This window comes from Breznakia sp. PFB1-19, assembly GCF_029893935.1.
GTDB lineage: Bacteria > Bacillota_I > Bacilli_A > Erysipelotrichales > Erysipelotrichaceae > Breznakia > Breznakia blatticola.
In genome coordinates this window covers 57,672-115,342 of the sequence record NZ_JARXXJ010000001.1, presented here as the reverse complement: position 1 = coordinate 115,342, position 57,671 = coordinate 57,672, and the positions used below count along the sequence as shown (strand labels likewise).

General features: G+C 34.5%; 50 protein-coding genes, 1 pseudogene and 1 other annotated feature (2 of these 52 cut by a window edge). Of the genes and pseudogenes, 7 read left to right on the top strand and 44 right to left on the bottom strand.

The genetic code is table 11. The features are described 5' to 3' along the window. Positions 1-668 carry the 5' portion of a pyruvate formate-lyase-activating protein gene (pflA, locus tag M2098_RS00445; RefSeq protein WP_280680907.1) on the bottom strand. It extends 88 nt beyond the left edge of the window, so the window shows 668 of its 756 coding nt (coding positions 1-668); the start codon lies at positions 666-668; the stop codon falls past the left edge of the window. 204 nt (positions 669-872) lie between these two features. Here pflA and pyrR point away from each other — a divergent pair, with 204 nt between their 5' ends. Next, on the top strand, positions 873-1,379 hold the full coding sequence (gene pyrR / locus M2098_RS00440; protein ID WP_134169980.1) for a bifunctional pyr operon transcriptional regulator/uracil phosphoribosyltransferase PyrR: 507 nt from the start codon (positions 873-875) through the stop codon (positions 1,377-1,379). A gap of 8 nt (positions 1,380-1,387) precedes the next feature. Further along, positions 1,388-2,428 carry a M42 family metallopeptidase gene (locus tag M2098_RS00435; RefSeq protein WP_280680909.1) on the top strand — a complete coding sequence of 347 codons (1,041 nt, stop codon included), beginning with the start codon at positions 1,388-1,390 and terminating at the stop codon, positions 2,426-2,428. A 34-nt stretch (positions 2,429-2,462) separates the two neighbouring features. Here M2098_RS00435 and M2098_RS00430 read toward each other — a convergent pair whose 3' ends face one another. The 21 genes from M2098_RS00430 to M2098_RS00330 form a co-directional block, all read right to left on the bottom strand. Next, on the bottom strand, positions 2,463-2,642 hold the full coding sequence (locus M2098_RS00430; RefSeq protein ID WP_280680911.1) for a MarR family transcriptional regulator: 180 nt from the start codon (positions 2,640-2,642) through the stop codon (positions 2,463-2,465). Between the two features lie 72 nt (positions 2,643-2,714). After that, complete coding sequence (locus M2098_RS00425; protein WP_280680912.1) at positions 2,715-3,524, bottom strand: SagB/ThcOx family dehydrogenase; 810 nt, start codon at positions 3,522-3,524, stop codon at positions 2,715-2,717. 281 nt (positions 3,525-3,805) lie between these two features. Beyond that, positions 3,806-5,512 carry a phosphoenolpyruvate--protein phosphotransferase gene (gene ptsP, locus M2098_RS00420; protein WP_280680913.1) on the bottom strand — a complete coding sequence of 569 codons (1,707 nt, stop codon included), beginning with the start codon at positions 5,510-5,512 and terminating at the stop codon, positions 3,806-3,808. A gap of 198 nt (positions 5,513-5,710) precedes the next feature. Further along, positions 5,711-6,628, bottom strand: coding sequence for a ribokinase (gene rbsK, locus M2098_RS00415; protein ID WP_280680914.1), 918 nt, complete (start codon positions 6,626-6,628; stop codon positions 5,711-5,713). After that, positions 6,618-7,130, bottom strand: coding sequence for a GNAT family N-acetyltransferase (locus tag M2098_RS00410; RefSeq protein WP_280680916.1), 513 nt, complete (start codon positions 7,128-7,130; stop codon positions 6,618-6,620). The genes rbsK and M2098_RS00410 overlap by 11 nt, the downstream gene beginning before the upstream one ends. Before the next feature lie 6 nt (positions 7,131-7,136). Further along, entirely contained in the window at positions 7,137-8,510 is a 1,374-nt protein-coding gene (gene dcuC, locus M2098_RS00405) for a C4-dicarboxylate transporter DcuC (protein ID WP_280680918.1), read from the bottom strand. Between the two features lie 12 nt (positions 8,511-8,522). After that, complete coding sequence (rihC, locus tag M2098_RS00400; RefSeq protein WP_280680919.1) at positions 8,523-9,449, bottom strand: ribonucleoside hydrolase RihC; 927 nt, start codon at positions 9,447-9,449, stop codon at positions 8,523-8,525. A gap of 182 nt (positions 9,450-9,631) precedes the next feature. Continuing rightward, positions 9,632-10,636 (bottom strand): LacI family DNA-binding transcriptional regulator, encoded by a 1,005-nt coding sequence (locus tag M2098_RS00395; RefSeq protein ID WP_280680921.1) that lies wholly within the window; start codon positions 10,634-10,636, stop codon positions 9,632-9,634. Positions 10,637-10,712: 76 nt separating this feature from the next. After that, positions 10,713-11,375, bottom strand: coding sequence for an HAD family phosphatase (locus M2098_RS00390; protein WP_280680923.1), 663 nt, complete (start codon positions 11,373-11,375; stop codon positions 10,713-10,715). Positions 11,376-11,436: 61 nt separating this feature from the next. After that, positions 11,437-12,327, bottom strand: coding sequence for an N-acetylmuramic acid 6-phosphate etherase (gene murQ, locus M2098_RS00385; RefSeq protein WP_280680925.1), 891 nt, complete (start codon positions 12,325-12,327; stop codon positions 11,437-11,439). A 31-nt stretch (positions 12,328-12,358) separates the two neighbouring features. Then, entirely contained in the window at positions 12,359-13,057 is a 699-nt protein-coding gene (locus M2098_RS00380) for an N-acetylmannosamine-6-phosphate 2-epimerase (protein ID WP_280680926.1), read from the bottom strand. Further along, positions 13,058-14,650 (bottom strand): PTS system mannose/fructose/sorbose family transporter subunit IID, encoded by a 1,593-nt coding sequence (locus M2098_RS00375; protein WP_280680927.1) that lies wholly within the window; start codon positions 14,648-14,650, stop codon positions 13,058-13,060. It lies immediately after the preceding gene. 18 nt (positions 14,651-14,668) lie between these two features. Continuing rightward, positions 14,669-15,133: a PTS sugar transporter subunit IIB gene (locus tag M2098_RS00370; RefSeq protein WP_280680928.1), complete on the bottom strand. Its 465-nt coding sequence runs from the start codon at positions 15,131-15,133 to the stop codon at positions 14,669-14,671. A 104-nt stretch (positions 15,134-15,237) separates the two neighbouring features. Beyond that, entirely contained in the window at positions 15,238-16,074 is an 837-nt protein-coding gene (locus M2098_RS00365) for a MurR/RpiR family transcriptional regulator (RefSeq protein ID WP_280680930.1), read from the bottom strand. Between the two features lie 107 nt (positions 16,075-16,181). After that, the gene (murQ, locus tag M2098_RS00360; protein ID WP_280680925.1) at positions 16,182-17,072 is read right to left on the bottom strand and encodes an N-acetylmuramic acid 6-phosphate etherase; all 891 of its coding nucleotides are present in this window, start codon (positions 17,070-17,072) and stop codon (positions 16,182-16,184) included. An 8-nt stretch (positions 17,073-17,080) separates the two neighbouring features. Beyond that, positions 17,081-18,121: a MupG family TIM beta-alpha barrel fold protein gene (locus M2098_RS00355; protein WP_280680932.1), complete on the bottom strand. Its 1,041-nt coding sequence runs from the start codon at positions 18,119-18,121 to the stop codon at positions 17,081-17,083. Continuing rightward, positions 18,114-19,553 carry a PTS transporter subunit EIIC gene (locus M2098_RS00350; protein WP_280680934.1) on the bottom strand — a complete coding sequence of 480 codons (1,440 nt, stop codon included), beginning with the start codon at positions 19,551-19,553 and terminating at the stop codon, positions 18,114-18,116. Before M2098_RS00350 ends, M2098_RS00355 begins: the two co-directional genes overlap by 8 nt. A 54-nt stretch (positions 19,554-19,607) precedes the next feature. Next, positions 19,608-21,959 (bottom strand): serine hydrolase, encoded by a 2,352-nt coding sequence (locus M2098_RS00345; RefSeq protein WP_280680936.1) that lies wholly within the window; start codon positions 21,957-21,959, stop codon positions 19,608-19,610. Between the two features lie 282 nt (positions 21,960-22,241). Further along, a complete protein-coding gene (locus tag M2098_RS00340) occupies positions 22,242-23,087 on the bottom strand; it encodes a PRD domain-containing protein (RefSeq protein ID WP_166667581.1) in 846 nt (281 codons plus the stop codon). A 207-nt stretch (positions 23,088-23,294) separates the two neighbouring features. Continuing rightward, the gene (locus tag M2098_RS00335; protein ID WP_134170016.1) at positions 23,295-23,774 is read right to left on the bottom strand and encodes a PTS glucose transporter subunit IIA; all 480 of its coding nucleotides are present in this window, start codon (positions 23,772-23,774) and stop codon (positions 23,295-23,297) included. Between the two features lie 252 nt (positions 23,775-24,026). Then, positions 24,027-25,244 (bottom strand): 6-phosphofructokinase, encoded by a 1,218-nt coding sequence (locus tag M2098_RS00330; RefSeq protein ID WP_280680942.1) that lies wholly within the window; start codon positions 25,242-25,244, stop codon positions 24,027-24,029. Between the two features lie 379 nt (positions 25,245-25,623). Between M2098_RS00330 and M2098_RS00325 the strand changes: the two genes are divergently transcribed. Beyond that, positions 25,624-25,962 carry a hypothetical protein gene (locus M2098_RS00325; RefSeq protein ID WP_280680944.1) on the top strand — a complete coding sequence of 113 codons (339 nt, stop codon included), beginning with the start codon at positions 25,624-25,626 and terminating at the stop codon, positions 25,960-25,962. An 846-nt stretch (positions 25,963-26,808) separates the two neighbouring features. Here the strand turns inward: M2098_RS00325 and M2098_RS00320 are convergent. The 11 genes from M2098_RS00320 to M2098_RS00270 form a co-directional block, all read right to left on the bottom strand. Continuing rightward, entirely contained in the window at positions 26,809-31,962 is a 5,154-nt protein-coding gene (locus M2098_RS00320; protein ID WP_280680946.1) for a glycoside hydrolase family 97 catalytic domain-containing protein, read from the bottom strand. A gap of 420 nt (positions 31,963-32,382) precedes the next feature. Continuing rightward, positions 32,383-33,060 (bottom strand): HAD family hydrolase, encoded by a 678-nt coding sequence (locus M2098_RS00315; RefSeq protein ID WP_280680948.1) that lies wholly within the window; start codon positions 33,058-33,060, stop codon positions 32,383-32,385. A gap of 34 nt (positions 33,061-33,094) precedes the next feature. Continuing rightward, positions 33,095-34,951 (bottom strand): ABC-F family ATP-binding cassette domain-containing protein, encoded by a 1,857-nt coding sequence (locus M2098_RS00310; protein ID WP_280680950.1) that lies wholly within the window; start codon positions 34,949-34,951, stop codon positions 33,095-33,097. A gap of 2 nt (positions 34,952-34,953) precedes the next feature. Next, complete coding sequence (locus tag M2098_RS00305; protein WP_280680952.1) at positions 34,954-36,261, bottom strand: N-acetylmuramoyl-L-alanine amidase; 1,308 nt, start codon at positions 36,259-36,261, stop codon at positions 34,954-34,956. After that, positions 36,258-37,103, bottom strand: coding sequence for a LicD family protein (locus tag M2098_RS00300; RefSeq protein WP_280680954.1), 846 nt, complete (start codon positions 37,101-37,103; stop codon positions 36,258-36,260). The genes M2098_RS00305 and M2098_RS00300 overlap by 4 nt, the downstream gene beginning before the upstream one ends. Before the next feature lie 146 nt (positions 37,104-37,249). Continuing rightward, positions 37,250-37,678, bottom strand: coding sequence for a hypothetical protein (locus M2098_RS00295; protein WP_280680955.1), 429 nt, complete (start codon positions 37,676-37,678; stop codon positions 37,250-37,252). A 1-nt stretch (position 37,679) separates the two neighbouring features. Next, positions 37,680-38,045, bottom strand: coding sequence for a hypothetical protein (locus M2098_RS00290; RefSeq protein ID WP_280680957.1), 366 nt, complete (start codon positions 38,043-38,045; stop codon positions 37,680-37,682). Between the two features lie 93 nt (positions 38,046-38,138). After that, positions 38,139-38,615 (bottom strand): flavodoxin, encoded by a 477-nt coding sequence (locus M2098_RS00285; protein WP_280680959.1) that lies wholly within the window; start codon positions 38,613-38,615, stop codon positions 38,139-38,141. Positions 38,616-38,714: 99 nt separating this feature from the next. Further along, positions 38,715-40,052 (bottom strand): NCS2 family permease, encoded by a 1,338-nt coding sequence (locus M2098_RS00280; RefSeq protein ID WP_280680961.1) that lies wholly within the window; start codon positions 40,050-40,052, stop codon positions 38,715-38,717. 141 nt (positions 40,053-40,193) lie between these two features. Further along, positions 40,194-40,682 (bottom strand): RidA family protein, encoded by a 489-nt coding sequence (locus M2098_RS00275; protein WP_280680963.1) that lies wholly within the window; start codon positions 40,680-40,682, stop codon positions 40,194-40,196. Positions 40,683-40,685: 3 nt separating this feature from the next. Further along, positions 40,686-41,951: a hemolysin family protein gene (locus M2098_RS00270; protein WP_208318304.1), complete on the bottom strand. Its 1,266-nt coding sequence runs from the start codon at positions 41,949-41,951 to the stop codon at positions 40,686-40,688. 205 nt (positions 41,952-42,156) lie between these two features. Here M2098_RS00270 and M2098_RS00265 point away from each other — a divergent pair, with 205 nt between their 5' ends. Further along, complete coding sequence (locus M2098_RS00265; RefSeq protein ID WP_280680966.1) at positions 42,157-42,531, top strand: hypothetical protein; 375 nt, start codon at positions 42,157-42,159, stop codon at positions 42,529-42,531. A gap of 60 nt (positions 42,532-42,591) precedes the next feature. Here M2098_RS00265 and M2098_RS00260 read toward each other — a convergent pair whose 3' ends face one another. After that, a complete protein-coding gene (locus M2098_RS00260; protein ID WP_280680967.1) occupies positions 42,592-42,936 on the bottom strand; it encodes a MucBP domain-containing protein in 345 nt (114 codons plus the stop codon). A gap of 460 nt (positions 42,937-43,396) precedes the next feature. After that, positions 43,397-43,634: a binding site (T-box leader), on the top strand. A 35-nt stretch (positions 43,635-43,669) separates the two neighbouring features. On the opposite strand from M2098_RS00260, the gene asnB reads away from it, so the two are divergent. Then, complete coding sequence (gene asnB / locus M2098_RS00255) at positions 43,670-45,247, top strand: asparagine synthase B (protein WP_280680969.1); 1,578 nt, start codon at positions 43,670-43,672, stop codon at positions 45,245-45,247. Between the two features lie 48 nt (positions 45,248-45,295). Continuing rightward, positions 45,296-46,633 (top strand): NADP-specific glutamate dehydrogenase, encoded by a 1,338-nt coding sequence (gene gdhA / locus M2098_RS00250; RefSeq protein ID WP_280680971.1) that lies wholly within the window; start codon positions 45,296-45,298, stop codon positions 46,631-46,633. Between the two features lie 50 nt (positions 46,634-46,683). Here the strand turns inward: gdhA and M2098_RS00245 are convergent, their stop codons facing one another. After that, positions 46,684-48,069 (bottom strand): 6-phospho-beta-glucosidase, encoded by a 1,386-nt coding sequence (locus M2098_RS00245; RefSeq protein WP_280680973.1) that lies wholly within the window; start codon positions 48,067-48,069, stop codon positions 46,684-46,686. 65 nt (positions 48,070-48,134) lie between these two features. Continuing rightward, positions 48,135-50,018 (bottom strand): beta-glucoside-specific PTS transporter subunit IIABC, encoded by a 1,884-nt coding sequence (locus tag M2098_RS00240; protein WP_280680974.1) that lies wholly within the window; start codon positions 50,016-50,018, stop codon positions 48,135-48,137. 201 nt (positions 50,019-50,219) lie between these two features. On the opposite strand from M2098_RS00240, the gene M2098_RS00235 reads away from it, so the two are divergent. After that, complete coding sequence (locus M2098_RS00235) at positions 50,220-51,134, top strand: LysR family transcriptional regulator (protein WP_280680975.1); 915 nt, start codon at positions 50,220-50,222, stop codon at positions 51,132-51,134. 32 nt (positions 51,135-51,166) lie between these two features. Here M2098_RS00235 and M2098_RS00230 read toward each other — a convergent pair whose 3' ends face one another. The 8 genes and pseudogenes from M2098_RS00230 to infC form a co-directional block, all read right to left on the bottom strand. After that, complete coding sequence (locus tag M2098_RS00230) at positions 51,167-52,609, bottom strand: anion permease (protein ID WP_280680976.1); 1,443 nt, start codon at positions 52,607-52,609, stop codon at positions 51,167-51,169. 601 nt (positions 52,610-53,210) lie between these two features. After that, positions 53,211-54,602, bottom strand: coding sequence for a peptidoglycan DD-metalloendopeptidase family protein (locus M2098_RS00225; RefSeq protein ID WP_280680977.1), 1,392 nt, complete (start codon positions 54,600-54,602; stop codon positions 53,211-53,213). A 70-nt stretch (positions 54,603-54,672) separates the two neighbouring features. Beyond that, the gene (locus tag M2098_RS00220; RefSeq protein ID WP_280680979.1) at positions 54,673-55,179 is read right to left on the bottom strand and encodes a tRNA (cytidine(34)-2'-O)-methyltransferase; all 507 of its coding nucleotides are present in this window, start codon (positions 55,177-55,179) and stop codon (positions 54,673-54,675) included. Beyond that, positions 55,176-55,754 carry an RdgB/HAM1 family non-canonical purine NTP pyrophosphatase gene (gene rdgB, locus M2098_RS00215; protein ID WP_280680980.1) on the bottom strand — a complete coding sequence of 193 codons (579 nt, stop codon included), beginning with the start codon at positions 55,752-55,754 and terminating at the stop codon, positions 55,176-55,178. The genes M2098_RS00220 and rdgB overlap by 4 nt, the downstream gene beginning before the upstream one ends. Before the next feature lie 214 nt (positions 55,755-55,968). Further along, the gene (locus M2098_RS00210; protein WP_280680982.1) at positions 55,969-56,403 is read right to left on the bottom strand and encodes a MarR family transcriptional regulator; all 435 of its coding nucleotides are present in this window, start codon (positions 56,401-56,403) and stop codon (positions 55,969-55,971) included. A gap of 357 nt (positions 56,404-56,760) precedes the next feature. Further along, positions 56,761-57,117 (bottom strand): annotated as a pseudogene (gene rplT, locus M2098_RS00205) (50S ribosomal protein L20); the annotation flags it as partial. A gap of 15 nt (positions 57,118-57,132) precedes the next feature. Beyond that, entirely contained in the window at positions 57,133-57,327 is a 195-nt protein-coding gene (rpmI, locus tag M2098_RS00200; protein ID WP_067423999.1) for a 50S ribosomal protein L35, read from the bottom strand. A 16-nt stretch (positions 57,328-57,343) separates the two neighbouring features. After that, positions 57,344-57,671: the 3' portion of a translation initiation factor IF-3 gene (gene infC / locus M2098_RS00195; protein WP_243833744.1), read on the bottom strand. The gene runs 221 nt beyond the window's last position; 328 of the gene's 549 nt are visible here — the last part of the coding sequence; its start codon lies off the right edge, out of view; its stop codon occupies positions 57,344-57,346.

Genomic DNA, 57,671 nt, shown 5'->3' with positions numbered 1-57,671 from the left:
TATGGAATATTTAAGTTCTGATATTTTGCAATTCCCATTGTGTGGTATGGTAATACTTCAATTTTTTCAATATTACTATACCTACTTAAATATGTATGGAGTGCTTCTATATCATGTTCATCATCACTGTATCCTGGAACGAGTACATAACGAATCCATACAGACTTGTTATGATCTGCAAGATATTGCATGAAATCTTGTGGATTTTTATTTTCTTTTCCGGTTAACGCTTTATGTTTAACTGGATCAATATGTTTTACATCAAGTAAAAACAAATCCGTTACTTCCAACAATGCATCAAATTTAGCAAGTGTAGCAGCACTGTTTTTTACAAATGTAATTCCACTCGTATCAACGGCTGTATGCAATCCTTGAGCTTTTAAACGTTTCAATAATTCAGTTACAAACTCGATTTGCACTAGTGGTTCTCCACCACTTATAGTAACTCCACCTTTCTTGATGTAGTTTTTATATTTCATGATTTGATTGAATACATCATCTACGCTGTATACATCACCACCACTGCCTATTTTCCATGTATCTGGATTATGACAATACAAGCAACGCATTGGGCATCCTTGCATAAATACAACAAAGCGAATTCCTGGTCCATCTACAGTTCCAAAGCTTTCAAATGAATGAATTCTCCCTAATAATTGCTCACTCAACTACATCACCTCTTTACACATGCATTATAGCACAATAAAAAATTAGCTTAATCAATTTGCCCCTATATACTATAACGAAATTTTCTTCTTCTTATGCGAAAATCTATATAGTGTTATTGTACTTGAAATTTACAATAAAGAAAGTGCTATTTTCACAATTAGAGGTTTGCCTTTTTTGGTATTGCAATTTATACTTGATATATGATGAAACAAGTACTTGACGCAAATGGTATGCGTCGCTCACTTATACGAATCACACATGAAATTCTTGAACACAATAAAGGTGTAGATCAAATCGTTTTAGTTGGTATTGAAACACGTGGTATCGACTTAGCTAAACGAATCCAAACAAACCTTGAAACCTTCGAAAACAAAAAGGTAGAGTGTTACGGAATTAACGTCTACCCTTGGCGTGATGATGTAAAAGATGAAGCAAAACCAGAAATCAATTTACCCATCAATGATAAGAAGGTAATTCTTGTTGATGATGTACTATTTAAAGGTAGAACGGTTCGTGCCGCAATGGATGCTCTAATGGCTAATGCACGACCAAAAGAAATCCAGCTTGCTGTGCTTATCGATCGTGGACATCGAGAACTTCCCATTCGTGCAGATTATGTTGGAAAAAACATTCCAAGTTCTATCGATGAAATTATCCGCGTAAAAGTAGAAGAGCAAGATGGTAACGATGAAGTCGTTATAGAAAAATAAGGAGAATTATGAAATTTAACAAAGATTATGTCTTACGTATTGCAAAAGAATTACTGAGTATTGATAGTCCTACAGGATACACAAACAAAGCAGTCGAATACTTAGAAAACGAAGTGAATGCACTTGGATACACATATTCAAGAAATGCAAAAGGAAACTTAATTGTTTCTTTAAAAGGAAATAGTGATTATACAATTGGATTATGTGCACACACTGACACACTTGGTTTAATGGTTCGCTCTATCTCAAGTGATGGAACACTTGCACTTACCAATCTAGGAGGACCACTGATTCCAACACTTGATGCAGAATACTGTCGTATTCACACAAGAGAAGGAAACATATACACTGGTACAATTCTAACTAATGTTCCTGCAAGTCATGTATACCCTGATGCAGCAACAAAAGAACGTAAAATTGAAAACATGCTTGTTCGCATCGATGAACTTGTAAAAACAAAAGAAGACACAGAAAAACTAGGTATCCAAAACGGAGACTTTGTGGCTATTGAGCCTAAAGTTGAAATTACGAAAAGTAACTTTATTAAATCACGTTTCTTGGATGATAAAATTTCAGTTTCTATATTAATGGGAGTATTGGAAGCGATCAAAACGAATAACATAGAACTTCCATACAATATAGAAATTATTTTCTCAACATATGAAGAAGTTGGACATGGTTCAAGTAGTATTCCTAGTAATATCAATGAACTTCTTGCAGTTGATATGGGATGCATTGGTTTAGATTTAGCTTGTACAGAGTACGATGTAAGTATTTGTGCAAAAGATTCAAGTGGACCTTATGATTACAACATGACAACAAAGTTAGTGAATCTTGCTAAGGCAAATAAGCTATCATACGCAGTTGATATTTATCCTTACTATGGAAGTGATGTCAGTGCTGCATTACGTGGTGGAAACAACATCCGTGGTGCACTGATTGGACCTGGTGTTCATGCAAGCCATGGAATGGAACGTACACACTACCAAGCAGTTGAGCAAACAATGCAACTTGTGTATGCCTATATTACAGACAAAGACCTCGCATAGGTCTTTTTTCTTTGTTTAAAAGAAAAACCAACGATTATCTCGCTGGTTCCCATTTGCATCGTACTGGTGATACGATTGCTTCTTCTTTTTTTAGTTCTTTGAAAGCTTTATCGATTTCTTTACGATCAAGTCCTGACAGCTTTTCAACTTCTCCAGCACTCATAGGTTGACCATGATCTCTCATAACTTCCAATACTTTTTCTTTCGCATCCATTGTATCCACCTCTTTCTACTATCTAAACTATAGCAAAAGTACCAATAGAAATTAAAGCGAATTGACCTAAAATTATAGTCCTTGTTCTTTCACGAATGCATAGAAATCTTGTTCTGCTTTTTCATCACTTCCAATTGTACCTACAGGAGCACAATATACGACAAATTCTTCATCACCATCTAAATCTAGTAGAGTGTTACATTTTTCATTATCAAATGCCGCAATTCCACAAGTACCTAAACCAAGTGCGCTGCATGCAAGATATAAGTTTTGTCCGACATGCCCTGCATCAATCAATGCAACTCTTTGCGCTTCAGGACCATAACGCCACTCTGCACGATATGCAACAAAACTCCAATACAACATAACGTTTGCTTTACTTGCCCATACTTGCCCACATACACTTTCACTCACTACTTGTTGCATATCTTCAAGTTCTTTTAAAAATGTAAGTTGATGAGTCAGTGGCAAATACATGTACACCCCTGGTTTTAGTCCCTCACAGTTACGTACAACAATATACGTTTCAAAAGGATGACGTGCACCACCTGAGGCAACTGTACGTATTGTCGCATATGATTTCCCACGAATTTCTTTAACCCCTTGACTAGCCCACAGGGCATACGATAGTTGTGCTAAAGACATCACTTCATCTGTGTACACACGATGACTTCTTCTTTCATAAAACACCTTAGTTATATCTGAATTTACGATTTTAGCATCACTAATCTTAGGCAGGTCAATAATCAACTTAGAAACAATCGGTTTTGTAAGTGGCGGTTGTTGTAATTTCAATTCTTGATCACTTTCAAAATCAATATCTTGGTATTTCATAAATGCACGATGTGTTTTTATCATGTTTATTAGTTCTACTTTTTTCATGTTCACCTCTTTTCTAAAAGTATATCAAACTTACATTATAATCTTATGAATATTTGTTTTTTTCTTGTATTTCTTTCGATATTTAAATTCATGTTTTTACTTTTTTATGAATCTTTAGCAATATTTTATGATGTTGCATGTCACTTATTGAGTCTATGAATATGCAATGTTATGATATACATGTTTTCATACAAATCCTCTGTTAAGAAAACAAATCAATCAAAATCTCTATAAGACGCAAAAAAAGTTTCCCGATTCAGGAAACTTTTTGCGTTTTATACTTATTTATTAATTACTGATTCAACGTAAGCTTCAACTTCAGCAGCAGTTTCGAATGATAAACATTTTTCAGCTACAGCTTCCATTTCTTTCTTATCTAATGATGTAACCATTTTACGAGCACGTAAGATTGAAGTTGCTGACATAGAGAATTCATCAAGTCCAAGTCCTAGAAGAATTGCAACTGCATTTGGTTCTCCAGCCATTTCTCCACACATACCAGCCCATTTTCCTTCTTTGTGAGCTCCATCAATTGTCATTTTAATTAGACGTAAGATTGCTGGGTTGTATGGTTGGTATAAGTAACTTACTTTTTCACTCATACGGTCAGCAGCCATTGAGTATTGGATAAGGTCATTTGTTCCAATTGAGAAGAAGTCAGCGTGTTTAGCAAATTGGTCAGCAAGTACTGCAGCAGCAGGAATTTCAACCATCATACCAACTTCGATGTTGTCACTAACTTCAACACCTTCAGCAATTAATTCAGCTTTGCATTCTTCGAAGAATGCTTTTGCTTCTACGAATTCATTAACTGTCGCAATCATTGGGAACATAATACATAGTCTTCCGTAGATTGATGCACGACATAATGCACGTAATTGTGTTCTGAAGATATCTTTTCTGTCTAAGCATAGACGAATTGCACGATATCCTAAGAATGGGTTCATTTCTTCTGGGAATTCAAAGTAAGGAAGTTTTTTATCTCCCCCGATGTCTAATGTACGAACAACGACACGTTTTCCTTTCATTCCTTCAAGAACCATCTTGTAAGCGATGAATTGTTCATCTTCTGTTGGGAATTCTTGAGAGTTCATGTATAAGAACTCTGTACGGTAAAGTCCAACACCTTCTCCACCATTTTCTAATACACCTTCAACATCTTTTGGTGTCCCGATGTTTCCAGCTAATTCTACATGGTGACCATCTTTAGAAATTGATGGTTGGTCTACTAATACTTTAAGTGCCTCTTTTTCTTCTTCATGTGCAACACGTTTTGCTTCGTATTCCACTTTTTGTTCAGCTGTTGGATCTAAAATTACATCCCCTTTAATTGCATCAAGAATTACTTCTTGACCATGTTTTGCTGTTTCAAGGATTCCAGCACATCCAACAACTGCAGGAATTTCTAAACTTCTTGCCATAATTGCTGAGTGACTTGTTCTACCACCAATTTCAGTAGCAAATCCTTTTGTATACGCTTTGTTTAATTGTGCTGTATCAGATGGAGTTAAATCGTAAGCAACGATTACAACTTCTTCGTTAATTGCAGTCAAATCAGGAATTTCTACTCCTAATAAGTTAGCTTTTAAACGAACTGTAACATCTTTAATATCTGCTGCACGTTCACGCATATATGCATCTTCCATTGCTTCGAACATAGAAACATACATATTTGCTACACTATCAGCAGCATATTCTGCATTACAATTGTCAGAATTAATTTGTCCTTCAACAGCACCAATGAATTCTGGATCTTGTGCAACCATTAAGTGTGCATCAAATACTGCAAGTTCTTCTGCAGATAAGTTTTGTGAAGCTCTTTCCTTAATCGCTTCAATGTCCTTAACTGTTTTTTCAACTGCAGACTTTAATTTTGCAACTTCTTCTTCTGGGTTTGCCGTTTTTTTCTCGATTTTCATTTCTGGCATTTCAAGTTTGTATACTTTAGCAATAGCTACACCACTTGACGCCGCAATACCTTTTAACATATTACATCCTCCGAATCTCTTATTAATCTCTACTGTCAATTATAACAAACTCATAGTCAAAATCAAATAAGTTATGCATCTTTTGAAAACGGTCTCATTATTTATAAAAACATAAGAAAACAAAAAAACATAACCCTTTTGTCTTATTAATAGATTAAAAAAACTTCGTTAGTCCTATTTCGCTAACGAAGTTTTAATCTATATATTATTTAGAAATGCTTTAATTTTTTCCTGCGTAGGAATTCCTGTTTGTGCACCTAAGTGCTCTGTTGATATCGATGCTCCTGCACTTGCAAATTGAATCGCTTCCTTCAACTTGATTCCTTTTGCCAATTGCATTGCAAGAATCCCATTAAATGTATCTCCAGCACCTGTCGTGTCCACGACATTTACTGAACAGGCAGGTATCGTAACAACCATTCCATCTTCGACAAATGAAACACCTTGTCCACCTCGAGTAACGATTAGTGTTGGAGTGTGATGCATATCCCAATCAATCATCGCTTTAAAGAATTCTTCTTCACTGTCAAACTCACTTCCGTACAATTCTTCAAACTCAATTTCATTTGGTGTAATGTAATCTACATAGTCAAGTGCTTGTTTTATATCAGCATTAAATGGAGCTGGATTTAAAACCGTGATTACACCTTTCTCTTTTGCAATGCGTAATGCATATACCACTGTTGATATTGGTATTTCTAATTGCACAAGCAGTAAGTCTCCATTTGTTATAACATCAATTACTGAATCGACAAATTCTTGATCCACTAATTCGTTTGCGCCAGAAATTACAGTTATACAATTATCTTTTGGTAGTTTAAATATACTTGCAATTCCTGTAAAAAAACTATCTTCAATTTCTAAATGGCTTAAATCTACATTTTCTTCTCTTAAGTAACTTAAAATCTTTTCACCAAACGTATCATTTCCTACTTTGCCTAAAAGTGATACATTCCCACCAACGCGTGATACCGCAACAGCTTGATTGGATCCTTTTCCACCCACTAAATAGTCAATACCATTTCCAACCATTGTTTCTCCCACTTTTGGTAATCGTTCTGCATGCAAAACGATATCAAGATTTATACTTCCCAATACTACGATATTATTTGTCAATCTGTTCCCCCGCTTTCATATAGTATAGATAAAATGGACCATATGTAGTTCGTTCTTTTATCGTAAATGCTTCAATGTTCACGAAATTCATTTTCTCTAATACTTTTTGCATAGGTATATTCGTATGATTTGTACACGAATACAAATCAACATCATGGATGTTCTTTTCTTTTATGAATGAGTCTATCAATTCCCTAGACAATCCTTTACCACATGCATCTCTTTTTACGATTAATCGTTTTATAAATATTGCATCGTTAACTGCTTTTGTTTGAATGCCTTGTATTGCATTTTTAGTAAATGTTCCCATACAAACGATTTGATTTTCATCGTTTTTTAATATGTACAGTTCTTCATTTTCAATGTCGTTTACAATTGAATTTCGATTCGGATATTTTTGATTCCACTGATAAATATGATGTGTTTCCATTTCCACTTTCGCATTTTCTAAAAGCTCTGTTAGTTCTACAAGATCTTGAATTATTGCTATTTCAAACTTCATCAACTACTAATATGGAAGAATCAATATTGACAATACAACAACTAACACGATACCTACAATCGTTGGTAATGCTGTACGTTTAAGCAATTTCACTGGTGATACCCCAACCGATGACGATACAATCATCATTACCGCAGCAACTGGAGATATTGTACGTGCTAAGTTAGCAATCATTTGCATTGGTAATGCAATTAAGATTCCATCGATTCCAGCTCTAGCTGCAATTGTAGGAAGAAGTTCGACTGTTGCATAGAACATTGACAGTCCACCACCTGCTAAAACACCAAATACAGTTGTACCAGCACTAAAGATTAACGAAGTTACAATACCTGCTGCTGATGTGTTTTCAACCATACTCATTAGTGAATCAATAACACCTAAGTTTTGAATTGCTGTAGTAACTAAAACTCCACCAACAACTAGTAATACAACTTGACTGAAACCTTGTCCCATTCCTTTGAACATTTCCACAGCTGCTTCTTGTGCTAACTTAAATGATTTATGACGCATTGCTTCGATAAGCACAACAATAAAGAATGAAATAACAGTAAGAACAAAAATATCCATTTTAATTTCATTGGTAATCATGCTTGCAATACCAACTCCAACAATCATTACTAGTGGTAATAATGGTAGAAGTGCATAGAATGTTGGTACATTTACTTCATCCACTTCTTTTAAATTGGAAGTGTCTACACTAATAAATGCAGCTTCACCTTCCGTTTTGTCACAATGTTTTTGCCAAAAGTAATGTACTACAGCTAGAATAAGCAATACAGGAATAGAAATTTTCGCATGCCAAATTACATAATCTAATAAATTATAGTTTAGTACTTCAGCTGCAATAACATTGTCTGCACCTAATGGTGTAGGCATTATCGTTGCTGTCATCGCAATAACACCAGCTGCTGTCATTGATGAAATACCAATACCTTGTAATAATGGATATAAAATTGCCATTAAGATAACTGCTAAACTTGATGCACTTGGAACAACTAAAGACATTAAATTCCCTAATAAGAATACAACAGGAACAAATAATGCTTTTGATTTTATTTTACGAATTGGTTTAACTAATACATTTACAGCTTTTTGGTTTGCTCCAATGTAATTCATATATCCTGAGTATCCGAATAAAATCATTACGACAAGTCCGGCTCCACCAATTTGACTAATAATCGCGTTTTTAAATGATAAGAATATATCAAATACAACAAATCCTGTACCCTCACCTTCAGGTACAATCGCATGTCCTAAAACTGCTGCACATGCTAACAAAATTAAACCGGCAGAAATTAATACAAATGTTGGATTATAGTTTTTTACAATTAGGTACCCAACAACACCCATAACAACTAATACTAAAATTGCTTCAATCATTTCAATTTCCCTCTATTTACATCTTTCTATAGATTCCATGAACCATTTTTTAAACATGTCTGGATTTACATCCGTACATACTCTACAATTTGCTTTTTCGTTTAAATAATTTTTTTGATCAATGACACTAGCTCCAGCAGTATATGATCCTTGAAGTTCGATTCCCACAAATACATCTTCAATAGTGAACATCTCAGGTTCTAATAAATATGCAATTGCAAAACTATCATACATTTTTAAACCCGTTTGAAAACTTCCTCCACGATACTTTTTAAATAGTTGATACATCATTTGCCCAATGTCGTTCATATTTCCAATCGTTTCACTTTCATTAGGTAAAATCATTGACTTCCATGCGACATCTAACGGTGCAAGTGCAAGTGGTAGACCACTTGTAAATACAACTCTAGCTGCCTCAGGATCCACTGCCACATTAAATTCGGAAAGAACTCCTTTATTACCCCTTCCAAGTGCTCCTCCCATCATGACAATCTCCTCAACTTTATCAAGTAGTTCAGGATACATACGAATAAACATTGCAATATTCGTTAATGGACCAATTGCGACAATAGTCGTTTTTTCATTATTTTCACGAATGACATCTGCGATTGCATTCACAGCGTGTTTATCAATCAACAATGATTCATTTGGTTTTGGAAAGTCGAAGCCTTCCATTCCTGTTGCCCCATGAACATCACTTGCATCTACTGCATCTCGTAGTAGTGGTTGTTGTGCTCCTTTTGCAATTGGAATTTCTTTTTTTAAGAACGTAAGTAATTTCATTGCATTTAAAGTAACTTTATCGCAACTTACATTTCCTGCTACCGTAGTTACTAGTTTTATATCCACCTTTTCTGAAAACGCTGCAATTGCAATTGCTATGGCATCATCAATACCTGGATCTGTATCAATAATTACATTTCTCTTCTTTTCAATCATTTTCTCCTCTTTCTGATAAAGCGCTTTATCGCTGTTGCAAAAAAATATAAATATTCTTTTTTTTACTCACCTCACTTCATATCCCTACATATGATAAAGCGCTTTATCTAATCTCCAAAAATAAAAGAAATTTATTTCAATTTCTTTTTCTATTAAAAGATTATCATGTTATGTAAGCGCTGTCAAATATTTCTTACACTTTCTCCTTCGAATTTTTCTGGAGTAAGAATTCTTCTTTCAGAACTTCGTGTTTGCTTATCAAATAACAATTCAATAGCTTCACTTGCAAGTTTACTACTATCTTGAACAATTGATGACAAAGGCATCACCATTGCCTCAATGATTTTTGAGTAATCATAACCTACAATAGACACATCTTGTGGAATTGATAAATTCTTTTCTTTCATCCGTTTAATAAAACCAAGTGCCATCATATCATTAGCGATCGCTACTGCAGTTAAATCTTTGTTTGTAAGCAATGTCTTACCTGCATCATATCCTCCATCAATTCGATAATTTCCTGTTGCAACCCATGATGGTTCAATAGATATATGATGTTCTTCCATTGCTTTTTTATACCCTAACCAACGATCGTTAGCATTTTCAATATCACTAGATGCTTTAATAAATCCAATATTACGATGTCCTGCATCTAATAACATTTTTGTCGCCATATATCCCCCAAGTACATTATCATAATATACTTGTTTGCATTCAATTTCTGGAAGGTTTCTATCCATTAAGACAAACGGTACTGAAAGTTCATTTAACTTATCAATTGTTCTTTCTTTGTCCTTATATGATTCATTAGATAAAGTAATAAGCAAACCATCAACACCTATATTTACCAACTGATCAATTAACTGAAACTCATTGTCTTGTGAATCATCAGAAATTGTTAGTATCAAATAACAACCATGTTTTCGTAACAAATAGTCAATATTTTTTGCCAGTTGCGAAAAGAAATAGTTTTCAATATCTGGTATGACTAATCCAATCATATTCGTCTTTTTACTTGCAAGACCTCTTGCTGAGACATTTGGTCTATAATGATACTTTTTTGCTAAAGCCTTTATTTCTTCTTTTTTAGCCACAGATATTCTACTTGGACGATTGTTTAGAACTAATGAAACTGTAGTCTCCGAGACATTTGCCATTTTTGCTATATCTTTCAATTTAATCTTCATATATGATCCACCTTATAATACATGCATATTATAGCATACCAATAGATGTAGGAAGAACATAAGAAATGCATCAACTTTATTTAGATTCATTCATCTTTAAAATTATGCACACGGCTTCAAACATTGTATCTACAATAACATCTGCATCACTTTGGTTAATGTCAAAGTTATAATCTTTTATTGCAATAACAAACATTCCTGCTCGTTTTCCTGCTTGTATTCCATAATAAGAATCTTCAATTACTACACATTCACCTGGATTTACTTCAAAGTATTTAGCGCATGTGATGTATATTTCAGGATCAGGTTTACTGTTTTCAAACATTTCACCAGAAATTATGTAATCTAATTTCGGTATTAACCCGCAGTTTTTCAAGTTATATTTTAATGGTTCTAATCGTGATGAACTTGCAACAGCAACATGAATATTGTGGTCTCTAAGCATTTGAAACGAACTTGGTACATCCTCAAACATAATCTCTTTATAGTCTAATCGACGAACAACTTCACGAAAATCCCATAGTTTTTGTTGGAATTCTTCATATGTGTATGGTGGGTTTGCTTTATCATATATAACCCTCCACAAATCCATTTGCACACTCGAGCCAATTAGATTACGTAAATCTTGAGGATCATACGATAAACCTAATTGTTTTACAAACTTTTCATTTAATTCATTTACCAAGACTTCTGAGTTGACGATTACACCATCAAAGTCACTGAATACCGCTTTTATCATAGTTATATTATCTTCCTTCCTCATATATAAAGCAAGGTAGAGATTGCTCTCTACCTAATGTTTATTTTATATTTCGAATATGTCCTTTACTTGTTTCTAATAAAGCTTCTGCTTTAGCTACATCGCAGTTATGTAAGATCATCACTATTGCAACTTTCACTCTGTTTCCACTTGCTTCAATTGCTTGTTCAATTACTTCATCACTTGCATCTGTAACTTCTTTAATGATATTTTTTCCTCTTTGTACAAGTTTTTTATTTGATAGCTTTACATCCACCATCAGGTTTTCATAAGCTTTCCCTACTCCTACCATCGCTCCTGTTGAAATCATATTCAAGATTAGTTTTTGGGTTGTTCCTGCTTTTAAGCGTGTGGATCCTGTCAATACTTCTGGTCCAGGAACTGCTTCGATTGCCAGTTTTGCGACTGCTCCAATTTCACTATTCTTGTTGCATGCAATTGCTACTGTATGACATCCAATTTCATTTGCATATCCTAATGCTTCAATTACATATGGTGTTCTTCCGCTTGCTGCCAATCCAACAATTAAATCATTTTCATTTGCATCAATGCGTTTTAAATCTTCAACACCTTCACTTAATGAATCTTCACTTCCTTCTTTTGCTTTTACGAATGCACTATCTCCTCCAGCAATCAAACCGACAACTGTATCATATGACACACCAAATGTTGGTGGACATTCTACTGCATCAAGTACACCTAGACGTCCAGAAGTTCCTGCACCCATATAAATGATTCGTCCACCATTGCTTAATGCTTCAATTCCCCAAGTAATTGCTTGCGCAATTTCAGGAAGTACTTTTTCAATAGCTTCGGGAACTTTTTTATCTTCATCATTCATTTTCTTGGCAAATTCAAGAGGTGATAAAATATCTAAATCCATTGTATTTGGATTTCTTTGTTCCGTTGTTAATTTCGTTAAATCTATCATGCTTTCTCCTTGTCCAAAGTAGTCCTTTTTATTACTTATTAGAAAACTTTGCTACTTCATTGGAAAAACGTTTTGTCAGTATTTCTGGACGTGTAATACTTGTTCCAACAACAACTGTATACGCACCACTTTCCAATGCCAATCGTGCTTCATCAGGCGTTTCAATTTTACCTTCTGCAATGATTGGTGTATCTGTAAACTCAGAAATTTCCTTAATCAATTTCAAGTTTACAGATGTAATTTCTGAACTTTCACTAGTATATCCTGAAAGCGTTGTGGATAAAAAATCAAACCCTAGTGTATCTGCGTATTTTGCTTCTTCAAGTGTTGATATTTCTCCCATAATTAAAACTTCTGGATAATTTTCTTTAATCTTTTGTACAATACTTTCAATGTTCTCCCCATTCGGTCTAGCCCTTTTTGTTGCATCTAAAGCAATAATATCAATGCCAATATCTAAGATTTCTTTCGCACTTTCATAGGTTGGTGTAATATATACATCACAATCATCACGAAACTGTTTATTTATTCCAATCAAAGGCAAATCAACTTTTTCTTTGATTGCTAGTAAATTGTCTTTACCAGTAGCACGAATTCCAACAGCTCCACCTTCTTTTGCAGCACTAGCAAATGCTGCCATAATTGATGAACCATACATTGCCCATCCAACGCGAGCTTGACATGAAACAATCAACCCACCTTTGATTTCTTCCATTACCTGCTTTTTCATTTAGAACATCCCAATCATCTTTCCAACAATACCAAGAATAAAACTTACAATAACACAAATATACATTCCTTTTTTGTTTTTCATTAATAATTGATAGAATCCTAAAGTTATTAACAATGGAATTAGACAAGGTAAAATTGAATCTAATAACTCTTGAACGATGATTTCTTTTTCACCGAATGTCCAAACATAAGCAACTGGTGCTTTAACAAATCCAACGATCATTGCACCAACAACCATCATTCCTACAATTGTTGCTCCTTGTACAAACTTGTCAATAAGGTTTCCTTCTTTCATACGAGCAACGATGCTTGTTCCTAGAGCATATCCGTGCTTGATAAATAACCATCTTGATCCAACATTTAGTATTAAGTTTGGAACAATAAAGATGATTGGTCCAAGAATACTTCCATCTAATGCTAATCCAGCTCCAATTGCGGCAAATACAGTCATGAATGTGGCTTTAAATACAGAATCTCCAATTCCTGATAAAGGTCCCATTAATGCAGCTTTTGTTGATGAAATAGCTTCACCTGTAATTGGCTTACCTAAAGCTCTTTGTTCTTCAAGTGCAAGAGATACTCCCATTACTGCATTTCCAGTATATGGATGACAGTTAAAGAATTCATTGTGACGAGTTAATGCTTCTGTTAAATCTTCTTTATTTGGATATAGTTTTTTCAATGCTGGAATCATTGCAAATGCAAACCCTAAACTACAGTAACGTTCGTAGTTGATACTAGTCATTGAGAAGAATGAACGGAAGAATGTTGAACGTAATTCTTTTTTAGTAAGAATGTGTTCAAGTTCTTCTTGTGCACTTGAGTCACTATCATCATCTAAGTCAAATTCATCTTTTGGTTCGTTTTTCTTTTCAAAGATAAACATTGCAGCAGCAATACCAAATCCTAGTAATGACACTGGAAGAACCGCTAAGTTTACGTATGTTGCTAAGACAAATCCAATTAAGAAGAATGGCCAGTATTTTTTCATATCCATCATCTTAAGTAGCATTGCCATTCCTACTGCCGGCAAGATACCAGAAGCAACTTTCATACCATCAGTGACAATTGCTGGCAAGCTAGCAACTATGTTGTTTACAAAGTCACTACCGAAATACACCGCTAAAAATGACGGAATAAAGAATACGATAAAGAATATTGGTATCCCTGCTAAATGAGCTAATTCTACTTTTCGGATTTCTCCATTTGCTAAGTATTTATCTGCGCGGTGCATAATAATAATATTTATATTCCATGCAAACATAATCAATAATTGTGCTAGCATTCCAATTGGTAATGCTAGTGTAATCCCAACTTCTGGATTTCCTCCATTTTGAATTGCGAATACAGTTGATAGCATACCGGCAATTTGTGCATTTGGTGGTACACTCCCTCCAATTGGTAGGATTCCCATATACATAAGTTCTACACTACCACCTACAATAAGTCCGGTTTGAACATCTCCTAAAATCAAACCAATCACTGGTCCTGCAAAGATTGGACGTGAAATCATCCAATATCCATAACCATAGTTTTCAGTTATTACAATTGCAATAAAAATACTAAGTAATAACGCGCTTACTAATGACATATATTTCCCTCAATCTTTCTAAATTAATTTCATTAAATCTTCACTTGTGTCTGAAGGTGTAGTTCGTACATCAAGTGCAACACCATTTGCATCTAACTTTTTGAAGTCTTCAACCATTGCATCATCCACATAAACAGTCTTTGATAGTTGACGACGACCTTCTTTAAAGTAGATACCTCCAACATTAATTGAGTCAAATGTAACTCCATTGTTCATCATCTTTACAAGAACTCCTGGCTCTTTTACAACGATGAAGAAACGTTTGTTTTCGTTTCGTTCTAAAAATTTTACGGCTTTTTCATCATCAACAACTAAGCATTTTAAACCTGCGGGGCAAGCCATTTCTAATAATGATTTTTGAAAATCATCTTTAGACACTTCGTTATCAACGACCATTACTACGTCTACTTTATACGCAGTTGTCCAAGCAAAAGCAACTTGGCCATGAATTAATCTTTCATCAATTCTGGTAATTGTAATCATTTGGTATCCTCCATTTTCTTTTACACCTTCATCATAGACTAATGAAACTATATGTCAACAAAGCAAGCGCATAACGAAACAAAGTTTCATATAATGAAACTTTGTTAATTGGTGATTCGCGTTTTATTTACTTTCTCAATTGCTCGATCATAATCTAATTGTGATACTAATGCATATAAAATATCAACGATATACAATTGAGTAATACGTGATGCCATCGCTCCACTTCTAAACAGTGTTTCTCTACTACTCACAGCGATCGATACATCTGCAATTGAAGCTAATGTATTCGAAGTACTGCTCGTAATACATATAACATAACATCCGTTTTTTTGACACTCATTTGCAATGTCAATCATCTCTTTTGTTTCTCCACTATAGGAAAAGACCATTGCAACATGTTTCGAAGAGGAGTTTAAAGCTTGTACCCATTGTCTATCATTTAGTTGATAACAAGCAACATTTTTTCCGATTCTCATAAATTTATACGTTGCATCAAGTGCAACTACATTGGATGCACCTATACCATAAAAGTCTACTACTTGTGCTTTATGAATCCGATTAGCAGCCTCCACAAGACTATCTTCATTTAGGATTATTCTTGTTTCCTCAATAGAGTGCACATCAATATTCGTAATCTTATCAATGACTGTTTTTGGACTATCATCTCGACTTACAGTTGTTGTATCTAATACATTTAAATGTACATTCTCAAACCCCTGGAGTTCAGAAGCAATCATTATCTTAAACTGGTTAAAGCCTTTTGCACCAACTCGTTTACATAAACGAACAACTGTTGCTGTTGATGTAAATGTTTCTTTTGCAACTTCATAAATTGTCATATCAACAATTCGCTTTGGATCCTTTAAAATAAAATCTCTAATTTGTTTTTCTGCTTCTGGAAGGTTTCGATAATCTCTTAATTTTATTAGTACGCTCATGTTATACCTCATTTGTTTCACTATAGCAAAGTGCTAAAAATTAAGCAAACACAAAAAAAACTTGGTATAGAAACGATTCTCTTCTACCAAGTTTTATTTTACTGTTACTATTTAATATTTCGAATATGTCCTTTACTTGTTTCTAATAAAGCTTCTGCTTTAGCTACATCGCAGTTATGTAAGATCATCACTATTGCAACTTTCACTCTGTTTCCACTTGCTTCAATTGCTTGTTCAATTACTTCATCACTTGCATCTGTAACTTCTTTAATGATATTTTTTCCTCTTTGTACAAGTTTTTTATTTGATAGCTTTACATCCACCATCAGGTTTTCATAAGCTTTCCCTACTCCTACCATCGCTCCTGTTGAAATCATATTCAAGATTAGTTTTTGGGTTGTTCCTGCTTTTAAGCGTGTGGATCCTGTCAATACTTCTGGTCCAGGAACTGCTTCGATTGCCAGTTTTGCGACTGCTCCAATTTCACTATTCTTGTTGCATGCAATTGCTACTGTATGACATCCAATTTCATTTGCATATCCTAATGCTTCAATTACATATGGTGTTCTTCCGCTTGCTGCCAATCCAACAATTAAATCATTTTCATTTGCATCAATGCGTTTTAAATCTTCAACACCTTCACTTAATGAATCTTCACTTCCTTCTTTTGCTTTTACGAATGCACTATCTCCTCCAGCAATCAAACCGACAACTGTATCATATGACACACCAAATGTTGGTGGACATTCTACTGCATCAAGTACACCTAGACGTCCAGAAGTTCCTGCACCCATATAAATGATTCGTCCACCATTGCTTAATGCTTCAATTCCCCAAGTAATTGCTTGCGCAATTTCAGGAAGTACTTTTTCAATAGCTTCGGGAACTTTTTTATCTTCATCATTCATTTTCTTGGCAAATTCAAGAGGTGATAAAATATCTAAATCCATTGTATTTGGATTTCTTTGTTCCGTTGTTAATTTTGTTAAATCTATCATGCTTTCTCCTATTTTTCTACGAACATCAGTTTTGTTCCATGTGTAATACACTCTAATATACTAAGGTAATCTGGATGAACATTACCAATAACATTGACTCTTTCATCAGCAGTAAAATCCTTTTTTGTTATTTGAATTTCTCCACTGTATCGCAAGTAATTTTTGTTATCTATAGTAATACTTCCATATTCACGAGATGTTGTATTTACTGGTTCTATAATTGCTCCTTGACTAGCAAATTCACGACTTTCCTGAAGACGAATCAGTTTACTTGGTGAATCAATACGATTGGTAAATACTTGATTTATAAATGGCTTTAATAACTCATGAACATTCACTACAGGAATTCGAATTACTTGATCATCTAAAGTATCTGATAGGAATTGACAATCCATAGAGTTCATACCTATATCACCAACGAATACGTACTCTGCATAATAGTTCCACAAGATTTCTAATGCGGCTACATAACCATTCATATCACGATGTTTTTCTAGTGTTGGTAACCCTTCAAATATAGGTCCTCTATATTTCTCACCTGGTATAAATGCAATGCTTTTTACCTCATGTTTTACTAATGTTTCATGCATATCTTTAAGTTGTTTTACATCCAATCCTGTATCTTTACGTGGATAGAAATTATGCATTGCATATACGTGTCCTTTTGGAAGTTTTTCGATTAATTTCACATCTATCGTTGATGCATTAACTACTAACGGTACTTCATTGGCAATTGCAATTGTTTCCTCATCACTAAATCCATAGTCCAAACGAACAAGATCAATACCTAATAATTGAATTAAACTGTGCACATTTGGTAAATCAAACTTCGCTAACGTTCTTTTTGAAATGTCTGCAATAATTTTAGTATCTTGTTTTTTTAGTAATCGAAACATTTCCTTTACATCCTCAACATATGCATCATCATATTCTTCAGCTATATGTAATGATGTAAAAACCATATTACCTTGTAAGGGCAACGTTTGCAGTTGCCCTTTTTGTTCTCTAAATGTTGTTACGTAGTATGCAAAACCAATGGTCTTAAGCACGTTCTACTTCTTCCTTTGAAACAAAGAACCAAGTTACAATAAATCCACCGATGTATGCAACAATTAGTCCAATAAAGTAGTAAAGCATTCCCATTGCACCGTTACTTCCACCTGTCATTAATGGAATTGCTACCATTCCTGAAGGTCCCCATGCAGTTGCCATTACTTTGGTTAACATTACAAATGCACCACCAAATCCAGCTCCAATTCCTGCTGTAATAAATGGTTTACCCATTGGAAGAGTTACCCCATAAATTAATGGTTCACCAACTCCAAGGATACCTGCTGGTAATGCACCTACAATTACTTCACGTAGACGTTGATTATTTGCTTGTTTTGCTTTAATGTAAATTGCAATTGCCGCTCCAACTTGACCAGCTCCTGCCATTGCTAATACTGGGAATAATGTAACTCCACCTAGTTTTTCTAATTGAATTGCATAGATTGGAATTAATCCATGGTGAAGTCCTAATAGCACCATTGGTAAGAACAATGCAGATAATACAAATCCTGAGATTACTTGTACTACTGGGTTACTTGAGTTAATAAGGATGTTTAATGCACTAATCAAGAGATCTGATAAGAAACCTGCAACTGGCATAATCGCAAATACAAAGATCACTCCTGTAATTACGATTGCACAAATTGGTGTTACGATTAAATCTAAGATTTCTGGTACGACTTTACGTAATCCTTTTTCTACTTTTGCTAAAATCCAAACACCGAAGATAACTCCGATAATTCCACCTTTACCTGTTGTTAAAATTGATTCTAAAGGTACATCTACATTATACCAACCAAAGAATGTTGATAATGTAATGATTCCAGGTGCAATTGAGATTGCCCCAATCATTCCTCCTAATGCTTCTGTTGCTCCAAATTGTTTTGCAGCATTTACACCAGTGAAAATAGCAAAGTATGATAGGAAACCAGATCCTAACAATGAAAGTGTTTGTTGGATTAAGAACCATACACTTGTTTCATTAACAGTAATTACTCCTGATGTTCCAAGTTGTCCAATTAAACTTGCAATACCATTTAATAATCCAGCAGCAATAATTGCTGGAATTAGTGGAATAAAGATATTTCCAATTGTACGTAATCCTTGTTTTAATGGTGAGTCTTTTTGATTCGCTTTCAAATCCGCTTTGTTTTCTTCCCAACTTGGGTCGATTTCTCCAGCATGTACTCCCATTTCATTGATCAGAATGTCAGCAACTCTTTTTGCTTTTCCTGGTCCCAGTACAATTTGCATCGTTGCATCTTCAACAACACCCATTACACCTGATGTTGTCTTCAACTCATCTAATTGTACTTTACTCATGTCTTTAATTTTCACACGTAAACGTGTCATACAGTTTGCAGCAGTAAGAATATTTTCTTTACCACCTAACAGCTCTAATAATTTTGCTGCTAATTCTTGATTATTCATTTTGTGTTCTCCTTTTTTTGTTTCTATTACAATAAATTGCTTTTAAACAATTTATTAATAACCCTTGTTATTCAATTTTCTTTTGTTCAAAATATACAACCCTGCACTCAACCCAACTATTAGTAATCCGGCAAAGAACATAATGTTTGTTTGATCTCCTGTTCCAATTGATGGATCGTTTTCATTTGTATTTGATGACCCTGGTTTTGATGGTTGCTCCGTATTCGGTTTGTTTGATGAACCATCTTTAACAATGTTAGTTACACGTACATTAACTGATCCTTTGTGTCCGTTTTTGTAAACTAGGTTAACAGTTTCTTCAGCGTTTTCTGTGTAAACTTTTTCATATTGTTCAACAACACTACGTCCTGTTGACTCCACTTTTGTCCAACCTTCAATATCGTTTACTTTTTTACTAACAGAAATAGTTGCTTTTACAGGTCCTTTAGTTTCTCCGTTTGTATCGTAAGCCACTGTAGCAGTTGGCTCTTTTGCATCAACAACTGTAATGTATTTTTTCATTTTTACGTCATTTAAGCCACTATTATCATTGTAAAGAGACACATAGTAATCACCTTCTTCACTAGCATTGAAATAGTATGATGCCCCTTTTGCATGCCAGTCAACAGGCTCTAATAAATCACTTGACCCTTCTGGACCATCATAATCGGTAGGCGCATCTGGAGCTGGATCCCCACAATCTACTCTTGTGACCTTAAGACTACGATAATCAACTTTTGTTATTTTTTTGTTTGATAGTGGACTTAATAAGTCAACATCAACTTTCACTGTTGGGTTTGCTTCAAAATCATTGATGATAACTTCTTTTTCTTCACCAATATTTGGTAATGAAGATACGTATGTGTCAAAACCAAATGCATCGTGGTAGATTCTTTCAGCAACCATACGGTATGTGCTTGCCCCTGTTCCAGAATTCACAAATGAATTTGGATATTCAGAACTTACAACTGGGTTGTGTGGTCTATTTCTCATGTATACAACAACAATATTATTTTCTGGATCTGCAAATGCTACTGGACCAGACCATCCTTGATGTCCAAATGTTGAATAGTCAGCATAGTATGAGAAATACGTTGGCCAATTTGTTGATCCCCATTGGTAATCTACATCATTTGTATACCATCCAAGTGCATATGTAGAATTCGTATATCCACCATCATTAATAATATCGTTAGGTTCTAAGAACATATCTACTGTTTCTTTATCAAATAATGTAACTCCATTGTATGTTCCGTTATTTAGCATCAATTGATACAAAATAGCAACATCATGTGGTGTTGAGAAAATTCCTGCATGACCAGCAACTCCTGCTAATGTGTAGTATGCTTTTTCATCATGTACTTCTCCACGTAATGTATATGTTCTCATTCCAGCAAATGCATATTCATTTGCATTATGTCCATCTACTGTACGGTATCCATCTCTTGAGTTTCCGTTGATTTCAGTAGCTGCAATATCTTCTTGTGTGAATCCTTTTTGCAATGGATTATACATTGTATGTGTCAATCCTAATGGTGCATAGATTTCATTTTCAACATATTGATCTTGTGGCATTCCAGTAATCGATTCAATAATCAATCCAAGTAACATGTAATCTACATCACTGTAAGCAATTGCCGTTCCAGGCATTGTTGTAATTGGTGTTTTACATATTGCTTCAAGTGCTTTTGTTCGATCACTTGGATCTGTTTGTGGTTCGATATAAAGCGTATCATATGCTGAACCAACACTTGCAAATCCCATATAGTCTGCAGCAGCCTGACTCTTTAAGTAATTATCATTGTGATACTGTGGATCAGGCGCCTGCCCTGCTTCATGATGTAGTAACATCTTTACTGTAATTAAATCTTTATGTTGAAGTGCTTGTGCTTCAGGTTTTAATAAACTTGTAACCTCATCATAATCACGATATTCAGGAATATATGTACTTACAGTTGCATCCAAATCCAACTTACCTTCATACACTAGTTTTTGTAGTGCCAAGTTAGTTGATAGCATTTTTGAAACAGATGCCATATCCCACATAGTGTTTTCATCAACTGCATCCCAATCACTTTCATCTAGTAAAACTGATTGGTGATCATTAAATATATCGGTTCCCTCTTTGTACTTTACTTCATAACCAAAGTAATCTTCATATTGAACCTTACCATCTTTTAAAACCATTACAGCAGATCCAGTATGACCATTGTCAATTAAGTTTTGTACTCCCTCTTTAACTGAACTGAAATCATAGTCACTTGCTTCATCAGTGATGATGTTTGGTACAACATCATGACCTTTCATACCTTCTCCAACTCTACTAGCCAATACTGGTGCACTTGCTATTGTCCCTACATATGCAATAGATAGTGCTCCTAATATCACTTTACGAAAAACATTCACGTTATTACCCTCCTCGTTAAGTAATCTGTGTTTCAATGTAGCGCTAATTTTTGATACCTTTGTGTATCATTCAAATTCTGATTTAATTTTTCACATTTCATTGGCCAAATATTCATGTGGAAAAGCGTGGTTTTAACAAAAAAAGAGCCAAAAAACAATTATTGTTTTTTAGCTCTTGCTCTTTCGATGCACGCCTTACACTTAGAATATAGCATAGGTCAATTTTGTTGTCAAACTACTTTTTCAAAAAGTTTTTATCCATTTGCAATAGATGAATTTCTGTTATTGTCTTGCTTTACCCTCTAACATATTCACTAAATGTATCAAGATATATACTCTTTCTTGCTTAGCTAACTTCACTCCAGTTAAGTCCTCAATGATTTGCAAAATGTCATCGCAAATCCCTGTATATTCGGGATAACTCTTTACCAAAGCATCGTTTACATGCTCGTTTAGTTGGCGTTTTTCTTGTTCTGTCCCTTCAACTAAAAAGCGTAAATGTGTAATGAATCGTAGGTAATTTAAGTCGTCATTTTTAATATCAAACTTATATGTAATCGTAAGTAAATCGTACACTTCACTAATAATGGCATTTAATAAATCTATTGATTTTTCACCACTTTGGATATTTTGAATATGCAAAGCTATGTAACTTACTTCCGCATCTGGAATCATTAGTTCATGTTTTCGATAAATCGCTTGTGATATTTTTTGTGCCTTATCATATGATTCTGGGTATAGTGCTTTAATTTCATAAGAGAAAAATTGCTTAATTGCCTCCCCATTTAAAATTCTAGTATATGTTGCTGCCAAGTGATTTGCTAATGTTACGAATGTTGTATGGTTCACTCCATTTTCTTCATACGCTACAATAAGTTGTACAGTATCCATCACAATCGAGATAATTTCATCATTAAAACCATTTACTACATTTGAGAATTGATTACTCCCTAAAGGACTGGAATACATTCTTTCATAAGGTGTCCCTTTTTTTATTTGCATATCCGCTTTTATTCCAAATCCGATTCCCTTTTGGATAATTACATATTCTCTAAAACGATCATGTACAATTAGCGAACTATTATTTAAAACTTTTTTCACTTTATAGTTTTTTGTTGTTTGTTGCATTTATATCATTTACTTCATAAAGGTTGCCTCATTACAAAGACGACCTTTCATTCTCCTTTCATCCCTAACGTAGTACTTCACTCATACATTATGGACCTTTCATGACAATGTTTCAATATTTATATTTATAAAAACAAAAGAATCAATAAGCGTTAAGAAAAGGATTCACCAAAATTGGTAAACCCTTTTCATTACTTTTTTCTCAAATTATGCGATTGTTACGCGTCCTTCTTCAGCTAGCTCGCATGCTCCAGCATTAGCTGTAACTGCTTGTCCATCAAGGTTTAAGAAGATAACCATAATGTCAGTTGCAGGTACTTTAGGTCCAATTGTTTGTAAATCCATTTCTGCAATTGGTTCTCCAGCTACAACTTTTTGACCATCTTTAACTTTGATTGTAAATCCTTCACCCTTTAGGTTTACCGTGTCAATTCCCATGTGTACCATTACTTCTTTGCCATCATCAGCAACAAGTGTAATCGCGTGTTTTGTTGGGAAAATCGATCCAATCGTTCCACTTACTGGTGAACAAACCGTTCCTTCACTTGGACGTACTGCAAATCCATCACCCATTGCTTTACTTGCAAACACTTGATCTTCAACTTCTGTAATTGGCATCAAAGTTCCTTTTGCTACAGTAACAATTCCTTTTTTTGCTTCAAATTTTGGTTTTCTTTTAAAAAACATATCTTTCTCCTCTATCACATCTGTGTGTTGTCATTTTTTCATCCATTCTTATCATATAGCAAATTGCTAGATTTCTCTAAAATCATGCACGAAAGTATAACCATACATCGATATTCCATTATTTTTATGCTTATAGAATACCAATAAATTAAAAATGTTTCCACTATTTTAGCAATCTTCACACAAGATTCCAAAATTCATCACTTTTCATTAAAAAAAGATGTCACACATTTGCATGACATCTAAGTTACATTATTTTACTTGCATGTAGTAAGGAACTACGTATGCAGGCACTCCATTTTCCATAATTAAATCTGGTTCTCCCATGATTAATGGTTGGATGTAGTCGTGACCTTCTTGTGTAAGACCAGCGTAGTTAGGTAAAATCCATTCAGCAGGAATGTTTTTTACGTGGTTAGCAAATTCGTTTGCAGGTCCAGCAATGTATTCAACATCGTATTCTTTACCTGGTTTACGAACAACACCAACAACTTGTCCAGTGTATTCTGGGTTCATTGAACGCATGTGTGCACTTTGTCCAAGTTTGAAACTTTCTTCAACATCAACTTTAGATTGAATGTAGTTAGCACAACGTTGTGCAGTACTTAAGTCTTGTACTTTTGCACGTGGTGCAACACCAGCTTCTAAAATCATGTTTTTAAGAGCGTTACCAGCTCCACCTAATACAGCATGTCCAAATCCATCGTTGCTTGCTTTAGCAGCAGCTAAGTAAGAACCATCAGCGTAGTGAGCACCTTCACTAACTACAACATAACATTTTCCTTTTTCGTCCATTACTTTTTTAACTTGTGCTAAGAATAAGTCTTTATCGAAGTCTACTTCTGGTAATACTAAGATATCAACTTTTCCAGACACAACAGAAGATCCTGCTAACCACCCAGCATCTCTACCCATTGTTTCAAGAATGAAAACTTCTGGACGAGTTTCTGGAGCGTAAACGTTTAAGTCTAACCATGTAGATACAACAACTGCGTTAACGAATTTTGCAGCTGATGCAAATCCTGGACAGTGGTCAGTAACCATAAGGTCATTATCTACAGTTTTTGGACATCCAACGAAACGTTTGTTGATTCCGTTTTTCTTTGCCCATGCACTTAATGCATCTACTGTATCCATTGAGTCGTTTCCACCAATGTAGAAAAGAATTTCAATGTCATATTTTTCCATAATATCAACTAAACGTTGGTAATCTTTATCGTCATCTCTTTTTAATTTGTAACGACATGATCCTAACGCACTTGATGGAGTTTGACAAAGAATTTGGTTTTCTCTATCACTCATGTTTGTTAAGTCGTAGAATCTTTCTTCTAAAATTCCTTCGATACCGTTTAGTCCACCGTATACTGTGTCATAAATTGGGTTTAATTGGTTTGCTTTAACAATTCCCGCTACTGTAGCGTTAATAACTGTTGTAGGTCCACCAGATTGTGCAATTAAACAATTTGCCATTTCTAAAGTCCTCCTGTAATTATACAATACCCTAATATATTACCATTTGCCCAAGCGCTTTTCAATAAAACTTGAGATTTCTTTCACGAATCAAGCATCCCTTCTTTCATCCCATTTTAAAAGTATGTATAATATTCGTATGAAGCAAACAAAAGTAGCACATATATGGTGGATGATGCTTTATTTTATGGGAGTTTTTGTTATTCCATGTCTGTCAATTTTTATAGCAACAAGAAGCTCTCTATTATATGAAAATTTCACCTATGTAGGCAACCAAACAAGGTATCGTCCCATCTTTATTATTTGGGGACTTTTATTATCACTGCACATGTTAGTGACGTTTTTTACACTACTCTACATAACAAAAAATCATAAGCGTATGTATTGGTATTTGGCAAGTATTCTTGGATTACTTCATGCAACATCGTATGTACTTCCTTATGATAAAACGAGAAGTTTAGTAACCAGTGAATTACATGTATATATTTCAATTTCAACTTTTGTTGCATATATCTTCTTATTGCTATTTTACTTGTATAAACTGAATCACTTTTACTTATTTATCTCAAGTGTCAAAGCGATGATCAGTTTACTTGTTGCGATGTTTTTGACTCTATTACTAACAGGAGACATTTCCAGTTTAGTTGAACTTATCAATACGAATTTTATGGCAGTTTTCATGGTCATCTTATTAAAGAGGACAAAACCATATTTCTAGACAATGTTTTCCTATTGTTCAAATTCGTTCATTTAACTTTCACGTGTTTTCCCTTTGATAGTCATGCATGTCCATTATGATATAGACAGTCAAAGGAGGTGAACTTGAAGAAGAAAGACTCAATAATATACAACACAAAGAACAATATTAGAAATAACATTCTCCCTTAAATAATAATGTTAGAAAAATAATGAAATAAAATATTCTCCCTTTTTAAATAAATATACAAATCAATCGAAAAGCAACTTTATCCTCCCCTGAAGTTGCTTTTTACTTGCTTGTTTTTCTACTGTTCAAAATCGTTCATGCATTTTTCACCTTCTAGACATTCACTAGTCATAGCGAGTATGTATGCTAAAGACAGTTAAAGGAGGTGCACATGGACCAAAACGAAATACTATTAGCATATATACTAAAACTAGTAAAAGAAAATAAAAAGTAATCTGCTTATATAAGCAATGTAATAAAATATATTCTCTCTTTTATGTTCATACACATAAATACAAAGCAACCTTGCTCTCCTAAGGTTGCTTTTTTTAATGTTTTCCTATTGTTCAAATTAGTTCATTTACTTTTCACAAACTTTACCTAAGAAAATCATAGATAACAGGTATGATAAAGATACTTCAAGGAGGTGAACATGACAGAGCAAGAATTACTAGTTACCTACATATTGAAACTAGTAAAGACCAACAAAAAATAATATTCTCCCTAAAATATTATAATAAACACAAAGAATAATAAAAAATATTCTCCCTTTTTATATAAAAAATTAAACACAAATGAATACTAAAAAGCAACTTGATCCCCTCAGGTTGCTTTTTTTATACTTCACATTGTGAAGAACTATGATTTTACTTTTTTATTTTTCTTTGTTTTATAAAAGTACAGTACTCCAACAAGAGAAATAGTTCCAAGTAACCACAATACATTGCGATGTGTTATATCACCAGTGGCAGGATTTGAAGTTACCTGATTCACATTGGAAGAAGTTTTAATTTTCTCAAGTGCAACCATTGCATCTTGAAGTTCTTGTTTTAGTTCATCTATTGTTTGTTGTGATGCGTTTGCATCTCGAATTATGTTTTGTGCATTTTCAAGTACTTTAAGTAAGACACTTAATGAATCACTTGTATAAATTTCTTTATCAAGTGCTTGCACTTGCATTATCAACGCTTCTAATGCATCTGTATTTGCACGAAGTCGCAACTCTCCTTTACACTTAGCAAGATTTAGATAAACTTGATCAATTTCTACTTGTGTAGATTGTTGATTTACAAGTACCGTCTTCGCCTTTATTAATAGTTCAAATACATTACTCCATGAGTTCGGTGTATAAAGCATCTCATTCATATTTTCAATTTCTAGAATCAATTCTTCAAGTTTTGCTTTATCCACAGATACTGGCTGTTCATCCAATGCTGCAATTGTATTCTTTAATTTCATCAGCATCTCATCAATTTCCACTTGCGTAACATCTGATGCATCTAACATCGTTTTTACTTGTGTAAGTACACTTGTAAATTGTTGCCAACTATCAGTTGTGTATATTGATGCATCTAATAGTAATGCTTCATTATATGCTTGTTGTAATTTCGTTTTATCAATTATTTCTTTTTTTACGAGTTTTGAAATTACTTGCTCTAATAACGTTGCTTGTTCATCAACTTCGACCTGTGTAACATCTGATGCATCTAACATCGTCTTTACTTGTGTAAGTACACTTGTAAATTGTTGCCAACTGTCTGTTGTGTATATTGATGCATCTAATAGTAATGCTTCATCATATGCTTGTTGTAATCTCGTTTTATCAACTGTTTCTTTTCTTACAAGCTTTGAAATTGCTTGCTCTAATAGCGTTACTTGTTCATCAATCTCAACTTGCGTAGCATTAATATTTTCATTGACTTCATTGGCTTTAGCTAATGCGTTAATTAAAAATGCATAACTTTCTTTTGTATAGTCTATTTCTTGTATATTTTTTGCTGCATCAATCGATTCTTGAAGCACACTTTTATCGGTAGAAATATTCTTTTTTCTTCCAAGTAAGCGAATTTCTGCTGCTGATGCAAAATTTTTATTTGATCCATCAGTCAATGAAGTTTTAGCAAATAATCGAACACATGATGCTTTTGTTTTCTCAAAATTGACAAGTTTCCAACTTGTAGTCTCATCCCATGTACCATTTGCAACTTCTTTAAATTCACTGCCATCTTCACTTACAAGAATTACATAATCAATAATTTTTCCATTATTCCCAGTTTGTCTAGGAAGGTATTTCAAACCATCTACTTCATAGTCTCCATTTATAGTAATATCGATATACATGTTTTCTCGTACATCTCCATTCCAAGATGTATGCCAGTTACTACCCACTTGGTCATCAATAGCTTTATCTGCACCTTCCCCATTTTGTGCACTTCCTGCACTGGCAATAAGATTTTTAAGTGGAATTTCTCTTGCTTCCTCATCAAGAATAGAGTAATCAAAGGCAACTGGACGAAGTTCTGCAGCACTTGTAAATTCTTGTGTGCTATTTGTTATTGATTGCAATGAGCGTAGACGAATATGCGTCGCATGGGTTGGCATAAAAGTAATAAGTTTCCATGCATTATCACTATTGAAAAAACCAGTCGCCACTTGCTTGAACGTAGTTCCATCATCCTCGCTAATATCTACTGCATATTCAGTGATTTTCCCGTTGTTTCCTCCAGATTGACGTGGAAGGTATCGAAGTCCATCAACAAGTTGTTTTTCACCTAAATCGATTGTTATGTAGTGTTCATTGCGCAATGCCCCACTGTAACTTGTATGCCACATTGTAGACGGATCATTATCAATTGCTTTATCTGGACCTTGATTGTATTGTGAACTACCTGCACTTGCTTGCATGTTGCTCATTGACAAATCATAATAGTCACCATTAATAAACGATTTATTATACGCTATCGCATCTACATACTTTACATTCGATAAATGCATTCGTTGTTCATCTGTTAACATGAATCCATATGTACCCGCACCATTAAATAATGAAGTTGATGTAAATGATTCACAATACACTCCATCAACATATAACTCGATATTTTTATCTACATATATAATCTTAATGTTGTGTTTCTTATTGTCATTTATTTGTACATCATGATGTATCTGTTGGTCACCTTCAACTTCACTAAGAATACCATCAACTTTTTGATGATATGCCCATCCATCATTTTCTTTTTTAATAAGAACATAATTGTCTTCATTACGATGACGAATTACAAATTGGATGGAACTTGCATCATCGGTTTGAACATTAACATCAAACACCCCATTGTATAACTTCGGTGATGCATCATCAAAAACTACAGTTTGTTGGTGTTTTACTTTACTAAAGTCAATTGTAACTTCATTTCTAATTAGCGATAATGCATCTTTTGCACTTACACTTTCACCAGCACTATCTTCATGATTATGTTGTTTCCAGTTTAACAAGTTCGTTGTATCTGGATGATAAACACCTTTGTATACACGTTCTTCCATTTGTTTTATTGCATTCAATAAATTGTTGCATGCATTTACCAACTCTGTTTCACTTGCTTGTTCATTTTCATATATCACTTGTGCATCAGTTAATACTAACTTTAAATTACCAAATGATTGTTCTGTATGATGATCTTCATCATACCCACTTGCTTTATCAATTGCATCCTTTAAATCACTACGAACACGAGCTGTACGATTTATTTTATTAAATCGATGGGAAATGGATGTCCCTTTTCCATCACCCTCACAGATTGCTATACGAACCTGGCATGATTCTGACAATACAATCGGTGTATCATAAAGTTTTGCGCTGACACTAGTCATTGGATCTGTACCATCAATTGTATATTTAACAATCGATCCATTTGGTGCAAATACTTCGAGTGGTTTTCCTTCAATAATTTCTCCACCATATTGACTAAGTGTTAGTTTTGTTACTCGCATAACAAATCCACCATGTTCAATCATATGAAGTGGGAGTTTTACATCTGCGTGAATGGTCATTTTATCTTGTACTTTATGCCCACCTTCTCCAAAGCTTGACATAACTTCAGTATCACGCCATAATTCCAGTCGATATTCACCAGCACCTAAAAACTCAGAAAAGTCAATTTCAATATCTTTGTCAGAGTTGTCAGTAACTCCTCCAATATACCAAATATTGTCTTTTTCACGTGCAAAAATTGTGGTATCACCTATTTTACTTTGAGGAAGTACATATGTTCGATCCCAAGTTGTTGGAATGCTTTTTATCATTTCAACAGCTTCACTTTGCAATATATCAGCTGGATCTGTTGAAATCATATTTACTGGAGAATCACCAAAAACTAAAGTTGCAATTTCTCCAGCACTACGTACATGCGGTGTGAAGTCAGCATGTCCTTGCAAATATCTCGTGAATGGTTGTGTAGTGTAATACACATATGGAGCAGCTTTTATACCTAATGTTTTTTCATCATAATTTACTTGTTCATACCCACGAATTCCTTCACGCGTAACTTCATTTGGATATGTCACACTCCATCCACTTGGCTTATGTATTCCATGTAAATTTAATAACAGTTTCTTTTGTGCTGCTAAACGAATTGTTGCTTGTTCCATTGCAATGGTACTAAGACTAGATTCATTTGGCCAAAAATCAATTTTACCACCAGCCATTCCTGTCTCTTCCATTAGATTTAAGAAATCAGTAATTGTAGAAATATCAGACATTCCTGGCATGTTCCCAGTCATATCATTAACACAATTCCATAAAAATTGTTTTACTCCATATTCCTCACCAAATTCAGCGACTCTTGCTAAATCAAATTTATAAAGTTCCTTATCATAGTTGTGTTTATTTCCACCATTCCAAAAAACCCAACCTTCATCAATGGTGTTGTATTCAAAACCTAACTTTGCTGCAAGCTCTGTATAATTTTTCATGTTTTGTGGTGTTACTGCATTCACCATACCATTTAACCAAGACCATGCAGAACGACCCGGTGTAATCCACTCATTTTTATCAGCAAATAATGCATTATCTGGATCTTCATTTACAGCAAACACGATAACGTTATTTACAAGTTCATTCAAATCATCTGCGACACAGATAATTCTCCATGGTGTTTGAAAGGCTCCTGTTGTTGTTAATGTGTCTTTACTTTTACTCCAATTCGTACGTATTTGATATATACGATTTCCTTTTGCTGCAACACTCGTACCTCCATAAGTAGGATTCATGTTACCTTCTAAAATCGCACTGTATCCATCTTCCCCAGGCAAATCAAAAGTGACTCCAGTTAACAAACTAACATCTTTTCCATTTTGATCAACGATTGCATCTTGAGGATCACTCTCACTAATAATCGTTTCATAATTTGCGTAATTTTCATTATCAATTGCTGCCCATGTACTTGTTCCTTCTGGAACTACAAATTGCGTATGTTCTAAGATTTCATGTTTTTCACCTTCTACAGGTGTAGAAACATCATATGCAAATGCGACTCCATCATCGTGCACGCGTACATTAATTTTATATGAATTTCCATTAATATGGGTTACTGGCAATTCACTATAAATACAGTGATCCATACTCTCACTTTGTTTACCTTGAAATGTAAATTTACGATTTATCTCATTTACATTTTCCATTTCATGTAATGTGATATCTTTTCCATAGTTTACTTGATCCATGGTAAATCCAAGTATAGATTTCTCCATATACACTTTTTCATCTCGTTTAATTTCATAGTACAGTTGATTATTATCTTTAAATATGTGAAGTTTCAATTTTTGATTTGGACTTGTTATTACATATTCTTGATCATTTTGAGTAATATGTTCAATTCCTTTCATAAACTGATTCTTCTTCAACGTCGAATAATCATTGGATATAAATCCAGTCATCATCATTGAAACAACTACACTAAGCGCAAGAAAACTCTGTATTAATTTACTTTTCCTGCTTATTCCTTGTTCTTTTTTCATTACTTTCTCCTTTATATAACATCTTTGTAAGTAATGAATCCCCCTTGCACTTTCTATTTACATACACAAGTAAATATAATCTAAGCAAATCATACCATTAGCCAATTCAATGTCAAATTGCTGGTTTTTCAAGATAGCAAGATTTTAAAAATTAGACATTGTAAGCGCATACAAATAGTGGCATATTTTTCTTTTTTTCATTATCTTGCTGTATTTACGTTTTTTTTGAAAGTAACTAAATAAATTTGTAAATGAAAGTATGTATATTTTAGAAAATCATTCATGTAACTTAACACGCACCAAAAATTAAGAACTATGTTGGTTTTATAGAAACGTGTTATCCATTTTTGATTATTGACAAATCGAATTCGATTTATAATATAGCAAAAAAAGTCCAGTAGGACTTTTCCGTTATATTATTTATAGTAATGATAGCACCAATTGAATAAGTTCATTTTCATTATACACCTCATAATCGGGTAAAACATTTGTGGCTATTCCTTGTTTTTTATTTAGCCAAACACAAGACCAACCTGCAGCTTTAGAACTTTCAACATCATTTTCATACGAATCCCCAATGTATAAATAGTCAGCTGTTGAGCCAATTCTTTCAAATATAGCTGGGTTTGGTTTCAAAATACCAACTTCTTGTGAAATATATATATGATTATTATCAATCCATCGTTCTAATCCAAGTTTACTAATTTTCATTCTTTGATGGTCCGATGGTCCATTTGTAATGATTCCCAATTCAATATTCTTTTTGGTAAGTTCAGTTAATAGCTGTTTCATTGGCTGACTTAAGGATATTTCTGCTTGCTTACTTAGATAAACTTCTTGAAAATGAATTGCCTGTTCACGTGTTATTTCAATGGAATAACTTTTACAAGCGTTGGTAATTCGGTATACATGCGTTTCAATCAATGGAATTTTTCCAGTTTGTCCATCTGCAAATATTTCATCACTGTATTTCTTAAATTCCTTATAAAAGCTACGCATATCAATATGTTCAAACTCTCCAAACACTTCATCGCTTGCCTTTTGAAAGGGTATGATTTGATCATATAAAGTATCATCTAAATCAAAATATATTTTCATAATTTTTCTCCCATAACGTAAGAAAGCTAGCACGCTAGCTTTCCATGTATTCACTGTATTCTTCCCAAAGTTCCATCATTTGACTGATTTGGTTATGTACATCGTCAATTTGCTCATCAAGTTCTTGCATCTTATGTGCATCTTGATAGTACTCAGGATCAAAACGTAGTTCACGTAATGCCTCAAGTTCTTCTTCAGCTTTGGCAATTTTCTTTTCTAAACGTGATACTTCACGCCCATAGTTAATATGTTTTGGTTTTTCCTTTTTGCCTTTTTCTTCTATTTTGACTTCTTTTGTAGCTTCTGCTTTTTGCTTCTCGTTAAATTCTGTCAGATTTAATGGTTGATAAACAGCTACACCATCATCAATTTTTAGAATTCCATTAGCAAGTTTACTAATAAAGTAACGGTCATGACTAACAAATAGCATTGTACCATCGTAGTTAAGAAGTGACTCTTCAAGTGCTTCTTTACCAACAATATCCAAGTGGTTAGTTGGCTCATCGAGTAATAAGCAGTTTGGCTTTTGCAGCATTAAATCCACAAATGATAAACGCACTTTCTCTCCACCACTTAGTACACGTACTTCTTTAAATACTTCTTCCCCATGGAATAGTAAACTTCCTAAAGCGGAATGAATTTCTGTTCGATTTAGATCTGGATATTTATCCCAAATCGTTTCAAGAACACTATCTGTGTTGTTTTTGAATTGCGTAAGTTCTTGATCAAAATAGCCAATTTCAATTTGATGACCAAACATAAAGGAACCAGAAAGTGGTTCTACTGCACCCATCAGCGTTTTCAAAAATGTCGATTTCCCTTGTCCATTTCCACCGATGATCGCAATGCGTTGTCCACGTAATACTTCAAGATTGATATTACATAATGGAACATCATACCCAATGGTCAAATCATCTACGCTCAACACCTGATTTCCACCTTTAATTCGGCTTTTAAATGTTGCATGGAAACTACGCGTATCACTTTGCATCAAATCTACTTTATCCATACGATCTAAGTATTTAATCTTAGATTGTGCCATTTTCGCTTTGCTTGCTTTATAACGAAACTTTTCAATCAATTGTTCCACACGCTCAATTTCTTCTTGTTGATTTGCATATGCACGACGATTTTTTTCCATTTCAATTTTCTTGGCTTCTACATAATGAGAATAGTTTCCTACATATTTATGCATTTTTCCAAGTTCTAGTTCATAGACAATATCCACAACACGATCTAAAAACGTACGGTCGTGACTTACCATAACTACGGCTTTTGGATAATACTGAATATATCCTTCTAACCACTCAATCGTATCGATATCTAGGTGGTTTGTAGGCTCGTCAAGCAATAGTATATCTGGTTTTGATAATAATAATTTCACAAATGCCAAACGTGTTTTTTGGCCTCCTGAAAATTGAGAAACCAGTTTTTGCATATCATCTAATGCGAAACCAAATTTCGTAAAAATAGTTTTGATTTCACTTTTGTATGTATATCCACCAAGACGTTCATGTTCTTCTTGTAACTTTCCAAATAGCATTAGTGTTTCTTGGCTATGGTCCGTTTCCATTTGTTTACTTACTTCTTCAAGTTGCTTTTCAATCGCATGTAACTCTTCAAAGATTTTTTCAAACTCTGCTTCGACCGTATGATCTTCTGAAAAGAAGGTCGTTTGGGCAAGGTATCCAATTTGAATGTTACGGTCATGGTGAATATCACCACTATCCAAACTTTCCTCACCAGCTATAATTTTTAATAAGGTTGTTTTTCCACAACCATTACGCCCTACAATCGCAACTTTTTCTCTGTCTTTGACTTCAAAAGTAACATTGCTAAATATATCATGGGCTCCAAAGGATTTACTTCCTTTACTTATTTGATATCGCATGATTAATCCTCCAACTGCAAATATGTTGAAATAGAATCAGCTAGCGATGTGATGATCTGTTCTTTCTGTTGTTTCCAGGTATTTGCATCATCTCGATTCGACACAAAACCAAAATAAATATTCAACGTATTCATACCATACGGGTTATTGTAGGCAAAAGATGCTGTCCCCTTTTTCGTATTTTCTGAATACAAGCCTGCTTGTGTAGCTCTTCCTCCGGTTTCACGTAACCAAAGATCACTGTCATATACCTGGCGTTCATCAAGCAATCCATTAATTAACGCTGCTTGAATCACTCCCATTTCATCTGTTGTTTTCATATAAATGGTACAACCCTTTAAACCCGTTTTTTGATGAAAATCATATCCAATCCGTGCTGCAAACATGTTGCTTGCATGTCCTGAATATAAAATATTAAAACCAGTTGTATCACTACTCACATCCACATCAAATGCCAAACGGAAATAGTATTTTGCTCCTGCATTATACGCTTTTGCAATGCGCCCATCACGTCCATATGTGTCCGTAACATCGCTATCATTGCGTAGAATTAATACTTTAAGTCCTTTACTTTCTAGTTTTTCTTTTAGGCTTAAAGCTGCATCATACATCTCTTTTGCCTCTACTAGACCATTTCCTTCATTCCCATTACTGACCACTCCATTTGTAAATGAAGAGTCTAATCCTGCTGGATCAATGGCAACATCATAGGCATCCTTTTTCAATTTCGTTTCGCTTATTTCTAAAAATAAGTAATTCTTTTTTAATTTTACATCATAGTCTTTTAAGATGTTTTGATCCGTAAATACTCGCACTTCTTTGTTTTTTCCATTGCGCGTAATCGTTGTGATTGAATCATCTACATCTCCATCAAAAACTACACGTTTATCTGTAAGATTTTCACTTACATAAATTTCATATATTCCATCACTTAGGTTTGTCAGTAAGACTTTTCGGTCCAAACCTTTATCAAGTACATAAGGTGTTTCTTCACCTGTACATAAATTCTTTAGTTTTACTGTCATAGAACTTAATGGATCACTAACTTCACCAGTGTACGCATTTTTAAATAAAGCTAAGCTTTCTCCGTAAAATGTATAGTCTGCCACTGTAAAGTCATCTTTCATTTTATGATGAATTGTTTCCACTGTTTTCTCTCCACTAAAATTACATATCGTGTAATTTTCGTGCGTTTCTTTTGTATTTCCAAAAGCTAAATGAAATCCCAAGTACGCGATGAAAACAAGCAATACCAAAAGTGGTATCACAACTTTGTAGTTAAGTTTTCTGCGTCTTGGTGCATAACTCATTCTGCTACATCTCCCTTTAAGTTTATATCTGCTATATGTTTAGGTGCTTGCATCTTACCTTTTGGATACTCCATGTACACACCACCAATTTCCACTTCTAATAAAGCATCTGGATTCTTTGGAATTGGTAATGTTGTATCCTCAAATGTATGATATTGCACTGGATAGATATCCGCTTTTTTATAGGCAACTGGCTTCCATGGTTTATCAAATGTCCAACTTAAATCGTATCCGATTGTTTGTGAACCACGTTTTTTTGCTTTTGCGCTATAGCGACGAATAAATTTCCAATACTTAGTTTTTATCCATAGTGGATTTTTCATGATATTTTCAAAGAATGTCACAACTACCATATATAGTAAACTTTTGATTCGACATAAAAAATCTACCCAACGGCGTTCATCCACATAATCAACGATAAAGACATCGATAAATAATCCATCTCCATCCGTACATTTGTTTTTTAATAAACTGTTCACTTCTTTTACGTATGTATTTTTACGACGTAGTTTCATCGCTGGTATACATACATTATACTCCTTGTGGGTATCAAAACATTGATAATAGTATTTGTTTTGATCCATCGTATTCACCACTTTTAAAAAGCGTTTGTAGTCTTCATACATCATCCCCACATCGGCATCATCATCCCAAGGAATAAACCCGTTGTGACGAACAGCACCTAAACATGAACCTCCTGTTAGGTAGTATGGAATATCGTTTGCTTTACAAATGGCATCCAAATCTTTAAGCATCTCAAGAAGCACAGCATGTACTTGGGCAACTGTTACTTCATTTCCGCTTTTATCTATTTTAATTACATAGTCGTTATCATTTTTCATACAGTTGCTATAATACCATGTTTATGCACTTTTTTGTAGGTCTTAAAGCTAAAGATTTACTGAAGATTACTTCATAATTGCCCTTACATACACCATTTCTTTATAAACTGTAAAAAGCATACCTCTATCGGGTATGCCCTTTACAGTTATTGTTCATTTTCATTTACAATGCTTTTACATAACAAATCATCCACTCGATATACAACAAGAGTGTGTATGAGTGTGATTCCAACAAGCAATTGTAGCATTTGCGAACTTGTTAGCATGAATCTTACTTGATGCATTGCATGAATCATAAAATGCACCAGTATTCGACTTAGTAATATCCATTCTGTGTACTTTTTATACTGTAAGCTTCTATTTCGAATATATCCACTATAAAAGTGTGCCATATAAAATACATTTCCATAAAACGTAAAATAGTACAGCAAATTTATAATGGAGCTTTGAAAGTTCTCATGAAAACTATAAGCTAATAAAAGTCCACTGCATAATGTACATACGGCACCAAGATATGGATATACTGTTTTCCATGCAAATTGTCCTTTCTTCTTATCTTGATCCAATGCATTCATACTAGCGTACCGAAGTAGATAAGTATGGAATAAAGCCCCATGCCCATCCAATACCTACACTTACACCTTTTCCTCGTGATAAGGCAGTTACAGCTGAACTAGCAAACCCGGTTGCTCCAGCAATTAAGAAGGTCGCCGCAAATGCACCTACGGCTACACCTAATGGTCCAAACGCTGAACATTTTGCTGCTACCCAGCCTGCACTTGCTCGAATTCCCCAAGCTAATGATGAAACATTGTATGGGTTTGAACACACCGCAAATGCGATCATTCGTAAGTTTTTATTATTGATATAAAACCCCTGCCCATCAACAAGTTCATGTGTTTGTTCGTAAGCCACATACTGTTTTGGTAATACCAATTGCATAATAATTCTCCTTTCTGAAGTCTAACTTCTATATGTATGTATAGACCTCCTTATCTAAGAATCCTAAAAAAAGACAAATCTTTCGACTTGTCCTTATATTTGATTTAACCAATGTTTTAATTCATCATCTGTTGGTGTATGTGTGAATACTTTTCCTTCTTGAAGTATCGTATGTTTTGATACACTACCTTGCAAGTGTTCTACAGTTTTTCCAAAACCGCTTCCTCCAGATGTCGCAAACAAAACGATTTTCTTATTTGTAAAATCATAGCTCTCTAAGAAAGTATTTATGATTGTCGGTGCAATATACCACCATATAGGAAATCCTACATAGATCACATCATATGTAGATACATCCAGTTCATTATGTATCATTTCAGGACGATATGCGTGATCTTTCATCTCTATACTACTTCGACTGTTAGCATCATTCCACTTTAGATCTTCACTTGTATATACCTTTCTTGGTTTAATTTCAAATACATCTGCTTGTTGTATATCTGCAATTCGATGTGCAAGTTTAGCACTAACTCCACTTGCTGAAAAATAAGCAACTAATGATTTTGCCATAATACATCCCCCCTATTAACTACATACATTATATCTCTGTTTTATATTTTAAGGTAAGAAAAAAGGCAAATCTTTCGACTTACCTTTCAACAGTTTATTTTAGAACCATTTCATCCAAACATCCATTGAGAAGTATAGGATAAATACAATATCCAATGCAACCACAACTGGGCTAATTTTGTTTGAGCGTTTTGTTGCTAACATCACGATTGTGTAAATGATGAATCCCCATGCAATACCATTTGCAATAGAATATGTAAGAATCATCATGATCACTGTAACGAATCCTGAAGCTGCAAATGCAAAGTCATCCCAATCAATTTCTTTTAATTGTTGTGACATCATAACTCCAACAACTACTAATGCTGGTGTAGTTACTGCACTTGTAACAACTGATAATACAATTGGTGCAAATAAAATAGATACTAGGAATAATACACCTGTTGTTACTGCGGTTAATCCAGTACGTCCTCCTACAGCAACTCCACTTGTACTTTCAACAAATGATGTAACTGTACTTGTTCCAATCATAGAACCAACAACTGACGCAATCGCATCCGCTAAAAGTGCTTTTTCAACACCTTCCATTTCTCCTTCGTCATTAACTAAACCAATACGGTTTCCAATACCAACAAGTGTCCCTGCTGTATCAAAGAAGTCCACGAATAAGAATGAGAATACAATTACGATCATATTTGGAATGTTAGAGAATAATTGACTAAACCCTTCAGCAAATCCACCGATTGTAGTCATTTTGAAATTTAATTCAAATGTTTCAGGTAATTGAGGCATTCCTTCAACTCCCATAAGACCAAACACTAAACCTACGACTGCTGTAATTACAAGTCCAAGGAATACTGCCGCTGGTACGTTTCTTGCAACTAAAGCAAATGTAACGATAATTCCAAAGATAGCAAGAAGTACTGTAGGTTCTGTTAAAGCACCCATCGCAACACCTGTTGCTTCACTAGCAACGATAATTCCTGCATTTTTTAATCCAACAAATGCAATGAAGAATCCAATACCTGCTGCAATTGCAATTTTTAATTGTTTTGGAATTGCGTTAATAATGACTTTACGTACACCCGTAACTGAAATCAGTAAGAATAATACTCCTGATACAAACACTGCAGCTAAAGCACTTTGCCACGTTTCTCCCATCAACATTACTGCTGAATACGTGAAGAATGCATTAACTCCCATTCCTGGAGCAAGCGCAACTGGATAGTTTGCAAATAGTCCCATTAATACTGAACCAAGTGCTGAGGCAATCGCTGTTGCAAGGAATACAGATTGTGCATCCATTCCTGCATCACCAAGAATTGCAGGGTTTACTGCTAAAATGTAAGCCATTGCCAAGAAAGTAGTAACTCCGGCAATAATCTCCGTTCTTACAGTCGTTTTCTTTTCTGTAAGCTTAAATAATTTTTCTAACATATTTCCTCCCTCAAATTTTGAAATACCCATTCATTATACATTTATTTCGCCAACAAAGGAAGCAAAAATGTGAAAATTATGTGAGTCTGAAAAGTAAATAAAAAGGCAAAGTTTTTTACCTTGCCTTACATCTATATGGAATTAACAACCACCGCAACCGCAGTCATCACCACAACTATCTCCGCAGCCGTCTCCGCAACCATCACAACCACCTTGTGCTTGTTGTGCTTGACGCTCGTAAACCAATGTATCAATAACCATACATTCGATTTCAACTGCTGCACCTTTTGGTAATGCAGCAACTTGGAATGCACTACGTGCTGGGAATACATCTGTAAAGTAATCTCCATATACATCATTTACTGCACTAAAATCATTAATATCAGCAAGCAAAATTGTTGTTTTCACGATATGGTGCATATCTAAACCTACTTCATTTAGGATTGCACGGATATTGTCCATTGCTTGTTTTGTTTGTGCAGCAACGCCACCTTCTACTAATTCGTTTGTTTTTGGATCAAGACCTAATTGTCCTGACATATACATAAAGTCACCCAGTTTTACTGCTGGTGAATATGCGCCTACTGGTGCTGGTGCATTTTTTGATTCAATCTTTTGTAAGAATTGCATAATTTATTCCTCGCTTTCTATCGGTGTTAATACCGTTAATTCTATTTTTTCGGCTTTGCCTTCTTTCGTTGCAAGCACTTTGATCTCATAGTTTTCAAAATCGATTTCTTTTCCTTTACGAACACGACCACCGGCAAGTTCAGCTACCCATCCAGTAATCGAACGTGCAGAAGTTTTTGGTAATTCATAATCATCTAGGTATTCATCGAAGAAGTGCGCAAGATTTACCTTACCTTCCACTTCAAATGTATGATGTCCAATTTCTACAACATGATCTGGTAATAAATCATATTCATCATAAATCTCACCAACAAGTTCCTCTAAAATATCTTCTAAGGTTACAATACCAACAAAGTTTTCGATTTTTGCACTTTCTGTCACAATTGCCATATGTACACGGTTTTTCTGAATTGATTCAAGAATTTGTGGTAACTTCTTTCTTTGCGAAACAAATAAAGGTTCACTCATCATTTCTGGAATACTGATTTTCTTGCGTTCGATCATCGCTTCAAACACATCACGAACACGTAATACACCAACTACCTTCAACGTTTTATGTGAAATGACAGGGAAACGAGAAAGCTTGTGGTTCATAATCAGTTCTTTTACTTCTTCCACTTTGGCATTGTCATAAATCCAAATTACTTCGTCGCGTGCAACCATGACATCCTTGATTGCTGTATCATCAAATTCAATAACACTTTCAATAAGTTCACGTTCTTCTTGAACTAAAACTCCTTCTTGTTCAATAGTTGATACAATTTCAAGAAGTTCATCTTCTGTAGCTGTAACTTTCTTCTCTTCATCTTCGTCCCAACGTAATTGCGCTTTTACCGCAATAAAACTAATTGGTTTAAAAATAGCAATAAGCAACGATAATGGTCGTGCAAATCGCATTGCTACCTTCTCTGGATGACTGCTTGCTAAAATCTTTGGTGTAATCTCACCAAAAACAAGTACCACAATTGTCATAACGATTGTTGCAAACGCAACCCCACTACTACCAAACAAATCGGTAAACAGCATCGTTGTCAGAGACGTCGCTAATATATTTACAATATTATTTCCAATGAGGATTGAAGTAATTGCAGATGTATAGTTCTTGTGAACTTTATACGCTAACTCCGCTTTCTTATTACCCTCTTTGGCCATATTTTTTAAACGAATAACATTTACACTTGAATAAGCAGTTTCACTGCTTGAGAACATTGCAGATAATGCAATGAGCATAATTAAACTAACAATTATAATGATCTGCTGGGGATCCAAAATATACCACTCCTTTTTTTATTTTCAATTTCATTTATTATAGTACAGTCACCGACAAATCGCAATTCTATATCCCAAAGTTTCCATGAAAATTCGGTGAACTTTCTTTGTATTTATTACTTTTTAAAGAAGTTGAGCAAAAGCGATTGATTTATTTATGAAGAGTCGTATAATACTTTATGGATTACAATTTTGGAGGAGAGTTATGAGAAAATTTATTGCCTTTATGGTCGTATGTGCACTTGGATTATTCGGGTGTTCATCAACATCATTACCAGATGGTGTATCGCAAACATTCTATGACAACGGAAAAGCTGTTTTAGAAGTTATGGATGACTACTTTGCAGAAGATTTGACTGCCACAAAAGCTGCAGACAAAGTTCAGGATGTGCTTGATAAATTATCAAAAGAAGACGTTAGTGATTCAATCGATAATGAGTCAATCCTAAATGTTATTTCTAAAATCCAATCAAACCTATCATACGTTAGTGAAGCTGACGAAAGTGAAGTTGATAGTGTTAACACAGATTTAGAAATCGCAACAAACGGTTTACGTACTGCACTTGGATTAAACGACTAACAAAAAGGGTTGTGACAGTTTGAGATTATTCTCAAAACTGCTACAACTCTTTTTTTATACTTACTTTTTGCTTTGTTTATTCTTTTTATAGAATATGATACCAATTACTAAAACAGATCCAATTGCCAATGCAAGTAATAGTTCTGTTGGTAAACTTATGTCTCCGGTTTTTGGAACATCTAAATCCGAGTTCGTGTTTCTATTAATTGGAGGAGTGTAAGTTACGATATCTTTTGTATACACATAAATAATCGTTAGCTTTTGATCACTAAATGTTCCACTTTGATTTCCTATTATTTCTTTGTAGGTATATCCATTAATTTGCTTTTGGCTTGTTGTATATCCTTCACCGATGTTTCCTTGTAGCATGTCTTCTTTGGCAATTACATCACCATATACATTCACATAACGATTTCAGTATCGTACGATTCTTAATACTTGCAATGTATTTGACCATGGATCTAACAATACTTCTAAAAAATGTGGGCAAATGAATAGCATTGAGATTATTATGATATATAATTATAACGGAATTGAAATTCTATGTGTTGATGTTTATAACTAAATGATTGTATGTAGATTTATCTAGTCATCTTTATTCAGTCACCCCTACTACTTATACCTTTGCATAAACATGCAACAATTGACTAGATACTTGGACGTTTTCGTTCATTCTCTCTTTGCAAATAACTTTACATATTATATATGGTTATTTGCATAGCAACATCATCGTTGCTAAAGGACTGTTGATATATATCAATGGTCTTTTTACATTTAAATCACCTATAATGTAAATTGTTACATATATAAAATGTAACTTTTTCATATTTTTGTTGACATCTGTTTTCATTTTGATAAAATAACACCATCAACATTGATTAGGACGAGTACCTTATGAAACTATGAATAGAGAGTCAAGGATAGTGGAAGCTTGATGATAAGTCATAAGAGAAAAACACCTAGGAGTTGCTAATGCGATATGTAGTGTTAGCCGATTGCTTCACGTTAAAGAAGCTTAATAATGATAGTTATTAAAAGTGATCATACAACGGCGTATGGTAACATAGGGTGGTACCGCGGAACTACAGTCTTTCGTCCCTTGTGGGAGAAGACTGTTTTTTATTAGGAGGTACTACTTATGTGCGGAATATTATTCGCAAGTGATCTACATGTATCACAAAAAGCATTTCGAAAAGGATTCGAAAAAATCGCGTATCGCGGACCGGATATGTCAAGAATAGAAACAACAAGACTTGGTGTATTTGGGTTTCATCGTCTAGCCATCGTTGGTTTGGATGCAAATGGTATGCAACCATTTTCACATAACGGAATTACCGTCATGTGCAATGGTGAATTATATGGATACCAAGAAATGAAAAAAACATTTCCTGCGTATACATTTACCAGTTCAAGTGATTGTGAGTTGTTGATTCCTCTATATGAAACATATGGGGTTGAACTATTCCAAATGCTTGATGCAGAATTTGCCTGCGTGATTACTGATGAAAACACAAACAGTATTATTGCTGCTCGTGATCCATTTGGGATTCGTGGTATGTTTTATGGCTATGACAAGACCAGCAAGAAAATAGCGTTTGCTAGTGAGGCAAAAGCCTTGATGGATATGTGTGATACGATTTATCCATTCCCGCCTGGTCATTACTATAAGGATGGTGTCTTCACAAGATACTACGATGTAAGTCAAGCAAGTCGGTACATTGATACAGATACTAAGACGATATGCAAACAAATTCATGATGACCTTGTTCATGCAGTCCACAAACGAATGGTTGCTGATGCACCTGTTGGTTATTTATTAAGCGGTGGACTGGATTCGAGTTTGGTTTGTAGTATCGCAGCTAAACAATCTAGTAAACCCATTACAACATTCTCTATTGGAATGGCTAGTGATGCAATCGATCTCAAATATGCAAGACAAGTTGCTACATATTTAAAAAGCGACCATCATGAAGTGGTCATCGACAAGCAAGATGTCATTGATGCACTTCCAGAAGTGATCCGCATTTTAGAAACTTGGGACATTACAACAATAAGAGCATCCATTGGTATGTATCTATTGTGTAAATGGATTCATGAAAATAGCGATATAAAAGTTTTGTTTACTGGAGAAATCGCTGATGAACTGCTAGGATATAAATATACCGACTTTGCACCTAACGCAATTGAGTTTCAAAAAGAAGCACAAAAGCGTGTGCGTGAATTATATATGTATGATGTCTTACGTGCAGACCGTTGTATAACAAGCAATTCGCTTGAAGGAAGAGTTCCTTTTGGTGATTTGAAATTCGCGGATACAATTATGTCAATTGCACCAGAGAAAAAAGTAAATACCTATAACATGGGTAAATATTTATTACGAAACGCATTTGTTGATGGATATCTTCCTGACCGTATCCTCTTTCGTGACAAAGCTGCATTTTCTGATGCAGTCGGTCATTCATTAGTTGATATAATTAAGGAATATACCGAGTCATTATATACAGATGAAGAAATGGAACGCAGATGTTCTTTATATACACACTGCCCTCCATACACTAAAGAAAGCTTATATTACCGCGAAGTGTTTGATACACACTACAAAGGACACGACATTATGATTAAGGACTATTGGCTACCTAACCAACACTGGGAAGGATGTGCCACGAAAGAACCAAGTGCACGTGTACTGTCTAACTACGGAAAAAGTGGTGAATAATCACCGTGATTTCATATACGATACTAGTAAATTAAGGGGGAAACAAGCATGTTAAACAAATTACAGTATGTCTTGGATATGGTTGAAAAACGTAATCCAAATGAACCAGAATTTCTACAAGCAGTAGAAGAAGTATTAGAGTCATTAGAAGTTGTCGCAGAAAGAAACCCAGAGTTCTTAGATGCAGGAATCTTTGAACGCATTGTTGAACCAGAACGCCAAATATTCTTCCGTGTACCTTGGGTAGACGATGAAGGAAAAGTTCAAGTTAACCGTGGATTTAGAATTCAATTCAACAGTGCGATTGGACCATACAAAGGTGGACTTCGTTTTCACCCATCTGTAAATGCAAGTATTATTAAATTCTTAGGATTCGAACAAATCTTCAAAAACGCGCTGACAACATTACCTATGGGTGGTGGAAAAGGTGGATCTGATTTTGATCCAAAAGGAAAATCAGATGCAGAAGTGATGCGTTTCTGTCAAAGTTTCATGAGTGAATTAAACCGTCACATCGGACAATTTACTGATGTTCCAGCTGGTGATATTGGAGTTGGTGCTCGTGAAGTTGGATTCATGTATGGACAATACAAAAAAATCCGCAACGAAAGTGTTGGAGTATTAACTGGTAAAGGGTTAGACTTTGGTGGTTCCCTTGCTAGAACGGAAGCTACTGGATATGGACTTTGTTATATCACAGATGCGATGTTAAAAGATCACAACACAAGTTTCGAAGGTAAAACAACTGTTATTTCCGGTTCTGGTAACGTAGCAATTTATGCAACAGAAAAAGCTATGCAACTAGGTGCAAAAGTTGTTGCCCTTAGTGATTCAGCTGGATATATTTACGATCCAAATGGAATTAACTTAGATATCGTTAAAGAAATCAAAGAAGTTCGTCGTGCAAGAATTATCGAATATACAAAAGTTGTACCTACTGCAACATATACAGAAGGTTGTGCTGGTATTTGGAGCATTCCATGTGATATTGCAATGCCTTGTGCTACACAAAACGAACTTGATGAAACTGCTGCACTTACATTAGTTAAAAACGGTGTACAAGCAGTTACTGAAGGTGCAAACATGCCATGTACTCCTGAAGCAGTACATGTACTACAAGCAAACAACATTCTTTACGTCCCTGGTAAAGCAAGTAATGCTGGTGGGGTTGCTGTCTCTGGATTAGAAATGAGTCAAAACTCATTACGCATGTCTTGGACATTTGATGATGTTGATGAGAAATTAAAAGACATCATGGAAACGATTTACAAAAACATTTCAACAACTGCAAGACAATACGGTGTTGAAGGTGACTATGTCGCTGGAGCAAACATCGCTGGATTCTTAAAAGTTGCTCGTGCTATGTTAGCACAAGGAGTTATCTAATATACAAAAGGATTTTACAATCATCATCTGATCGTAAAATCCTTTTTCTTTTATTTACTTATCGGTGTATGCTGTACACCGTTTTTTTCTAATTCCGCAATTTTATCTGCGAATTGTGGTAAGTGTTTTTTATGCGCAACTAATAGTTCATTCATTACCATGTCTGCTTTTTCTCCAGACTCGATTAATGGATTAATTGTGAATGCTTGTTTCAATGTTTCATAGTTTCCTGTGATTGCTGCTTCAATCGTACATTCTTCCATTGCTTTCATAATTTGTAGCATTCCTCTTTGTGCACTCTTGAAACTTCCCCATACAATTGGTTCTGCTCCATGACTTGTAATATAGCTTGATACCTCTGCAATACTATCGTATGGTAAATCCGCAATCGCTCCTTTGTTTTGTGTACTTACAACCATAACTTTACGTTTGTCGTTCACAATGGATGCAATTACTTCACATGCTGCATCACTATAGAATGTTCCACCTCGTTCACTTAGCTCTTTTGGTTTGTAGTCTAAGTTTGGATCTTTGTATAGTTCAAACAAGCGATCTTCGGTTGCTTTAACTAGTTGTGCACGTGTGTTGTTTTCTTTGTATTCTTCTAGTTCTAAATCTAGCATTGTTTGTGTTAAATAGTAATAACGGTGGTACATACATGGTAGTAATCCTTCATGTTTTACCAAGTCGTAATCAAAAGGCATTTGTGGAATGTTTTTTACTCCTTCTGGCATATCTTCAGGAGCGATATCTTTTCCATATTGTTGGTCAATGATTTTATCTGTGATTTCTTCTCCTTGTTTATTCCAAACACGGTGCCAGTGGAAGTGGTTCAATCCTGCAAACTTAAAGTATAATTGTTCACTAAATGGTTCTAACCCTTCAAATGCATTTGCGATGTTTTGATGAACGATAGGCACATTACATAATCCAATCGTTCTTGTCCAACCAAAGTGTTTGATTGCTGCTTCTGTAACCATCCCTGATGGATTGGTAAAGTTTACTAACCAAGCATTTGGACATAATTCTTTCATATCATCAATAATTGATTTAATGACTGGAATGGTACGTAAAGCTTTGAACATTCCCCCAGCTCCATTTGTTTCTTGACCCATCATTCCATACTTTAATGGAATGGTTTCATCTTTGATTCTTGCATCAAGTAATCCAACACGAAATTGTGTAGTTACAAAATCAGCATCTTTTAAAGCAGCTCTGCGATCCATTGTAAGGTGCACTTCCCAATCAAGGTTGGCAGCTTTGATCATACGTTTTGCCATCGCTCCAACGATTTCTAGTTTTTCTTTTCCTTCTTCGATATCCACAAGCCAGATTTCTTTAATATCTAACTCATCTTTACGTTTAATAAATCCTTCAAATAATTCTGGTGTGTAGCTACTACCTCCACCAATTGTTGCAATCTTAAGTCTTCCCATAGTTCCTCCTCATTCATATTTTCAAAAGATAAGGAAACAGCATGCGCTATTTCCCTGTTTTCGTATTACACAAGTGCGTCAAATAATAGCTCTTGTTTTGCGACTTTATCTGCTTTTACTAAGTTTATATTTTTATATGCATTTGTATTTGTGATAACAATTGGTGAAACAAGTGTATACCCTGCTTCTTCGATTGCTTTCATATCAAACTCTAATAGAAGATCTCCTTGTTTTACTGTATCTCCTTGTTTTACAAATGCTTCAAAGTGTTTTCCATCTAATTCTACAGTGTCAATTCCAACGTGAATTAATAATTCCATTCCGTTGTCTGAAACGATACCAATGGCATGTTTTGTTGGGAATAATGTTGCAATTGTTCCATCGAATGGTGCATATACTTTTCCTTCTTCAGGCATAATAACAACTCCATTACCTAGCGATTCAAATGCTGGATCACTAATTTCATTTAATTGAAGAACACTACCTGCAATAGGGCTAATAACTTTTTCATTTTTTACGCTCTTTGTTTCTGGTTCTTGTGCAACAACTGTATCATCTTTCCAGAAGAAGAATGTTAAGACAAATCCGATAATCATCGATACAGCAATTGCTAGTAATACCACATACATGTACCATGGTGATCCGGTTGTTGGGTTAATAAAACGAACAACTCCAAAGATTCCCATTCCACCCATGTTGTATGCTTCTACATTCATTACTGCAATGATGACACCACCAATACTTGCAGCAATCATAGAATAAATAAATGGTTTTTTCTTAGGTAAAGTAATCCCGTAAATTGCTGGTTCTGTAATTCCACAAATACCAGAAATAACTGCTGGTATACATAAGTCTTTCAATTTCTTATCTTTTAATTTAAAGTACATTGCAGCAACAACAGCAGTTTGTGCAAAACTAGCAGCAAACATACTAACGATAATTGTTGTTACTCCTGTATCTCCTAATTGAATTAATGCTAATGGAATTAGTGCCCAGTGTAATCCAAAGATAACTAGTACTTGCCATACAAATCCAATAACTGCTCCATAAATAATTGGTGAGAATGCTAATAAGTTCATAAATGCATCACCAAGTGCATTTGTTAATAAGACGATGATTGGACCAATAACTAATAATCCAATTGGTAATGAAACAAGTAATGTAAAGAATGGCACAAAGAAGTTTTGAATAATTTCTGGAATGAATCGTTTTCCTAAATTCTGTACTTTACTTGCAAATGCAACAACAACAATTACAGGCACAACACTACTTGTATAGTTATTTGCCATAAATGGAATTCCTACAAAGTCCAAGAAATAATCATTTTGGAACATTGATCCTGTAAATAATTGACCAATAGGTTCTCCTGCTTTTAATGTGTTTGCTTGAATTGCAGGATAACATAAGGTTGCCCCAATAATCATACCGACAATTGGATGTAAACCAAATTTCTTACTTGCACTATATCCAATAATAATTGGCATGAAATAGAATAATGAGTCCCCAATTGCATTTAAGATAATATACGTTCCACTTGTATTTGTGTATAATTCAAAAAACAATAATAATGAGTTTAATCCTTTGATCATCCCTACTGCACATAATGGTGCAATAATTGGTTGGAAACAACCACTGATGATATCGATTAGTTTATTGAAAATCCCTTTTGTTTCAGTTTGTGTGTCTGTACTGTCTCCATCTAGACCTGCAAACTTTACAACATCTGCATATACATTTCCTACATGGTTACCAATAACTACTTGATATTGACCACCACTTTTGATCAAACGAACAACCCCATCCATGTTCTCAAATGCTTGATCATTTGCTTTACTTTCATCTTTCAACTTAAAACGAAGACGCGTAATACAGTGCGTTAATGCATTGATATTTTCTGCACCTCCGACTTCTTTTACAATCCTTTTGGCTAATACTTCATACTTTCCCATTTTTGACCTCCTCAATGAATCAGAATCTGTATTTAATTATGTAATATAATTATACACCACTACTTTTGTAAACGCTTACTTGAAGCACGACATTTTTGTCTACTTACTTCTTGCCTTCATTTTACTTTCAATCATTTGATATGTATAATAGTTATAAATAAGTTTTTAATAGATTTTATCTATGATAGGAGTATGTACCATATGAACTTAAATCAATTCCAATATGTAGCAAAATTAGCAGAAACAAAAAACTATACAAAAGCTGCAGAATTATTGTATATTACACAACCTACCCTTTCCCAACAAATTAAGAAATTAGAAGATGAGCTAGGTGTAAAATTATTCAATCGTAAAAAAAAACAAGAAGTCACACTAACAAAAGCAGGTGTTGAATTTCTTTACTATGCAAATAAAATACAAATTGAATTGTCTCGAATGAAAGTTGCACTAGGCACACACAAAGCAGATTATGAAGGAAAACTGCATATTGGATTAGTCAATGCTTTTGGACATGGCGAACTCTATCGACACATGATGAAATATTCGGAAAGTTCACCTAATGTGAAAGTTGATTTTCATATTGATAATAGTCCTGAACTTATTCGCAAAATGGTAAAAGGGGATTTAGATATTATCTTTATTACAACCAATTTCTTTGATCGTATTGTGACAGATGATTTGGCTCTGGCTTCTATTTATTCAAGTAATATAGCTGTTGCCGTGAACAAAGATCACACCCTGGCAAACTTAAAAGAAATACATCCTTCCGATTTGCACTTACAAAATGTCTTATTGGTTTCGAATAAGTCCAGTGTATACAATCAAATTACTACATCATTTAAAGATGCGAATGCCAAACCAAATATCATTGGTGAAAGTTCACAAGAGGATGTCATCAAAGATGTTGCTGCTTCTGGTATGGGAATTGGTTTTCTAACCGACTCCTATAATGATGAATTACAAGACAGTGCAATCAAACTGATTCCATATGTCCCTGCGATTGAACGTACAGTTAATATATGTACACTTAAAGAATCATTAAAATCAAAGCTCATTGCAGATTTTTATCAATACACCATTGATGCCTTTGAAATTAATAAAGCATTAGAAGACTAAAAAAGTTAGCTCAATATTCCGAGCTAACTTTTTTATGCGATCACATGTAATGCTAAAGGATAGGCAACCGTAATAGTCACAAGCACAGCAACAATACAAACAAACACCCCTAGCCGTAGCAAATCTTTCTTTATAACCCAGCCCGAGCCATGTGCTTCGGCAACATATGGCATCGATGAAGGAAAGGTAAAGCCTAGTGATGATGCAAATGCTGTGATTGCAACAATCGCCGAAAGATGTACAGAATTATTTGTACTTAGCATTTGAATGGCAACCGATGTTGTTAGTTGTGCTGTGAGTAAGTGTGCTGTAAAGTTTGATTGAATGCTTCCCCATATGACAAAAATAGCCACAATAATTAATGGAGAAACAACGGATAAATCAGGCAAAACACTTTCTCGTAAGAATACGGGAATTCCAATATTATCATTTACAAGTGCTACAGCTAAACAATTTGCCGAAGCTGACATAAATAAAGTATTCCATGAAATTCCATTTGCCATTCCTTGTTGCAAATTAAGAAGTGGCTTATCATCAATACGCACAACACATAAAATAACCGTTCCAAACATTGGCGGTAATGCAGTACCCAATTTACTGAGTTGACCACCAATTGCTGGAAAAAATGGACTGATCATACTTGGTAGGACCCATAATAGTACGACACTGAAAAATACAGCAATGATAATTTTCTCACGAACTGAGAATGTTGTGCTTGTATTTTCAAATAATTCATCTTTATTTAATTCTGGAATCTCGATTGTTTTTGGCTTGTAGATGATATTTAATGCAATCAGCATGACAATAAAGATCAATATACCTGTTGGAATTGCAAACATCATATATCCCACATAGTTAATCACATGACCTGTAAGTGTTTCATAAATTGATAAAGCAGCTACAGGAAATGCATGTGATATTGGTGTCATACCTGAAGCTAAACTCACACTACCCACAACCCCAATAAGTAGCATTGATGAAAATGCATCACCTTTTTTTAAACCAAGCATCTTGTAGATGTTTTTCACTAATGGATACATGGTAAAGAAAAGTACCGATGGTGAAATAAAACAACCAAGTACCAGTACCGATAAAAACAAAGTGGTAGATAAACTAACTGCACCCTTTCTTGCAAGTTTTAGTGATAAAAACCACTTCGATACTCTTGGAATAAAACTGGTTTGTGTAAGTGCATATGTACACAAAAAGGTAAACATCAAAAACACAAATGAGGATGAACCAAAGGATGTAGCTAGTGCTCCTTTTAAACCGACGGAAGGTAATAAACCGATACATGCGATACATAATAAACTTGGCCAATCAAAACCAATAAATAACCACAATACCAAAATACAAACAAAGATCCCAATTGTGAAGTTTGCTTCTTGCGATAACGAATCAATTAATGGTACATTTGCTGATACAAATAATCCAATAAATGCTAATATACTAACTACTAATTTTCTATTTTTCATATTCCACCACTTTTCTTATGTAGTTATATTTTATGGATAAGCAGCGCATTTGTATAATAGTTATATATTTGTTTATTATAGACATCATCAATAATAAATACAGTTATCATATTCACCTTAAATAGAAACGAAAAAGAGTCAATCTATCGACCGACTCATTTTCTATGTTTTCTTTCCTTATTGCTTCAGTTATATGAAGCATATCCTGTTCTTCGTTTTACACCCTATTTCTATTAACTCTTGTTAATAAAAATAACCTATTCCTTGTATAACAAACATCTAAGTGCAACTAGTGAATTATATCCTTTTGCATAGACTATCGTTTACATTGCCAACTAATCGTATATTTTTTCTTTTTATTGGTCAAATCCTTTGACCATAAACATAACTGAAATATATATAAGTAATAAAACAAATGTACAACTTTCTCTTGGGCATATATATTGCACGAATCACGAAGAACACTATAATAATGATTGTGATACATCATGTAAACGTGTATCACTACACATGCTAATATTATTCAACGTATTAGCACACAATTCATGATTCTTTATACCTATAGTAAAAGGCTTGCGATTTTGGAAGCCTTTTATTTACATTATAAGCCAAACACTTCTTCTGGACGCAACTTACAAGCTTGACTACCACAGTTTGCTGGTATGTCCCAACCTGTACCATATTGCCAATCTTTTGTCGCATTCCATGCATTAATTGCTTGGTTTTTATTAATTGATAGTTTTAACACTTCAAGATGTAAGTGAGCACCCGAAGTATTTCCCGAGTTACCAACATACGCGATAACTTCACCTTGTTTTACACTACTCTTACCAATCACTGGCATATTTTGGCTACAGTGATAGAAATTCATTGAGTAAACTTCTCCATTTACTTCCATTAGTAGTTTTACGGTATTTCCACCACCGAGTGGTGTTCCTTCCCAGTTTCCTAAATACCCACCATTACTGCTAACTGGATTATTTGCATATAAAACAATTGCATCTGCTGGAGCATAGATTGGAGTTCCAATTGGTGCAGCAAAATCCACACCTAAATGTAATCCCCATCCATTTGGATATGACCATGTTCCTGCAGAAATATATCCTGCTTGGACTGGGCGAATCAATGATGCACTTTCCATTGGTGGAAGTGGTACTTCTGGTTCACTACCATCTTCTGGTAAAGTTCCAAAATCCAAGGACGGCATATTGGCTTCACTTGTATTAGCTGCTGCCATTGTGCGGTTTTTTTCTGCAGTTAAGTTCGCTTGTACTTTTTGGTATTCTTGCATAATCGCTTTATTACCTTCTTCAAGACTTGCTACTCTTTCTTTATTATAAATTAGTGATTCTTTTTGCAATTCAAGTGTATCTTGTAATCGCGCATACTCGACTTTTGCAGTTTCTAATTTCTGTATTTCATCTTTTAATTGCTCAATTAACTTTTGATCACTTTCTGTTAATGTTTGAATACTTTGTACGCGTTGTAGTAAATCTACAAACGATCCTGCGCCCATAATAAAGTCGAAATATTGATTGGTATTGATATCCACTTGTAAATCCAACATTCGATCCATAATGTGTTCTTTACGCTTACTAATATTACTCTCGTTTTTTTCGATATCTTGTTGTGCAAGCACAATGTTTTGTTCCATCGCAACAATTGATGATTCTGCTTGAGAAAGTTGACTATTCAAAGAAGCAATTTGCTCACTGTATTCTTTGGATAGATTTGTTAGACGATCAATATCGTTTTTTAAACTATCAATCTTACTTTGAATTGAATCTGCTTCTTTTAAGTATGATTCTTTTTGTGTTTGCATATACGCTAAAAATTCACGGCATGTTTCTTGTAATGAAGGATCCGTAATATATTGAGAACATGTTTGTTGCCACTGTGGTTCATTTCCTTCAAACTCACTTTTTCTAGGCATCGTTGCAATGACTTGAATACCTAAAGTAGCTACAATTGTAATAACTAGTAATTTTTTCATGTGCAATCTCCTGTAACCATTATATACGAAACATTAAAAACTTGCACTTCTTATAAGAAAAGAGAATCTCTTAGTTTTCTAAGAAATCCTCTCCTTTGATTACTTCATGTTTTACTAATCCTGGATAATCCAGCTGACGGTTTACTTCATATGCCATAATTGCAACACAATTACTTAAATTCATACTACGTGCACTTGCAACCATTGGTAAACGAGTGCAACGATCTAAATGATCTTTTAAGATCTCTTTTGGAATTCCTGTGCTTTCTTTTCCAAATACAAGATAGACATCCGTATCCTTTGGAAATGCAAATTCATTTGGTGCGTGTTTTGCATAGCGCGAAACATAATACATCTCACCTTCACTTTTTGCATCTAAGAATGCTTGCCAATTTGGATAGATCGTATATTCTAAATCTTTACGATAATCCAAACCGGAACGACGTAGATGTTTCTCATCCATTGAAAAACCAAGTGGTTCAATCAAGTGTAATTTGCAATTCATTGCGACACAAGTTCGCATGATGTTTCCTGTATTTTGTGGAATCTCTGGTTCGTATAAAACAATATGTATCATTTTAAGTCCTCCAATAATTTAGTAAGTGCAATTCCACGATGTGAAACTGTATTTTTACGCTCGGAATCTACGTTTGCTAGTGTTGTTTGAAATGGTGGATAGTAGAAAATTGGATCATAACCAAAGCCATTGGTTCCCTTGCTTTCTGTGTATATTTCTCCATGTACTTCTCCACGATATTCTTTATGTGATCCATCTGCTTTTACGTGGCTAATTACACAAACAAATTTTGCACCACGATCATCTGACTTTGCGACTTCATCAATAATCGTTTGGTTTTTAAGATCATATGATGTATCTTCACCTAAATAGCGAGCTGAATAAACACCTGGTGCCCCATTCATCGCATTTACACATAATCCTGAATCATCGCTGATAACATCCACATGCAATACATCATAGACACTCTTTGCTTTTTTATATGCATTGGCTTCAAATGTATCCCCATCTTCAATAATTTCAATTTCTTGGTCAAGATCACGAAGTGATTTTACATCATAACCAAGTGGTTCTAACATTTCTTTAAACTCTTTCACTTTATTAAGATTGCTTGTTGCAATAAATAGTTCTTTCATACGATACCTCCACTCCCCATATATTTTATGCTACAAATAGCATTTGAACAAGTAGCATCTACAATACTTTCAATTATTATTTTCTATGACTAGATATCTACCTAATAAAGAAGCTTCATTTATCAAAAACGAGCTCCAAATAAGGAACTCATTATTCTTTATCATAGTCTTAACATTTGTATCTTTCCAAAAGAAAAGGATGTACGAGTACACCCTAAATCTTTGCTTTTATACGATATTCATTACGGAAGTATGCTAAGATACCTTCCAACGTTTCGTTAAGTGCGATATTCTCATCTAAGCCTAAATCCCCAATTGCTTTATCAATCATGTTTGCATGGAATGCTTCATGAACATCAAGTATTGGCATTGCTTTATCCGTAAGACGTAAACGAACAATACGTTTGTCTTTGTCGTCACGATAGCGCTCAACATACCCTTTTTTAATCAATTTGGCTACGTTTGTTGTTAAGGTTCCTTGCGTTACCATTAACCGCCCTGCAATATGTGACATCGAATTGTCGCTGGCTTTTTGAATATTTTCCAGAATATGAACATCATTCATCGAAAGGTTCACTCCAGAATCTTTTAAATTACGTTCTTCAATATACAGTATGTAATTAAATAATCCAACTAACAATTCATTCAAGGTGTGCCTTGTATTCAGTTTTTGTTGGCCCATAATAGTTGTACTGTACTATTCTGCTTCCTTGTCAGCAGCTTTTTTTGTAGTTGTTTTCTTTGCAGCTGGTTTTTTAGCGGCAGTTTCTTTTTTTGCAGCAGTTTCTTTCTTAGCAGCTGTAGTTTTCTTTGCAGCTGGTTTCTTTTCTGCTGTTTCTTTTTTAGCAGCTGTAGTCTTTTTTGCAGCTGGCTTTTTAGCAGCTGGTTTCTTTTCTGCTTTAGCTTCATCATCTTTTTTAGCTACTGCTTTTTTTGCAGGTGCTTTTTTAGCTGGTGCAGCTTTTTCTTCAGCTTTTGCTGCTACTGGTGTAGCTGCAACTGGACCTTTTTCTAAAGCTTTTTTAGCTTCTTCACAGATAGCTGTAAATCCTTTTTCATCATGGATAGCCATTTCTGAAAGCATTTTACGGTTTACTGTAATGTTAGCCCATTTTAAACCACAAGTTAATTTTGAGTAAGATAACCCATTCATTCTTGCAGCAGCGTTGATACGAGAAATCCAAAGTTTTCTCATGTCACGTTTTAATTGACGACGGTCTCTGTAAGCATATTTAAGACTGTGCATTACTTGTTCATTAGCTGTTTTGTATAGGATGTGTTTTGATCCAAAATACCCTTTCGCTAATTTAATGACTTTTTTTCTTCTAGCGCGTGTTGTTGTTCCACCTTTTACTCTTGGCATATCAAATTCCTCCTACTATTTTTGTAACATTAGCTTGATGCGTTTGTAATCGCTCTCGCTAACTAATCCTGGTTTCGCTAATTGTCTTCTTTGTTTTTTTGTTTTCCCGTGGAAACGGTGTGATGTATAAGCATGTCCTCTTTTTAATTTTCCAGAACCTGTTTTCTTTACACGTTTTGCTAATCCACTGTGTGATTTCATTTTTGGCATAAAACTTTTCCTCCTACTATTTTTTATTACCCATTGGAGCTAACACTAAAGACATCGTGTTACCTTCAAGAATTGGTTTCTTTTCAACTTTTGCAATATCTTGCATTTCTTCAACGAATTGATTCATCGCTTTTTTACCGACATCGATACGAGTCATCATACGACCTCTAAAGCGCATATCAACCTTAACTTTGTGTCCTTGCTCAATAAATTTACGAGCATGACGAACCTTAGTATCAAAATCATGTTTGTCGATATTTGGTGGCAAACGTAATGATTTTAATTCGACAACGTGTTGCTTACGTTTAGCTTCCTTCGATTTCTTTTGCATGTCAAAGCGGTAA

What these genes read in the sequence shown, in the direction of transcription:
- pyrR (WP_134169980.1), top strand. Translation starts at nt 873, where the DNA reads ATGAAACAAGTACTTGACGCAAATGGTATGCGTCGCTCACTTATACGA.
- M2098_RS00435 (WP_280680909.1), top strand. Translation starts at nt 1,388, where the DNA reads ATGAAATTTAACAAAGATTATGTCTTACGTATTGCAAAAGAATTACTG.
- M2098_RS00430 (WP_280680911.1), bottom strand. Translation starts at nt 2,642, where the DNA reads ATGGATGCGAAAGAAAAAGTATTGGAAGTTATGAGAGATCATGGTCAA.
- M2098_RS00425 (WP_280680912.1), bottom strand. Translation starts at nt 3,524, where the DNA reads ATGAAAAAAGTAGAACTAATAAACATGATAAAAACACATCGTGCATTT.
- ptsP (WP_280680913.1), bottom strand. Translation starts at nt 5,512, where the DNA reads ATGTTAAAAGGTATTGCGGCGTCAAGTGGTGTAGCTATTGCTAAAGTA.
- M2098_RS00410 (WP_280680916.1), bottom strand. Translation starts at nt 7,130, where the DNA reads ATGAAGTTTGAAATAGCAATAATTCAAGATCTTGTAGAACTAACAGAG.
- dcuC (WP_280680918.1), bottom strand. Translation starts at nt 8,510, where the DNA reads ATGATTGAAGCAATTTTAGTATTAGTTGTTATGGGTGTTGTTGGGTAC.
- rihC (WP_280680919.1), bottom strand. Translation starts at nt 9,449, where the DNA reads ATGATTGAAAAGAAGAGAAATGTAATTATTGATACAGATCCAGGTATT.
- M2098_RS00395 (WP_280680921.1), bottom strand. Translation starts at nt 10,636, where the DNA reads ATGAAGATTAAATTGAAAGATATAGCAAAAATGGCAAATGTCTCGGAG.
- M2098_RS00390 (WP_280680923.1), bottom strand. Translation starts at nt 11,375, where the DNA reads ATGATAAAAGCGGTATTCAGTGACTTTGATGGTGTAATCGTCAACTCA.
- murQ (WP_280680925.1), bottom strand. Translation starts at nt 12,327, where the DNA reads ATGATAGATTTAACGAAATTAACAACGGAACAAAGAAATCCAAATACA.
- M2098_RS00380 (WP_280680926.1), bottom strand. Translation starts at nt 13,057, where the DNA reads ATGAAAAAGCAGGTAATGGAAGAAATCAAAGGTGGGTTGATTGTTTCA.
- M2098_RS00375 (WP_280680927.1), bottom strand. Translation starts at nt 14,650, where the DNA reads ATGTCATTAGTAAGCGCGTTATTACTTAGTATTTTTATTGCAATTGTA.
- M2098_RS00370 (WP_280680928.1), bottom strand. Translation starts at nt 15,133, where the DNA reads ATGATTACAATTACCAGAATTGATGAAAGATTAATTCATGGCCAAGTT.
- M2098_RS00365 (WP_280680930.1), bottom strand. Translation starts at nt 16,074, where the DNA reads ATGAGCGTACTAATAAAATTAAGAGATTATCGAAACCTTCCAGAAGCA.
- murQ (WP_280680925.1), bottom strand. Translation starts at nt 17,072, where the DNA reads ATGATAGATTTAACAAAATTAACAACGGAACAAAGAAATCCAAATACA.
- M2098_RS00350 (WP_280680934.1), bottom strand. Translation starts at nt 19,553, where the DNA reads ATGAATAATCAAGAATTAGCAGCAAAATTATTAGAGCTGTTAGGTGGT.
- M2098_RS00340 (WP_166667581.1), bottom strand. Translation starts at nt 23,087, where the DNA reads ATGCAACAAACAACAAAAAACTATAAAGTGAAAAAAGTTTTAAATAAT.
- M2098_RS00335 (WP_134170016.1), bottom strand. Translation starts at nt 23,774, where the DNA reads ATGTTTTTTAAAAGAAAACCAAAATTTGAAGCAAAAAAAGGAATTGTT.
- M2098_RS00330 (WP_280680942.1), bottom strand. Translation starts at nt 25,244, where the DNA reads ATGGCAAATTGTTTAATTGCACAATCTGGTGGACCTACAACAGTTATT.
- M2098_RS00325 (WP_280680944.1), top strand. Translation starts at nt 25,624, where the DNA reads ATGTATTGGTATTTGGCAAGTATTCTTGGATTACTTCATGCAACATCG.
- M2098_RS00320 (WP_280680946.1), bottom strand. Translation starts at nt 31,962, where the DNA reads ATGAAAAAAGAACAAGGAATAAGCAGGAAAAGTAAATTAATACAGAGT.
- M2098_RS00315 (WP_280680948.1), bottom strand. Translation starts at nt 33,060, where the DNA reads ATGAAAATATATTTTGATTTAGATGATACTTTATATGATCAAATCATA.
- M2098_RS00310 (WP_280680950.1), bottom strand. Translation starts at nt 34,951, where the DNA reads ATGCGATATCAAATAAGTAAAGGAAGTAAATCCTTTGGAGCCCATGAT.
- M2098_RS00305 (WP_280680952.1), bottom strand. Translation starts at nt 36,261, where the DNA reads ATGAGTTATGCACCAAGACGCAGAAAACTTAACTACAAAGTTGTGATA.
- M2098_RS00300 (WP_280680954.1), bottom strand. Translation starts at nt 37,103, where the DNA reads ATGAAAAATGATAACGACTATGTAATTAAAATAGATAAAAGCGGAAAT.
- M2098_RS00295 (WP_280680955.1), bottom strand. Translation starts at nt 37,678, where the DNA reads ATGAATGCATTGGATCAAGATAAGAAGAAAGGACAATTTGCATGGAAA.
- M2098_RS00290 (WP_280680957.1), bottom strand. Translation starts at nt 38,045, where the DNA reads ATGCAATTGGTATTACCAAAACAGTATGTGGCTTACGAACAAACACAT.
- M2098_RS00285 (WP_280680959.1), bottom strand. Translation starts at nt 38,615, where the DNA reads ATGGCAAAATCATTAGTTGCTTATTTTTCAGCAAGTGGAGTTAGTGCT.
- M2098_RS00280 (WP_280680961.1), bottom strand. Translation starts at nt 40,052, where the DNA reads ATGTTAGAAAAATTATTTAAGCTTACAGAAAAGAAAACGACTGTAAGA.
- M2098_RS00275 (WP_280680963.1), bottom strand. Translation starts at nt 40,682, where the DNA reads ATGCAATTCTTACAAAAGATTGAATCAAAAAATGCACCAGCACCAGTA.
- M2098_RS00265 (WP_280680966.1), top strand. Translation starts at nt 42,157, where the DNA reads ATGAGAAAATTTATTGCCTTTATGGTCGTATGTGCACTTGGATTATTC.
- asnB (WP_280680969.1), top strand. Translation starts at nt 43,670, where the DNA reads ATGTGCGGAATATTATTCGCAAGTGATCTACATGTATCACAAAAAGCA.
- gdhA (WP_280680971.1), top strand. Translation starts at nt 45,296, where the DNA reads ATGTTAAACAAATTACAGTATGTCTTGGATATGGTTGAAAAACGTAAT.
- M2098_RS00245 (WP_280680973.1), bottom strand. Translation starts at nt 48,069, where the DNA reads ATGGGAAGACTTAAGATTGCAACAATTGGTGGAGGTAGTAGCTACACA.
- M2098_RS00240 (WP_280680974.1), bottom strand. Translation starts at nt 50,018, where the DNA reads ATGGGAAAGTATGAAGTATTAGCCAAAAGGATTGTAAAAGAAGTCGGA.
- M2098_RS00235 (WP_280680975.1), top strand. Translation starts at nt 50,220, where the DNA reads ATGAACTTAAATCAATTCCAATATGTAGCAAAATTAGCAGAAACAAAA.
- M2098_RS00230 (WP_280680976.1), bottom strand. Translation starts at nt 52,609, where the DNA reads ATGAAAAATAGAAAATTAGTAGTTAGTATATTAGCATTTATTGGATTA.
- M2098_RS00225 (WP_280680977.1), bottom strand. Translation starts at nt 54,602, where the DNA reads ATGAAAAAATTACTAGTTATTACAATTGTAGCTACTTTAGGTATTCAA.
- M2098_RS00220 (WP_280680979.1), bottom strand. Translation starts at nt 55,179, where the DNA reads ATGATACATATTGTTTTATACGAACCAGAGATTCCACAAAATACAGGA.
- rdgB (WP_280680980.1), bottom strand. Translation starts at nt 55,754, where the DNA reads ATGAAAGAACTATTTATTGCAACAAGCAATCTTAATAAAGTGAAAGAG.
- rpmI (WP_067423999.1), bottom strand. Translation starts at nt 57,327, where the DNA reads ATGCCAAAAATGAAATCACACAGTGGATTAGCAAAACGTGTAAAGAAA.